Source organism: Streptomyces sp. NPDC047022, from assembly GCF_040644155.1.
In the GTDB taxonomy this organism is placed as follows: Bacteria; Actinomycetota; Actinomycetes; order Streptomycetales; family Streptomycetaceae; genus Streptomyces.
In genome coordinates this window covers 199,506-244,873 of record NZ_JBEYVV010000007.1, presented here as the reverse complement: position 1 = coordinate 244,873, position 45,368 = coordinate 199,506, and the positions used below count along the sequence as shown (strand labels likewise).

Below are 45,368 nucleotides of genomic sequence, written 5' to 3'. Positions count from 1 at the left end.
ACCGGCCACGACACGCAGAGAGTTCATCCGCCCGCATACCCGCAGGGAAGCACCAGGCCACCGACCCTACAAGGCACCTGACAAAGCCCTACTAGGTGATGGCTTCTCAGGTATGCCGAGACCAGAAGGCGACGAACACGATGTAGGAGATGGCGGCGGTGGCCACGAACCAGAAGTAAGGATCACCGCTCCGTCCGGATGCCAGGTCACCGATAAAGGCGCTGAGATTCCCCACGGTAAGCACCACGCCTGTGCCGGCCCATGCTCGCCCTCCGATCCGAGCGAAGCGCTCGTCGGGAACCTTCTCGGTGAGGCCCTGATAGGTCTCGCTCCGGCGTCCCAGCAGCACTAAGGCAAGACTGCAGGCCGCCAGGATCCCGAAGGCCGCCAGGCCGAGAGCGAGGTGGCCGCCGAAAGTCGCGGCCGTGAGGCAGGCGACTCCGACGGCGAGGAAGAAGCCGGGGACGGACCACCTGGCTGTGTTACTGGTCATCTGCTGGGCTCTCATCGACATGAAACATCTCCTCAACGCTGACCTCGAAGAACTTGGCCATGGCCATGGCGAGCGGCAGGGAAGGTGTGTACCGCTCGGTCTCGATGGCGTTGATCGTTTGCCGTGAGACCCCGAGGGCCGTGCCTAGCTGGCCCTGGGAGAGTCCTCGTGATGACCGCAGTTCCCTGACACTGTTTCGCACGTGTAAAGCTTACTTGTCACCCCTCGATTGGTGTCAAGTGTGCTTTACATTGCTGGCGGATCTGCGGGTAAGGCGACGGTGGTGCGCAGGGCTGGTCAGGCGGCATGTGGCATCACGTAGCCGTGGGCGACGTCGTGGCGTTCTGCGGGACGGGCCTTGCGGCGGGTGAGCCGTCGCGTCATCAACGTGATGGCGGCCCAGGTGATCGGCGACTCCGACATCTGCGGGAGGCGTTCGTGGTCGCGGCAGTGTCGACGGGCCCGCATGATCCACGACCACAAGCGCTCGACCGCCCAGCGCCACGTCAGGCGGTGCGTGGGGCGAAGTCTGGGGTGGCTGATGAATTCGCGCCGCCTGGTGTGCGACTTCGAGACTCTGCCCGCCGGCAGCGTGTGGAATTATCCGCCGTCACGTGCGAGGGCCTTGCGGGCTGAGGTCCAGACGCGTTCGAACTCGGCCGCTGTGATTTCGGTGGCGGACTGGGTGTCCTGCCAGCCGTCCAGGGTGCCTTCGGCAAGGATGCCGTATTTGCGTTCGTAGTCGGCCATCGCTGTCCGGTCACCCTGGTCGCGGATGTCCAGGACCTCCCTCAGGGTGGCTGCGGTGACGGGTTGCAGGGTGGGGCCTTGCAGGTCGACGTGACGCAGTGCCCAGCTTTCTGCGTCGAGTTCGAAGTAGGACCAGGTGTCGAGTTCGTCGTAGTAGGAGCGGATCCATCGGGTGGCGTTGATTTGGGGGTTCCTTGGGAGCGGTGGGTCGGGGGACGGCAGGCAAGAAGCCGGCCCGCTATCCTGCCCGCCAACTCAAGCGCACAGCCCCGCCAAGTCAACGGCTCACTCGCCAGCTGAAGCGCTCAGTCACATCGGTGTGACCGAGAACTTTAGTTGGCGAATCATGGACTGAGACGCGCAAGTCGGGAGCGCGTGGAGAATCCTTGTTGGCAGATCATGAGAGGCATAGTTGGGGAATCATGAGCTTGGATGCTCACTGTGAGTGAGTGACGAGGTGAGCCGGTTCCTCGTCGGCGATGCCGAGCGCCCGGTGAACTCGATCCCGTAGGCGTCGGACGTTCGGGGTTGGGAAGAGGCGTCCGTTGTCAGTCCTGGGCGCTACCGTGACGCACGGAGGCGCTTGTTGCTGGTCGCAGTGAATTCTTCGGCTGCATCAAGAATCGTCCGCCAGCCTTAGGAGACGCGCATGACCGCTGCCCGCTTGATCGGCCGCCCTTGGCACGATGTAGACGGCCCCGTGCTTGTCGCGTCGGCAGCCGCTCTGCAGTTGATTCCTCAGAACATTCCGCGCCTTGTGAGATCAACACGGCCGTAGCGGGCGATCGTCTTGTTCAGCTGCTTCTCGTCGGCCGCCTCGACCAACTCGTTCACCAGCTTCGTGGCCAGCGTGTAGCGGACTCGGTAGCCCTTCATCGCGGCCTCGGTGCCCAGAGCGATGAGCACGTGGGACTTGCCGGTGCCGGAGTCATCGATCAGGCAGAGCGGCTGGCTCTTCTTGATCCACTCGCAGGAGGCGAGGGTGTTCACGGTGGCCGGGTCGATGTTGGGGTTGGCCTCGAAGTCGAAGGTCCGCAGCGACTTCTCCCTTGGGAACCGGGCTGCCTTGATCCGCCGTTCCGAGCGGCGGCGGGCTCGGTCGTCACACGAGGAACTCGCGGTCACGCAGCTCTCGAGCACCGCACACGCCGAAGTGGGCGGCGACTTCGTTCTCAGGGTCTGCGTCCACCATGCGTCCAGGAATCCGGTCACTGCCCCAGCCTGCGCGCGGGGCCACCGCGACCAGCCTGCCGCGGCCAGTCCACGGGCCATGAGATCGGACTCGGCGGCGGGGCAGCCGTGTCTGACCCAGTACGAGCAGGGCGGTGCGAGGGTCGTGGTGGTCCATGGTGCGTTCGACCTCAACTCCGTTCCCCTGCTGGCTGAGGCTCTGCAGGGCGCGGCCGCCACCCATGCGACGGTCGTCGTGGACGCGGCCGCACTGACCTTCGCCGACTCCACCGTCCTGAATCTGCTGCTGAACTTCCACCGCGGTCACCGTCTGCGTCTGGCCAGGCCCGCGCACCAGCTTCAGCGGGTGCTGGAGCTGACCGGCGCGGACCGGGTCCTGGACATCCGGCCCACGGTGGACGACGCGACCACGCCCTGACTCCGGCCGGGAGCGAGCCGACCGGCAGGCGCGGTATCCCGTGTGGCGCGCCACAACCAGCCAGCAGGCCAGCGTGGCCGGCGCACGATTTGCTTGCGGAGGGTGCCCGGAACGTTACGTGTACCGGCGCTTGCCAGGCCGCTACACCCAGCGGTGGCCCGCCCTGTCTCCAGAGCGGAGCGCAGTCGCGTTCGGTTGCTGCCGGTCACTGGCGCATGCCGCGCTGGTTGAGTTTGGGACGGGGTGCGGGGTGACCTTGGCGGCGCGGCGGTGGGTGCCGTCGAGCCTGACCGGCTTTCTGTCGACGGGCTTCACGTGTGTGCGGAGCGCGGCCGGGTGCCTTCGCACGCGGGGGAGCGCTGAGCTCCAGTCGAGGGTGGCGGCCGACCGGGCGCCCTGGGAGCGCGACGCACCCGTCGCCGGCTCACCCTCCGGCGGGGAGCCGATTCCGACGGTTTCCAGGAGCCGTTGCTGCGCGGTTGCAAGCTTGTCCTATCCGGCCCGTTGCCCGGCCGCTTTCACGTCCAGGTCCTCGCTCTGCACGGTCAGTTCACCGGGGCTCGTCGGGAGCGGCCCGCTCGCGTTCGGGTGGGCGAGGGTGAACCGGTAGGCCTGCTCTCAGGCGGTCTCCCGGGCCGGTCGTGTCGGTGTGCGGATTGCGTGCCGCGATGACAGTGAGCAGGGTGGCGACGAGGGCAAAGGCGCCGTAGCCGAGCGCGATCTTCTGTAGTGGCAGGGTGTGGGACAGTTGGCCGGCGATGAGGCTGGGGATGGTCGCGCCGCTGTAGCTGAGGAGATACACCACGGCGAAGATCGGTGCCCGGTCCTGCTGGCTGGCGGCATACAGCAGGCCGCGGGTGGTGCCGCTGATGGCGATGCCCTGCCCGGCCCCGGCGACGATGGTGGCGGCGACGAACAGCGCAAGTGTGCCGGTGGCGACCGCTGCGGTGATGCCGATCCAGCCGGCGGAGAAGGCCGCCATGCCGATGCGCTGCGCTCCCGCCGGTGCGAAGCGGCCGCTGAGGGGAGCGCCCAGAGCGCTCGGCGCCATGTATGCGGCGAACACAAGTCCGAGGGTGAGCGAACTGTGTGTGCGGAGCTGGTCTTCGACCAGTGCGGGCACGAAGGCTTGGTAGAAGGCCCCGGTGGCCCAGGTGGACAGAAGCACTGCAGCTGTGACGGCGAGCAGATGCCTGACCCGGGCCGGTACGTGGACGGTGGGCTTCAGTGATCGCCCTGTACCGGGGGTGGGGGGCACGGTGTCCGGGCTGATGGCGATGAGCACCGTGGAGAACAGGAGCAGACCGACGGAGATGAGGTAGATGAGGTCGCGTGGCCAGGGGCCGAACTGGACCAGGGCACCGGAGGCGATGGCACCTATGGCGAGGCCGAGCATGACGGTCTGGCTGGACGCCACGGAGGCGAGCCAGACCGGCCTGATGGGTGCGGTGTCGACGATGTAGGCGGTGAGGCTGCTGCTGGCCAAACCGGCACCCAGACCCATCAGGACTCGCCCGGCGATCAGGACCCCTATGTGATGCACGTTCAACAGCATCAGGCAGCCCAGCACGAGCAGGCCGAGACTGGCGAGAGCCGCGGGCCTTCGGCCCACATGGTTGGACAGCCGTCCCAGTACCAGCAGCGTGCTGATGGTGGCCGCGGAGTAGGCGACGACTGCCACCGAGATGCCCGCGTTGGTGAACCCGTCCTGGGCGCGGTAGATGTTGAACAGCGGGATCGTTGCGCCTACCGCGGCAAAGGTTGTCGTCAGGGACATCACCGCGGCCAGGAATGCGAGGCGGAACGCTCTGTCCTGACGATCTCCAGGGGGCGCTGGGGCCACCTTGTGCATGGAGCAATCTCCTCTTCTCGTTCTGAATCAGGCCCGCGCCAGCGGAGCCTTCGAAGGCGGGTGACCGGTGTTGCTGCGGGCGCACTCAGACGCCGCCGGCCGCGGCCCCTTGCGCCGAGAGGCCGACTGGTTGCGGACCTGCGCGTGTGGCCGAGCGAGCCGTGGGCGCCGGGCACCCGCGTGCTTCGCCAGCGACGTCCTTGAGAGGCGATGCCATCGGTTCGCCTGCCCGTCAATCATGCAGGAACAGGACGATTTAGTCCAGATATAAGTGCGTGCCCGCTCTCTCGCCATGCTCGACGCCTCTGTGTCAAGGACGTCTGCCGCCACGCCGTGGCACTCCCGCCTCTTCCATTTGGGACTGTGAAGTCCACTTCTGAGGGTTTAGGGTGAGGGCAGTGGCTTCAGGGCCGAGCCGGGATCACGGCAGTGCGCGCAGGATCGGCCGGCCCTTGGCTGGAGTGCCTCGTGCCGCGCAAAGGACGGGGTCGGCGACAGGGGGGCGTCTCATGAAGGCAATTGTGGTGAGGGAACAGGCGGCGGGAGCAGCCGGGATGACGCTGACCGAGCGTCCGGAGCCGCAGGCCGCGGGCAACGACGTCCTCGTTGAGGTTCATGCGTTGGGATTCACCCCGGGCGAGCTGGAGTGGCCCTCGACCTGGGTCGATCGTCTCGGCCGTGACAGGACGCCCTCGATCCCCGGCCGCGAGGTGGCCGGAGTGGTCAGCGCTCTCGGCTATGGCACGAGAGGGCTGTCGGTCGGGCAGCGAGTGTTCGGGCTGGCGGACTGGACGCGTGACGGCACCCTCGCGCAGTACGTCGCCGTCGAGGCACGGAACCTCGCGCCGCTGCCAGGCGATGTCGACTTCACGGTGGGCGCCAGTCTGCCGATCTCTGGCCTGACGGCCTGGCAGGGACAGTTCGTACACGGCCGCTTCCAGAAGGGGCAGAGCATTCTCGTCCACGGCCCAGCCGGCGGCGTCGGCTCGATGGCGACGCAGCTCGCCCGCCAGGCCGGCGCCTACGTCATCGGAACGGGCCGGGCCGCCGACCGGCAGGCCGCGATGGAAATTCGGGGCGCAGGAGTTCGTGGATATCGGCAGCGACGTACTGGAGGACGTCGGCAGCGTCGATCTGGTCTTCGACGTGATCGGTGGCGACATCGGGAAGCGGTCGGCGGGGCTGGTCCGGGCAGGCGGGATGCTGGTGACCATCGCCGGGCCGCCCGAGACGCGGCGCGAGGACGGCCAGGCGGTCGACTTCGTCGTCGAAGCCGACCGCACGCAGCTCGCCGAGGTCGTCCAGCGAGTCCGGGACGGGCGCCTGCGCACGAGCGTCGGCCAGGTCGTGACCCTCGACGACGGCGTTTCCGCTTTCAACCCCGCCGAGCGGGTCAAGGGCAAGATCATCGTTGTCCCGTGAGGCCACTGCACATGTCCGGACCCAACCCGCAAAGGAACACCGCATGACCGGCCCAACCGAGCCGAACCGCTCCAGCATCGACGACTTTGATGGTGCGGGCCCAGGCCTTCCCACTCCGGATCAGGCCGCCCCCACCGACGCCAGCCATGCCCCCCGTACCGGCGTGTTCGACTTCGACGTCGTCAACGACGAGAAGGCCGGTGTCTACGAGGCCAAGGCCGGTGGCAGGGGGGTGGCTGGACTGACCTATCAGGCGGCAGGGGAGAGCCGGCTCGTGCTGCTGGCCACTTCGGTGTTCCCCGAGTTCCGCAACCGGGGCATCGCCACCGAGCTGATCCGACGGGTCCTGGACGATGTGCGCGTGCAAGGAAAGACGGTCACCATCACGTGCCCGATCGTGCGTACCTTCATCGAGCACAACCCGGCGTACGCCGACCTCATCGACCCCGAGCACCCGGGAGCCGGTAGTCGGGCCCACCGGTCCTAGGCCCGCTCTTCACGCTTCCTGGGGGAAGGTATGACAGTGACGACGAGCGTCGAGGCCGAGGCGGACACCGCAGAGAACACCGCGACGCTCATCGCCGCAGGACCAGCGAGGTGGGGGCGGGGCGGGAGCTTGATGTCGTCCCTGACGCGGAGTCCCGACTGTCGGAGCCGCAGCGAACGCGGAGCTCTGGTGATGGTTCGTTGTGGCCACGTCATGTTGTTGACGACCTGGTGCGACGCGGCCTGCCCGGCTGGGGGCGTCAGGAAAGGATCCGCGTGAGCGCGGAGAGCGCCTGAGGCCACACGGTGTCGGAGGGCGTCCCATAGCCGACGACGAGGGCATCGGCCATGACGTGCTGGGATCGTGCGTGGCGGTACCGGGACAGGCCGGCCACTCTGAGTCCCTGCCGGGCAGCCGACTGAACGACGTGCTGCTCGGTCCCGGGCGGCAGGCTGAGCAGGGTGTGCAAGCCGGCCGCTGTCCCTGTGACGCGCACCTTCGGGGCGTGCTGGGCCAGGGCTGTGACGAGAGAGTTCCGCCGATCGCGGTAGCGCCGACGGGCAGCGCGTACGTGGCGGTTGTAGGCGCCAGAGGTGATGAATTCCGCCATGGTCAGCTGGCTCGATACCTCGCACGAGTCGATCTGGCCCTTGGCTGCGGCAGCTTCTTCGGCGAGCGTGGCAGGCAGCACCATCCAGGCCAGCCGCAGGCCGGGAGCAAGTGTGTGGCTGGCGGTACCCAGGTAGACCACGCAGTCCGGAGCGAGTGCCTGGAGCGCCCCGACAGCCTGGTGGCCGAACCGGAACTCACCGTCGTAGTCATTTTCCAGGACCAGCCCGCCTGTCCGTCTGGCCCAGTCCACGACGGCCGTGCGGCGATCGCGTTGGAGCGTCGTTCCCACAGGGAACTGGTGAGCCGGTGTGAGCAGGACTGCATCGGTGCCGTCCGGCGGGACGGGGTCGGTTCCGTGAGTGTCCAGGGGAAGCGGGAGGGTCTGCAGTCCGGCAGCAGCCAGCAGGTCGCGGTGCCTGCCTGGGCCGTAGGACTCGACGGCGACGTTCCTTGCCGCCCGACTGGCCAGGACTTCGCCCAGGATCTGCAGTCCGTGTGAGACGCCGGCGCAGATCAGTATGTGCTCCGGACTCGTGTAGACGCCGCGGGTTCGTACGAGATTTTCTGCGAGCGCGGCTCGTAGCTCCGGCTGGCCGCGGGGGTCACCGTAGCCGAACGCGTCGGCGGGTGCTGTGGCCATCGCGCGGCGTGTGGCCTTCAGCCACGCGGTGCGGGGGAAGGTGGTCAGGTCGGGGTTTCCCGGGAGCAGGTCGTGCGGCGGTTCACCAGGAGGCTCGGCCGCCGAGGGGACCAAGACCGGTCGCGTGACCGTCCTGTCCGTGACGAGTGTGCCCGAGCCCCTGCGGGCGGTAAGCCATCCCTCGGCGACGAGGTCGCCGTAGGCGTCAGCCACGGTGTTGCGGGCAAGCCCGAGGTCGGTGGCGAGCCGGCGGGAGGAGGGCAGCCGCGTCCCGGGCGCCAGGCGGCCGCTGCGGACGGCTTCGCGTACGGCTGTCGCCAGCGCGCCGCGCCCGCCTCGCCCGGCGCAGATCACATCGCTGTCCAGGGCCTGCCGTAGTCGGGCTGGACTGGTCGTACCGCGGTCGCTGTGGGGGTCGGCGTGCATGACGATGATCAGGCCCGTCCATAGGTGTGCGGATCCACGGGCTGTCGGGCCTTGGGAAGTCCGCCGACCACAAGACGGTAGGAGTCGATCACGAGTTCCTTCACCAGTTTCTCGTCAACGGTGCCTCCGCCTTCCACCGTGATCCAGTGCCGCTTGTTCATGTGATAGCCGGGGGTGATGTCCGCGTGCCGCTCCCGTAGGGCTGCGGCATCCTCCGGATCAGCTTTTAGAATCACCACAGGGTGCCCCGGCATATCCGTCATGAGCATGAAAACCTTGCCGCCCACCTTGTAGAGGTCCCAATCGGGGCCGAAACGATGCTCGACTTCGCCTCCGGGCAGCTCCACGGTGCAGTCGCCTGCGATCTTCTGCAGTTCCTGTCCGTCCATGGTGATCAACTCCTCTGACATCAAGTGCCCGACCGACCGGTCAGGGCTCCGAGGTGGTGTCTTGCGCATCGCCGCGCGAACGGTGTTTGCCGGCACGGTGGCAGCGGTGCCGGCAGCCGACGGCGGACCGGGACCGCTGCGCAACCGGCGCGACGCGGCCGCCAAGTCCGCGCGGGTCATGTCTGGCGCGTATACGGCTGTCCGTGCGGACGAACCAGGTCTTCCGCCGCGGACTCGTTCGCTGGCCATGGCGATGGCCGTAGCGGCGTCCAGGCGTTTGGTCCCGCTCTCTCTGGCGGGCGACAGGGTCCGCCGGGGCGGCTTGGTGCTGAGGCGGACCGTGGTGTGAGGGCATCGGCGACGTGTCCGTCAGCCGGTCGGTGCTCTGCGGGAGAGCCGGTCCCAGGGGCAGCGCTGGCGGAGGTCCCGGGCTTTCTCGACGGTCTGATGCCGTGGCACTGATGGTCTTGAGGTTCTGGGCCGACACAGGCGCGACGGATGCGAGGCCGTCGGCGCTGGGGTCCTCCCGTGCTTCCGTTGCCTTTGTGCTGCTGTTCAGGTCCAGAGCGTCCCGTTGGCTCAGCCGCGGACAGGTTCCGTCGACCGGGCTGCGGGAGCTGTCACTGTGTCGGCTCCGCGCTGGCCGGCGCCGGTCGGCGTCCGCGCAGACGCAGCCTGCGGCCGTCCGCAGGGTGCCATCGCCCGACACGTGATGTGCCGGGTTCGGGGCGTTCACCGGTTCGCCTGACCTTGAGCAACGCACTGCTAGGACAACGCGCTGCCGTGGGTGGCCGGCTCCGGCCTCGACTGCCCGTCTGCGTAGCCGGACGGGACCGACCCCCGGGAACTGGACGTCCACGTGCATGGTGCATACCGCCCTGGAGATTCTAGCGACGTTTGGGCTGCTCAGATGTCCGCAGGAGACTGCTCTCCAAACGTACCGCACACCAACCACGTTTCAGGACTAAATAGTCCCTTGAAGTGGGAAGGGCCGCTGCTTCTGAAGGGAGACTCGGACTTTGGGGGGCGCAGAATGAGGCGGCGGGCGCCTTCCGCCACCGCGAAACTCGTCCGGGCCGCCTACGGCCATCGGGAGGCGGAAACGGTCCGTGCCGGAGGCTGCGGCGCCAGCCGCCTGTGGTGGCGGCATCTGTCCTGGTGCCGCCCTGTCGCGAAGGCTCAGTTGCCTGACGGGCTTCCTGTCGGCGGACTCGCGTCTTCGGCGGATGCGGCATAGGTCTTGATGTGCCCGATCGCCATGTCCAGGGCGATCCTCATGGGTTTGACGTCCTGGGCTGTCTGCGCCAGGAGGTAGCCGCCCTGAAGGGCGGCCATGAGGCCGGTGGCGAGCTCTCCGGGATCTGCGTCGGAACGGAGGACTCCCGAGTCCTTCATTCGCTCAAGCCCTGTCTTGAGCAGTCCCTCCCAGCTGTCGAAGTGCCGGGCGAGCGCCTTGCGTGCCTCTTCGTCCTGATCGGCCAACTCGCTCGCAAGGGATCCGAGCGGGCATCCGTACGCCCCGTTCCGGAGGGCGTTGTGTTCGACCAGGACGTCCCGCCAGCGCTCCAGCCCGCGGAGAGAGTTGAGCCGCTCAAGTAGCTGGTGCTGGCGTTTGAGCAGTTCAGCAGCCTGCAATGCGACAACGTCCCGCACCAGTGCATCCTTGTCGGGGTAGTGACGGTAGAGCTGGGATTTGCTCGTTCCGCTGGCCGCCCTGACCTCGTCGAGGGTCGTGGAAGACACGCCCCTGACGTACATCATGTCGGCGGCAGCCCTCAAAATGCGCTCTCGAGTCGCCCGCCCGCGCTCGGTCAGCCGGGAATCGTTTCTGTCGCGCGCCTGTTCCGCCACGTAGGCCAGATTACCGCCGCGTAGGCTAGCAGGATTGAAAAGGGACCTCAAGGTCCCTTTTCTGGAGCCCCCGGTGGCCGAAGGGGGCGGCCAGAGTTGCACCCGACAGCGTGCGCTTGGGCTCTGGGCCGGGTACGGCCAAGGACGATCAAGACCTTGAGGGTCGGCTATGGGTCCAGAAGAGTCCTGCCGCCGTTCGTCCCTCGTCCGGTTGATCTGGGCCGGCGCAGGGGCATCGGCAACGCGCCGGCCCGCAAGGACGCGGCTGTCGCCGTCTCACCGGCCGAGCGGATTGCCGGGAAGGCGATCATCGGCGGCGCCCGCCGGTGTGGCCCGAGCGGGGCCGATCGTTCCAGCCGGTCGTGGCGGAGGGAGACGAGTCTCTCGCGCTGCGAACGTGGCTCAACGGGGAGCGAAGCAGGCGATGTGGTCCAGGGCCATGTCCAGCGCGACGGCCATCGGCTCGGAGCTGTGGGCGTTCTGTGCCAGCACGTACCCTCCTTGCAGAGCGGCCAGCAGGCCAGTGCTCAGGCGTTGTGGGTCCGCGTCCTCGGCGAGTGCGCCGAGGGTACGTAGCCTGGTCAGTGTTCCAACGAGCATCCCTTGCCAGGCGTCGAGTGATGCATTGAGGGCCTGGCGGGACTGTTCATCGCTGTCGGACAGCTCGCTCGACATCGCGCCCAGCGCGCATCCGTACGAGCCGTCCTGCAACGAATTGGCCTGTACCAGCGCGTCACGCCAGCGGCGGAGTCCGGTGAGGGTCTTCACGCCGCGCAGGCGCTGTTCCTCACGGGCGAGGACGAACTTCGACTGCATGTCGATCACGGCGTGGACCAGCGCGTGTTTGTCCTTGAAGTGGTTGTACAGCTGCGACTTGCTCGTTCCGCTCGCAAGCCGGACGTCATCGAGCGTGGTGGCACTGACGCCCCGGACGTAGAACAGCCTGGCCGCCGAATCAACGATCCGTGAACGGGTCTCCAGGCCGCGGGGTGTGCGGCGGATATCGCTGGTTGCGGACACGGTGTCTCCCTCGGGCACGTTGCTCACTCGTGCAGCTCGGCCGTGGAGCGCTCCACAAGCGCGCCGGCCTCGATCTCCAGGCCGCATCAGTTGTGGCACCGATATGACCATAAGGGCTGATCGGCGGAAGGGGAGGATCTTGTGATTCTTCCCGCAGGTGTCGATGGTGACCCGGCCGGTAAGCCGCGACCGGGCCAGCACGGTAGTCCTGCGGCCGTCCGCTGCGGCGTGCCGGTGTTGGGGATCTGCTGGACTTCCCCGGCGAAATCCTCGTCCAGGGTTCCCGTCCAGACGGAGTCGCGGAGCGGTCTGCGCAGCGGCGTCCGGGGCCGCACCGCGGTAGGCGGCGAGGCGGCGCAGCACCCTGGCGCCGATGGCCTGTGCCGGGACAGGCGTGTCACCCGGTACCTCCCCGTGCAGGGATGTGAGAAGCAGATGCAGGCAGAGCCGGCAGCTCTTGGCGTCGCTGCTGCCGAGCCCTCTCGCAGCTTGGACTAAATAGTCCATTAAATCAATCGATCCGGATAGAGAACGGCCGGTATGGCGCGGCTTGGCGCCCCGTGATCCGATCGGAACGACCACCCATAACAAGTACCATGTAAGCCTCTGACCTGCGTATTTGTTGGCATGGCCCTGTCGCGACGCGCCACCGAGCGGCCTGGCGGATGCCATCCCTTCTGCAGGTTGCGCAAAATTTTCTGGTCTGTATAGTCCTTTCTATGTGGTGCCCGAGGTGGTGAAGCACTCCAGAACGCGGCACCGACGGAGTCGCCCCTCTTCCCACAGGCCGCCGCGCGCAACCGCACTCGACAGACAAGGTTGCAGCCGGCGCACGAGGAGCCTGCGGCGCAGCTCCGAAACAGTGAGCCCGTCTCGGGCTCGACGACCATTCATACGCAGATCGGAGGTCGATTCGCCGTGTCACGACTGAACGTTCCCGCTCCAGAGGATGTGCCTGCCGGCGCACAGCAGATACTCGACAACGTTGGTGCCCAGCTGGGCTTCGTCCCGAACATGTTCAAGACCCTCGCGTCGAACCCGGCCGTTCTCGAAGCCGTCACGACTATGCAGGGCACCCTGAGCCGGGTTCTCGACGGCAGGACACGGCACAGCATCGCGCTGGCCGTGTCACAGGCCAACGGCTGCGGTTACTGCTTGGCGATGCACACCCACGTCGCGACCGAATTCGGCGGCATGTCGAGCGACGACATCGAACTCGCCCGCGCCGGGAGCTCGGTCGATCCCAGACGTGCGGCGGCCGCTCGTTTCGCGCAGCAGCTGGTCGAGAGCCGCGGCCGGGTCAGCGATGCCGACCTCGCGGATGTGCGGCACGCCGGATACACCGACGCTCAGATCCTGGGGATCGTCACGGTGGCGGTGCAGTTCCTGCTCACCAACTTCATCAACAACGTCAACCAGACCGACCTGGACCTCCCCGCCGTCGACTCGGTCGACACCGCGGTGCCCCAGTGAACCCTCACCCCGATCCGCGGGCGCCCCACGCCGCATGCAACGGCGTGATCGAGCACGTGCTCCGCCCCTGGCGTCCAGTCGTGCAGGCGAAGGACTGGAACGAGATCGTCCACAGCTCGCATCAACTCATCCGCTGAGACCGGGCGGCTTCAAGGCCCCACGCGCCCGTCGACCACGCCCTACCCGCGGTCGTTCTCACCGTGATGATCATTCAGGAAGGCTCGACATGCCCGGCTCCGAACTCCATGAGAAATTCATGGCGCTGCACACCCGCGACGGTGGCCTCGTCATGCCCAACGCCTGGGACGGTCTCTCGGCGCTGATGCTGGCCGAAGCCGGCTTCGAGGCGATCGCGACATCGTCCGCGGCGATCGCCGCCACACTCGGGCGTCTCGACGGCCGTCACCAGGTCAGCCGCGAAGAGCACCTTGAGCATGCGCGGCTCCTCGGCCGTCTCACAGGGCTGCCCGTCAATGGAGACTTCGAGGACGGATACGGCGACATGCCTGAAGACGTCGCGGCGACCGTTGGGGCCGCCGTGGAGTCCGGCCTGGCCGGTATCGGCGTGGAGGACACCTCGGGCGATCCCGACCGGCCGATCCGCGACTTCGACGAAGCAGTCAATCGCGTACGGAGCGCCGTTGCCGCTTCAAAGGGACGCATCGTCGTCACCGGCCGCACCGACAACTTCATCCAGGGGCGGCCCGATCTCGACGACACCATTCGGCGTCTGACCGCCTTCGCCGAGGTGGGCGCCGATGTGGTCTACGCGCCGTTCCCACCCGACCTCGACGCACTCGTCGCGATCGTCACCGCCGTCGCCCCGACACCGGTCAACGTCCTGGTGTCCCCGGCAGACCAGGTCCTGACCGTCGCTGAACTGCAGCAGGCCGGCGTCAAGCGCATCAGCCTGGGTCCGCTGCTCTACACCCACGCGATGGGGGCCCTCGAAGAGGCCACGAAGTCGCTCCTCGCGGGCAACCTCGCCTCCGCGACAACGGGCATGAACTTCGACCGCGTCAACGAACTGCTAGCCCGCGGCAACAACTAACCCGATCAGCACAACCGACTCTTCAGTACATGATCACAAGAACAGGCAGGATGACATGGATCTCGGCAAGCTCATGAACAAGCACCTCACCAGGTACTTCGACCCCAGCAAGACGATCCCGGAAGAGACACTTCAGCAACTGCTGGGCTTCCTGCGCTCGACGCCATCGTCGACGAATGTGCAGCCCAACCACTTCTACGTCCTCGCCACGCCGGAAGGCAAAGAGAGACTGGCCGCCAACCTCGGCGAGCGATTCCAGGACAACAGCGAGAAGATCCTGAACGCCTCGCACACCGTCATCCTCACCACCAGGGCGGACCTGCCCGAGGGCCACCTCCAGGCGGTGTTCGACAAGGAGAGGGCCGACAGCCGGTTCCCCGACCCGGTGAAGCAGGCGCGATGGGAGTCGATGACCCGCGACTTCCTCAACCTGCGCAACTACGGCTACAAGGACGTGAACCACTGGATGGAGAAGCAGACCTACCTTGCAATGGGTCTGACCATGATGGCGGCCGCGGAGCTCGGCGTCGAAGCCATGCCGCTCGAAGGGTTCGACCCGACCAGCGTCGACAAGGCGTTCAAGATCCGCGAAACCGGACACACCACGACCGTGCTCCTGGCCCTCGGCTACCCCGACCCCTCGAAGGTGTACAGCAGCCCGATTTCGCGATTCGAAACCGACCAGCTGTTCACGTTCGTCTGACCAGACTACGGGTCCGGGAATGACCGTGCCCCAGGTCCGCAAGAGCGGACGCCCCTGGTCCTCGGGGCCGGCTTCACCCCGCAAAGTCAGACCGGCGGCCAGCGCCTCGGCTCAGCACGATGCTGCTGGTGACAGGCGTCCACGAGTACCAGAACACTCCCTGGGGAAAGCCACCACCCCATCGGTCGGCTGCAGCCTCCACAGCGCCTCGGCGAACCACGACGTACTGCTCGGCGATTGCGGCGGCACGACCCCGTCGGGTTCAGACAGATGGCGGCAAGTACGCCCGCGGCGCGGAACCTCTCGTCGGCAAAAGGCTGCCGACTAAAGCACTGGGGACATGGAACCGGCCGGTCGGACGGAGCGCGGGGACAAAGATCTACTGTTAGGGCGGGCGGAATGTCCCATTCGACACCGCCGCCGGATTTGGTTTTCCGGCCTGTACATCCAAGTCGGCCGGACAGAGTGAGAGGGCAAAGATCCACTATGAAGGCGTGCGGAGTATCCAGGGCACAGCCGGAAGTCACCCTGCTGGAACTGCCGGAGCCGACGCCTCCCGGGCCGGGCCAGATCCTGGTCGCGGTTGAGGCCGCCGGGGTTGGGCCGTGGGACGTTCTGGAAATCGATTCCAGTTGGGACGTGGGGCTACGCCCCCCGGCGGCACTGGGAGTGGAGGGCGCCGGCAGCGTGCTGGCCGTCGGTCCGGGTGTCACCCGGTTTTCCGTAGGCGACCGGGTGCTCGCGCACGAAGCCCCGCTCCCCGGAGGAAGCGGTTTCTGGTCCGAACGCATCCTGATCAACGCGGATCACGCGGCGGCCTGCCCACCAGACCTGGACGCCGCCCACGCCGCAGCACTGCCCGTCAACGGGCTCACCGCGCTCCAGGCTTTGGAGAAGCTCGACCTCAGCCGAGGGCAGCGGCTCCTGATCACCAACGGAGCCGGGGCTACAGGAGCCCTGGCCGTCCAACTCGCCGCCACCCAGGGCATCGAGGTGACCGCGACCGCGTCTGCCACCGCTGCAGAGCGTCTGCTTGGTCTGGGAGCGAGGGAAGTCGTCGACTACCACGACCCGCACTGGCCGACCAAGGTACGCGACGGGTTCGACGCTGCCCTCATCATCGCCGCCGGCACGGCAGTCGAGGCCCTGCCCTTGGTGCGGGACGGCGGCCGACTGTGCTCCCTGACCTCGGACGCGCCCGCAGAGGAACGAGGCATCACGAGCTGGGACCTCTACATCGAGCCCAACGGCGCTCAGCTTGCCCAACTGGCCGAGCAAGCCGCAGCTGGAACCTTGAAGCTCGCACCGGAACCCTTGCCGCTCAGCGAAGGACCGGCCGCATTCACTCGGGTCGTTGCCGGACGGGCCGGCGGCAAGAAGATCGTGCTCATTCCGGGGTGAGCGGCCCGGGCACCGTCCGATGCCGATGCTGGGTCACTGTGCGCGCAGGGCACGAGCGGTGCGACCGCGTATCGGCGGGCTCACGCAGTGACAAGACTTCGAAGCATCCCACCTGGCGGCCGCGTTGACCGCATGGAAGCCGTCCGTCTGCTCACCAGCGCCGGCCAGCAGCAGGCAGATCCGGCCGGACCAGCCACGCACTCGGTTGAGGTGACGGGGGTGTCGGCGCAGGCATCACGAGATCGGACCAGCGAAGCGCTAACGGCCGCCCGCACTTTCTGCAGTGAAGCCGGAGGTCTCATCGGCACCAGCCTGAACCTGAAGGGTCTGCTACGGCCGCGACGGTCGGACTCTGCCAGTCGGTCGAAGATGACGGCACATGGTGGCGCCCGGCATGCACACCGTCCACGTCGCGAAGAGGACGGACGGAGCTTGTACAGAAGGAGGAAACCCAAATGAAAGCGATCGTGGTCACGGACCCCGCCGCCGGAACCGCGGGGATGACGCTGGTGGAACGGCCCGATCCGGATCCGGCGCGACTCACCAGTCTTGACGGCGCAAACTACGGAGATGTTGTCGTCGAAGTTCACGCATCGGGATTCACAGGGGACGAACTGGAATGGCCCTCGACCTGGGTCGACCGTCTCGGCCGGGATCGGACTCCCTCGATTCCTGGACACGAGGTGGCAGGCGTGGTCACCTCTCTCAGCTACGGAACGGCAGGGTTGTCGGTCGGGCAGCGCGTGTTCGGCCTCACGGAGTGGACCCGCGACGGCACCCTCGCGCAGTACGTCGTCGTCGAGGCACGCAACCTCGCCCCGCTGCCCGGCGACATCGAATTCACCGTCGGCGCGAGCGCCGCGATGACGGGACTGACCGCCTGGCAGGGACTGTTCGAGTACGGCCACCTCTCAGCGGGGCACAGCGTGCTCGTGCACGGCGCCGCCGGCGCAGTCGGATCGATGGCCGCTCAGCTCGCGCGAGAAGCCGGTGCGTACGTCATCGGCACCGGCCGCGGCGCCCATCGCCAGAGTGCACTCCACTTCGGCGCACACGAGTTCATCGACCTCGACAACGACACGCTGGAAGACGTCGGTGGAGTCGACTTCGTCTTCGACGTATTCGGCGGAGACGTCGGTGCCCGATCGGCCCGGCTGGTGCGAGGTGGAGGAACCTTCGTGACCGTCACCGGCCCGCCGGAGGTGCGGCCGACCGACGGCCTGGCGGTCGACTTCGTAGTCGTCCCGGATCGCGCTCAGCTGGGCGAGATCGCCCGGCGGGTGCAGGAGGGACGACTGCGGACACACATCGGCCAGGTCGCGAGCCTCGACGACGCCGTCGCCGCCTTCAACCCGTCCCAGAAGGTCAACGGAAAGACGATTATCCGCATGCGGTGAAGGCGTGGACGACATCTCACGCAACCCGAGATGGTAGGAGTGTCGTCGGGCGTACAGGCCTGGCCGCACAGGAAGGTGGCGCGCCACCGGGTCTCCCGGGCCCACGAGATGCAATCCCGGAGCACCGTCAACGTGAACGGGCCGTCGATCTGAGTCATGTGCTGCTGGTATGCCCTCACGCGACGCATTGCAGCGGGCTTCTGTTGCGCGGCGCCTCACTGCACCCGCACGAGCACAGCTTCCCGCATGCAGATCAGGTGCCCGGGGCTATCGCGCACGCTGAGACGCAGACCCAGGTCCCCCCACGCTTCTGATACGTGTCCGTGTAGAGGGCCTCCTGCTCGGATCCATCAGCGAGCACGGTGTACTTGCTGCGGCCGTGTATTAGCGCAACGTCACTGAGGATTCGGATCTTGACGTCATCTACCGACAGGTCCTTGAAAGGACGCGGCTTAGCGATGTATTCCAAGAATTCGGCACGGTTCCGTGTGACGCCCGGAGTCTGCACGATAAAGTCCTCGGCAAGGAACTCGCTGAACCGCTTGACGTCGTTGTGCTGATCCGACTGGACGTAGTCGTTGTTCAGCTGCTCAAGGGTTGCCAGATCCTCGGAAGATGGCTTGAAGTCATTCATCTTCCCTGTTCCATCTGCGTAGGCTCGATTTCCCTTTTGGGATGGATTCTCGATCCGCGGTTGTATGCCTTGGGGCGGATGACCTGCACAGAAGGCGTAGGTCACGTGTCAGCAGGTGCACGATGGTTGGTCACCGCCGGCCACATCTCAAAATGAGTCTACCCGTACTTCCTGAACTCCCGAGGCTAAGGCCGTATGCGGTGCGGGCCTACGCTCATCGAGCAGCACTGCACAATGGGCAATGCAAAATAACAGAATGTGTACATTGGTAGAATGCAAAGCAGGGGCGAGGAGATGCAGTCTCCTCGTCGGGGAATTTCGAAGGCGAGCGCCGCCGGCCCGGGCGCCTTGACCGTCAATTCTTCTCCTGCGACCCAGCGTTCGCAGCAGTCATCTGGAGCCCTTCCATGCGCGTGTTCGTCACCGGAGCCAGCGGCAGCATCGGCTCAGTTGTAGTTCCCGAACTCATCGCTGCAGGTCACGAAGTCCTCGGCCTCGTCCGTTCCGACGCCGCAGCCGCGGACGTCGCCGCCGCTGGTGGGACACCGCTTCGCGGCGACCTCACCGACTTGGACAGCCTCCGCACCGGCGCCACGCAGGCCGATGGTGTCATCAACCTCGCCTTCAGCAACGACTGGAACAACTTGGAGCAGGGTATCGACGAGGAAGGGCGCGCCGTCCAGACCCTCGCGGCGGCACTCGCAGGCAGTGGCAAGCCGTTCGTGCATGCCGGCCTCACACCGATGATGCCAGGCCACATCTCGACCGAGGAGGACCGCAACACCACAGTCGGTCCTGTCGGTGGCCGCGGTCGCACCGCCGACGCGGTGCTGGCGCTGGCAGCCCAGGGTGTCCGATCCTCCGTCGTGCGGCTGCCACGCTCCGTGCACCAGCGTGGGGTGCAGTACGGCTTCTGTTCGGTGCTCATTGCCGCCGCGCAGAAAACAGGCGTGTCGGCGTACGTAGGAGACGGCGCCCAGCGATGGCCAGCGGTTAACCGGCGGGACGCCGCCGTGCTGTTCCGCATCGCACTCGAGGACGCTACGCCGGGCACGGTCCTTCACCCGGTAGCCGACGAAGGCGACACCATGAGGTCGCTCGCCGAGACCATTGCCGGTGTCCTCGCGGTGCCGGTCGAGTCGGTCCCGCCTGAGCGCTTCGGCGTTATCGGTCGCGTATTTGCCCTTGACATGCCATCGTCGAGTGCACTGACCCGGGAACGATTTGGCTGGCAACCCACCCGTCCAAGCCTGATCGACGACCTCGCTGCCGGCGACTATCCTGCATGATCCGCGACGACGTGGAGCCCCCCCCGCCGACCCACGAGACACGCGTGGACCCGCAGGGAGGAACGTCACCGCCGTCTCCGTTGAAGGCCACTGCAGGCGTACCGCGACAGAGAGAGTTGTACCTTCTCGTCGGTCCCAACACGATCCCCGTGCCACCGCGAGATCGCTGCCAGACTCCGGTAGGCGATGCCATCACCTCATTCTGTGGATACCCTTTTAAAGGACAACAAAATCATATACCTCGAAGATGGGTAGTGAGGGGCGAATGGACGCCTCGGACGAAATTCTTCAGATGGCCACACCGTCGGCTCTTTTGACCCTGGACGGAGCCATCCGCCGCCTCAACGCGCCAATGGCCAGGGTGCTGGGCAGGCCAGTGGAGCAGTGTGTGGGTCATAAGTTTGGTGATCTATTGCCCGCGAGTCAGTTGCCCGCAGCCGAGAGCCTCGTTTCTCACGCCGCCACGACAAAGACGGTTGCGATGCGATTGCTGGAATTCCCAGGGCCAGCTTCAGCATCCGTCGTCTGCCTTGTCGAGGCGCGACGAGTAAATGACCCGGTAGGCGGCGGGGCGCTGGTGTGGGTGCACTCCCTGAACTCAGGAAATGGCCGGGACGGGCTGTTGGTCCCGTTCCGTCTGGCAGCCAAGGCCGCCAACCCTCGGTCTCTGCATGTATTCACCGCAGGAGCGCACGCTGGAGTGGCTGGGAGGCGCACCTGCCTTGGCGGCGCTGTTCCCGAAGGCCTCAATGCCGTTGTCCGAGGTGGTTCGGCGAGTCCACCCTGACGACCGCCGTGTTCTTCGGCGGCTCGTGCATTTGACGGCTGCCCGGTCCCCCTGGCTCAGGTTGCGGTTCCTCAGGTTGCGTCCTGAGAAGTGGTGTACGGGTTCGACCTGATCCGGGGGTTTGCTCCGGCGTTGGGATGGTGCCCGCATAGATGAACGGCCACCGGCTGATCTTCGAGGTGTCGAAGCTCGAAGGAGATCAGCACGATGACCGCACCAGACAGTCTGCCCCTGCACGTCCTCGCCGAGGACAACCTCGCCGCGGCGAGTCCCGATCTGCTGCGCGCGATGGTCAAGACGTTCGCCGACGCGCTCATGTCCGCGGAGGCCGACGCCCTCTGCAACGCGGAATACGGGCAGGTCAGCGACGAACGCGTCAACCACCGCAACGGCTACCGCTCACGCGAGTGGGCGCCAGCCCGCGATCACCGAGTACCGCCAGCCGCATGCCGCCGCCACCTCCCTGGCCGCCGCGAACTTCAGTGCGTCCTCGTCTTTGACCAGCTCCATCGGGCGGACGTCCAGCAGCCACATTCCTCCATCGATCACGGCCAGGAAGTCCGGGATGTGCCAGGACGACCCGCCCGCATGCTCGAAGTCCAGCCGGAACGGCTGCGACAGCACCTCCGATGCGCCCAAGAAGTCCAGCGCGACCAGCAGCCGCATCTCTTCCAGCGACTCGAAGCCGTGCGTCCTGCCCGTTGACGTCATCACCTCAAGCCCGGGGCGATGCCGCTGCTTCGCTCGCCAGGTGAACCCTCGCATCGGCCGGGACGACAGCATCGGCACCTGAGCCATGTCCCGGACCGGCCAGCAGACCTCGTCGGCACCCACCCGCCATGTCGAGCTCCATCGACGCGACCAGTTGTCCCCAAGTAGCAGCCGATCCCGCAGACCGGCACCCCCGTCGTACGCCGTGACAAGCTGTTCCAGATGACTTGAATCCGACGGGATCTTCGCGTTCGGTGCCTCGCCCACGCACCCACGGCAGCACCCCCCGACCGGCAGCGGGGACCATTCTTCGGAACTGACCGCCACGCAGCGCTACGGGACCAAGATTCGCCAACTAGCGTGCTCGTTTGCCAACTAAAAATCTCGGTCGCAATCGGATCGCCTTCGTCGGCGTTCGCCTGATTGCATAAATCTGCATCGATACGTATAGTCATGCCATCGAGGAGGAGGGTTCGATGACGGTACGCGCGGCGGTGGCCGGAGCCAGCGGATACGCGGGAGGAGAGCTGCTGCGTCTGCTTCTCGCACACCCGGAGGTGGAGATCGGCGCCCTGACCGGGAACTCCAACGCCGGACAGCGGCTCGGCGCGCTGCAGCCGCATCTGCTGCCCCTCGACGACCGGGTGCTCGAGGAGACCCGCACCGACGTGCTCGCCGGGCATGACATCGTCTTCCTCGCCCTGCCCCACGGCCAGTCCGCCCCCGTCGCCGAGCAGCTCGGACCCGATGTCCTCGTGATCGACATGGGCGCCGACTTCCGGTTGAAGGACGCGGCCGACTGGGAGCGGTTCTACGCCTCACCGCACGCCGGGACCTGGCCCTACGGCCTCCCTGAACTACCGGGTGCCCGCGCAGCGCTGGAGGGGTCCAAGCGCATCGCGGTACCCGGTTGCTACCCCACGGCCGCCACGCTCGCGCTCTTCCCCGCGTACGCCGCCGGGCTCGCCGGGAACGAGGCCGTGATCGTCGCCGCCTCCGGCACCTCCGGCGCCGGCAAGGCACCCAAGCCCCACCTGCTCGGCAGCGAGGTCATGGGGTCCATGTCGCCGTACGGCGTCGGCGGCGTCCACCGGCACACCCCCGAGATCGTCCAGAACCTCAGCGCGGCCGCCGGGGACAGGGTCTGCGTCTCCTTCACGCCGACCCTCGCACCGATGCCCCGGGGCATCCTCGCCACATGCAGCGCCAAGGCACGCGACGGCGTCACCGCCGAGGCCGTCCGCACCGCCTACGAGAAGGCCCTCGCCGACGAGCCCTTCGTCCACCTGCTCCCCGAGGGACAGTGGCCCGCCACCGCGTCCGTCTACGGTTCCAACGCCGTTCAGCTGCAGGTCGCATACGACGCCGCCGCGCACCGCATCATCGCGATCAGCGCCATCGACAACCTGACCAAGGGCACCGCGGGCGGTGCCGTACAGAGCATGAACATCGCCCTCGGGCTCGACGAGACCACCGGGCTTTCCACGATCGGAGTCGCACCGTGAGCGTCACGGCAGCACAAGGGTTCCGGGCCGCGGGCATCGCGGCGGGGATCAAGGAGAACGGCAAACCCGATCTGGCTCTCGTGGTCAACGACGGGCCGCGCCGCGCCGCCGCGGGCGTCTTCACGTCCAACCGTGTGAAGGCCGCCCCCGTGCTGTGGTCGGAACAGGTGCTGAAGACCGGCCGGATCTCGGCGGTCGTCCTCAACTCCGGCGGTGCCAACGCCTGCACGGGCCCCAGGGGGTTCCAGGACACCCATGCCACCGCCGAGAAGGCCGCCGACACCCTCGCGCTCGGCGCCATCGAGGTCGCCGTCTGTTCCACCGGGCTCATCGGAGTGCAGCTCCCCATGGACAAGCTGCTCCCGGGCATCGAGACCGCCGCCGCCCAGCTCTCGGAGTACGGCGGTGAGAAGGCTGCCATCGCCATCAAGACCACCGACACCGTCCACAAGACGTCCGTCGTGGCCAAGGACGGCTGGACCGTCGGCGGCATGGCCAAGGGAGCCGGCATGCTCGCGCCCGGGCTCGCCACCATGCTGGTGGTCCTCACCACGGACGCCGACGTCGACAGCGGGACGCTGGACGCGGCCCTGCGCGCCGCCACCGAGGTCACCTTCGACCGCGTCGACTCCGACGGCTGCATGTCCACCAACGACACCGTGCTGCTGCTCGCCTCCGGAGCCTCGGGGGCCACCCCGGACGCCGATGAGTTCACCGAGGCCGTGCGCGCCGTCTGCGACGACCTCGGACAGCAGCTCATCCGCGACGCCGAGGGCGCCAGCAAGGACATCAGGATCGAGGTGGTGGGAGCCGCGACCGAGGAGGACGCCGTGGAGGTGGGCCGCTCCATCGCCCGCAACAACCTCCTCAAGTGCGCGATCCACGGAGAGGACCCCAACTGGGGCCGCGTCCTCTCGGCGATCGGGACCACCAAGGCCGCCTTCGAGCCCGACCAGCTCAATGTCGCCATCAACGGCATCTGGGTCTGCAAGAACGGCTCCGTCGGCGAGGACCGCGACCTCGTGGACATGCGCTACCGAGAGGTGCACATCGTCGCCGACCTCGCCGCCGGCCCCGAGACCGCCACCATCTGGACCAACGACCTCACCGCCGACTACGTCCACGAGAACAGCGCCTACTCCTCATGAGCGATCCGACCAGTGCCGGAGCGACCCGCAAGCACACCGCCCTGCCCAAGGCCCAGATCCTCATCGAGGCACTGCCCTGGCTGACCCGGCACCACGGCAGGACGGTCGTCATCAAGTTCGGCGGAAACGCCATGGTGAACGAGGAGCTCAAGGCCGCCTTCGCCCAGGACGTCGTCTTCCTGCGGCACGCCGGCCTCAAGCCCGTCGTCGTCCACGGCGGTGGCCCCCAGATCAGCGCCGCGCTCGACCGGCACGGCATCGTCAGCGAGTTCAAGGCGGGCCTGCGCGTCACCACCGAGGACGCCATGGACGTCGTACGCATGGTGCTCGCCGGACAGGTGCAGCGCGAGCTGGTCGGGCTGCTCAACCAGCACGGCCCGCTCGCCGTCGGACTGACCGGCGAGGACGCGCACACCATCACAGCCACCAGGCACCGGCCCGAGATCGACGGCGAACTGGTCGACATCGGGCGGGTGGGCGAGATCACCGCGATCGACACGGGCGCGATCGAGGCCCTCCTCGCCGACGGCCGCATCCCGGTCGTCTCCTCCATCGCCCGCAGTCAGGACGACGGACATGTCTACAACGTCAATGCTGATACGGCGGCTGCGGCACTGGCTGCGGCACTGGGCGCCGAAACCCTCATGGTCCTCACGGACGTCGAGGGCCTCTACGAGGACTGGCCCCGCAGTGACGAGGTGATCAGCCGCCTCACCGCCTCCGAGCTGGAGAAGCTGCTGCCGGAGCTGTCCTCCGGCATGGTGCCGAAGATGGAGGGCTGCCTGCACGCCGTGCGCAACGGCGTCAACACCGCCCGGGTCATCGACGGCCGGGTCCAGCACTCGATCCTGCTGGAGATCTTCACGGACGAGGGCATCGGCACGATGGTGCTGCCCGACGACAACGAGGGGGCCGTATGACCGGGACCGTTGCGACGAACGCCGAGCTCACCGAGCGGTGGCAGGGCGCGCTCATGAACAACTACGGCACCCCGCGGCTGTCCCTCGTCAAGGGCGAGGGCGCCCGGCTGTGGGACGCTGACGGCAGGGAGTACGCCGACTTCGTGGGCGGTATCGCGGTCAATGCGCTCGGCCACGCCCATCCCGCCGTCGTCGAGGCCGTCAGCAGGCAGATCGCGTCCCTCGGCCATGTCTCCAACCTGTTCATCGCCGAGCCGCCCGTAGCCCTCGCCGAACGGCTGCTCCAGCTCTTCGGCCGGGACGGCAAGGTGTTCTTCTGCAACTCCGGGGCCGAGGCCAACGAGGGCGCCTTCAAGATAGGCCGCCTGACCGGGCGCACCCACATGGTCGCCGCCCGGGGCGGATTCCACGGCCGCACCATGGGAGCCCTCGCCCTCACGGGCCAGCCCGGAAAGCAGGAGCCGTTCCTGCCGCTGCCCGGCGAGGTCACGCATGTCCCGTACGGCGACGCCCAGGCTCTGGCCGCCGCGGTCACCGAGGACACCGCCCTGGTGATCATCGAGCCAGTGCAGGGCGAGAACGGGGTGGTCGTCCCGTCCGCCGGCTACCTCAAGGCGGCCCGCGCGATCACCGCCGCCACCGGGGCGCTGCTCGTCCTGGACGAGGTGCAGACCGGGATCGGCCGCACCGGGCACTGGTTCGAGTACCAGGCGCACGAGGGCGTACTGCCGGACGTGGTCACGCTCGCCAAGGGTCTCGGCGGCGGACTTCCGCTCGGCGCCACCGTCGCCTTCGGCCGGGCCGCCGAGCTGTTCCAGCCCGGGCAGCACGGCACGACCTTCGGCGGCAACCCCGTCGCCTGCGCCGCGGGCCTCGCCGTCCTCGACACCATCGCGGCCGAGGGCCTGCTGGAGAACGTCAAGCGGCAGAGCGAGAAGCTGCGGGAGGGAATCGAGTCGCTCGGTCACCCGTTGATCGACCATGTCCGGGGCGCGGGCCTGCTCCTGGGTATCGTGCTCACCGAGCCACTCGCGCCCCAGGCGCAGCAAGCGGCTCAGGACGCCGGTCTCCTGGTGAACGCGCCCGCCCCGAACGTCGTACGGCTGATGCCGCCGCTGAACCTCGGCGATGACGAAGTGGAGGCGTTTCTCCGGGCGCTTCCCGGTGTTCTCGACGCAGTCAACGGGGACGGACGATCCGGAGAATGAGACGACGATGAGCCAGGAGCAGGACCAGGAACAGGAGCACACCGGGCCGGCCGTGCCGCAGACCCGTACCGCACGCCACCGGCGGATCGTGGACATCCTCAACCGTCAACCGGTGCGATCCCAGAGCCAGTTGGCGAAGCTCCTCGCCGACGACGGGCTGAACGTCACCCAGGCGACGCTCTCCCGGGACCTGGACGAGCTGAACGCGGTGAAGATCCGCAACACCGATGGCGACCTGATCTACGCGGTACCGAGCGAGGGCGGCTTCCGCACCCCGCGCGCGCCGCTGGGAGGGTCGGCCAAGGAGGAGCGGATGCGGCGTCTGTCCCAGGAACTGCTGATCTCCGCGGAGGCCTCGGCCAACCTTGTGGTCCTGCGTACTCCGCCCGGCGCGGCCCAGTTCCTCGCCTCAGCCATCGACCAGGCGGAACTGCACGACATCCTCGGCACGATCGCGGGCGACGACACCGTGATGCTGATCAGCCGGGACCCGGCCGGCGGGCAGGCACTGGCCGACCATCTGCTGCGGCTCGCGCAGAAGAACCACTGAGACGCGGGGGGCGTACCGGTGGCGGTACGCCCCCCGCCTCCTACGACCTCCCCCGCGACGGGGGAGGGGCGGTCGGGCGGGCTGCCACAGCTCGACCCGGTTGCCCTCGGGCCGGTGACCCGGCCGAAGCGGCCGGTTCCCTCTTCGCACGGGAACGCGTCAGCCCAGGCGTGCCGCGAGTCCTCCCGTGCACCGCACCTCGTCGCCCGCCGTGATCAGCAGGGCCTCCACGTCCGGCAACGACTCCAGCCAGTCCAGTGCCTGCCGTGACCCCATGGCGAACGCCGCGGTCGCCCAGCAGTCCACCCAGGTCAGCCGAGGCCCCACGACGGTAACCGCCACGAGGTCGGTGACCGCGGGCCGGCCGGTGCGCGGGTCGATGATGTGCGCACCGCGCTCCGCGGTCCCGGACGTGGCCACGGCCAGTTCCTCCGCACCGGCCGCGGAGATCACCGCCGCGAGCCCGCCGGGGCGCCAGGGGTCCGACACGCCGACCCGCCACGGCCGGTGCGGGCCGGGTACGCCGTACATCTGCACGTCCCCGCCGCCGTTGACGCTCACCCCGCTCGCCCCGGTCCCGACCAGACGCTCGGCCGCCCGCTGCACGGCCCAGCCCTTCACGATCCCGGTCGGGTCGGTCCGCCCCTCGTACCGTGTGCTGAACCAGCCGTTGCTGAGCCGCTCCGCCTCGGCGCCCAGGGCGAGCACCTCGGCCACCTCCGGATCGCACTCCTCGACGGTCAGCTCACCACGGGCCAGCCGGGAGACCTGGCTGTCCTCGCGGTAGGTGCTGAACACCTCGTTCACACGGTGCAGACCGGCCACGGCCTCCCGCAGCGCGGAGCGCACGGCCTCGGGCTCGCCGCCGCGCACGTCGAACGAGACGACGGTGCCCATCACCTCCTCCGCATGGCGCAGAGCGGGTGGTGCCTCGACCGGTTCGGTCATCTGATCCCCCATTCAGCCACCGGCCTTGTCCAGGGCCGACTGAAGGGACTGCTTGTACCCGGTACTCGTGTAGGTGGCACCGGAGACCGCGTCGATCTTCGCACTCTGCGCGCTCACCGCCTCCTGGTTGAGCTTGGGCACGGCCATGGCCGTCTTCTGGTCGCTGAGTCCGCCCTTGGGCGCCTGCACGGCCTCGGCCTTTGTGACCTTGCGGCCCTCGAGGGTGACGCGCACCTGGACCGGACCGTACTGCGTCTGCGCCACGGTACCCGTCACCGTGCGCGCCTGGGCCTGACCGGAGCCGCCTCCTGAAGCGGAGGAGCCACCGCCGGTGGAGGCCTTCGCCTTGTCGATCGCCGACTGAAGGGACTGCTTGTACCCGCCGCTCGTGTATGTGGCGCCGGAGACCGCGTCGATCTGCGCGCTCTGCTTGGTGACGGCCTCCTGGTTGAGCTTGGGCACGGCCATGGCGGTCTTCTGGTCGCTGAGCCCGCCCTTGGGCGCCTGCACGGCGTCGGCCTTGGTGATCTTTCCGCCGCTGACCGTGAGGCGCACCTGGACGGGGCCGTACTCGGTCCGGGCCACCTCACCGGTGACGGTCTGTGTGCCGGTCTGCTGCCCGCTGCCGCCCTGCGGCTCCTGCTGGGTCGCCGCGGTCTGCTGGGGCGCCGCTCCTGCCTGGGCCGAAGCCGGTCCCGACGCCGGCTTCAGCGTCAGCAGCAGGACGATCCCGGACACGGTGGCGGCGCCCGCGAGCACGGCACGCCGAAGGGGATGGCTCTTCCTCATCGTTCCTGAGCTCCTGAAGTCCCGTCGCTCACATCTCGAACGACTCGTGATGGATGCGGCGGGCGGGGACTCCCGCGCCGCGCAGTGCCTCGTACACCTGCTGCGCGAACCCGGGCGGCCCGCACATGAAGACGTCGTGGTGGTCGATGTCCGGCAACTTGCGGCGCAGGGTGTCCGGCGAGATGTCCGGTCGTTCACCGTCGGGGCTGTTGACCGCGTACATCAGCCGGGCGCCACGCTCCTCGGCGATCTGGGCGAGCTCGTCCCAGAGGGCGAGGTCCTGGGTGCTGTTGGCCCGGTACAGCAGCGTCAGGTCGCCCGCGGCGCCGGGCAGCGTCTCGAACAGCGCCCGCATCGGCGTGATGCCGACGCCGCCGGCCACCAGCAGCACCTTGCCGCGGCTGCGCCGGGAGGCGGTCAGCGCCCCATAGGGTCCCTCGGCCCAGACCCGGGTGCCGGGCTCGAGGTCGCGCAGGGCCGAGCTGTGGTCGCCGATCGCCTTGACCGTGATGCGGAGCATGTTGGGGCGGGGCGCCGCCGACAGCGAGTACGGGTGGGAGCTGAAGCGCATGCCGGGCGCGAGGAACCGCCAGCGGAAGAACTGTCCCGCCTCCGCGCCCATCCGGTGCAGCCTGCGCCCGCTCATCAGCACCGACACGATGCCGGGCGTCTCCTCGATGACCGCCTCGACCCGCAGCCGGTGACGGACGTTCAGCCGGATCGGGGTGAGGATCCGGTACCAGATCACCAGCGCGGTCACCGACCCGTACAGCACGTACCAGGCGGTCTTCGCCTCCGGCTGCCCCGCGAACTCGTTGCCGGTCGACAGCTGGTGCCAGAACGACAGATATGTGGCCGCGTAGGTGAGCAGATGGACGTGGTACCAGAGGTCGTACGACAGCCTGCGGCGGACCGGCCCCATCGAGATGAGCCCGATCAGCACCAGCAGACCGGTGCCGATCGCCGCCTTGCCCACGTCCGGCAACTGCTCGACCGAGGTGACGGTCTGCTGGACGATCCCGCCGAGCCCCTTCCCGGCCTGGAGGGCATAGGCCCACATGGTCAGGAAGATATGGGCGAGGACCAGGCTGATGGTGTACCGGCCGCTCATCGCGTGCCAGCGCGCCACCCGGTCGGAGCCGACCCGGCGCTCCAGCGCGGGGACCCGCGCCATCTGCAGCACGACGAGCGCCATGAGATAACCGGCGAGCAGGCCGGTGATCCGTCCCGCGTTGAGGATTCTGCTGTTGTTGTCGGCGATGGACGGCGTGTTCATCCACCACAGCCAGACGACACCCACCGCGCCCGCCCAGACTGCGACAAGCAGCGGGACGGCCGGGGAGCGGCGTGGGCGGATGGCGCGCATCGTCTGGCGCCGCGCGGCGCGGCCACCGGCGATCGTGGACACGGTATCCTCCGTGATCCTGCGTGGGACGGGCGAGGCCAGTGGCCCCCTTGGCCCAGAGGTACGTGACGGAACCGCCCCGCGTTCAACTCCTCGCCGAGTCCAGCGCGTGCAGGCGGCCCCGGAGACCACGCCGATGCCCGCGCTCCGCGCGACGAGCGCGATGCCCAGGCAGGTCACCACGCACGGGAGCGAGTCCTACAGGGGCGCGGGGAACTGCGCGAAACACCACGACGCACCGGTGGGTCACCATGCGCGGCAGCGATGACGACAGGGGCGCGGGGAACTGCGCGAATCACCGCGACGCACCGGCAGGTCACCATGCGCGGCAGCGATGACGACAGGGGCGCGGGGAACTGTGCGAATCACCACGACGCACCGCAGGTCACGACGTACCCAGCCCCACCGGCGGAGCCCTCAGTACCGAGTGATCGCAGTCGCCCCACCCACCGTCCCGACAGCGATACGCGGCCCCCGCGCAGGATCGACCCACACCAAGATCCGCCGCATCGCATCCTCCGGAACGGACACGCACCCAGCGGTCGGCCCCGTACCGCTCACATGCAGAAAGATGCCGGCGCCGCGCCCCCGCACAGGCTCGGCGTAGTTGAACCCGGTCACGAGCGCGTAGTCGTACTGCGAAACGTGCGAGGCCAGATGCTCCGACTCCGAGGCCCGGCAATCCCCCGCGAGGGGCTCGGTCCAGCGGTTGTAGGAGCGCGAGCCGTTGTCCTCGCACCACCACGAGTCCTGGTGGACCCGGCGGTACTCCGCCCTCGTGCCCGCGGGCGCGGCCTTGATGCCGAACGCGAAGGGCAGGTCGAAAAGCCCCGTCGGCGTCGTGTCCGTGCTCTGCTTGCGCGCGCCGCCCTCCACCAGCCCGTTCGCACCGAACCGCGCGGGCGCCGAGCCCGCTTTCACCCACCGCCCGTCCCGGCGGTCCCACCAGGTGACCGTCCCCGTGGTGGCGCCGGTCGAGGGCGCCTCGGCGGTGATCAGCTGGGTGCCGCCGCCGGTGTCCGCCATCTGGTCGGGCAGTGGGACCTTCGCCGAGGCGCCTGCCGGGGCGACAAGCAGAAAGAGGGAGGCGGCGGCGAGGGAAGCGGTGATACCGGGACGCATGCCTCAAAACGTAGAAGGCGGCAATGGAAGCGGCAATCCTGGCAGTCCGTCAAGACTGCTTTCGATGTGTTCTTTCCCCCGGAAGTACTCACCGAGGGAGGTGTCGTCCTCACGGGAGAAGCGCCGGGCGTGCAGATCGCGGTCTTCGTCGTACGACATGAAGGGGACCGCGTAGCCGCAGGTGTCGCGGATATGACGGGCCGTCACGACGATGATCGCGCGCAGGCCGTGGAGGGCCGGGTCGATGCCGGGGAAACGGGTGAGGAGCTCCTTGAAGCGGGGGTCGTCGCGGAACACGGGCTCGCCGTGGCCGTGTACGCGCACGATGTTCGGCGGGCCCTGGAAGGCGCACCACATCAGGGTGATCCGGCCGTTCTCCCGTAGATGCGCGATGGTCTCGGCGTTGCTTCCGGCGAAGTCGAGGTAGGCGACCGTGCGGTCGTCGAGGACGGCGAACGAGCCCCTGAGCCCCTTGGGGGAGAGGTTGATCGTGCCGTCGCCGGACAAGGGGGCGGTGGCGGTGAAGAACAGGGGCTGCGCCTCGATGAACGTCCGCAGTCTGCCGTCGATGCGTTCGTAGCTCTTTCCCATGGCCCGATGATGCGCCGATTTCGTTCGGCTGTCTAAGGAAATGCGGCACCCCGCCGCCCGCATGTTTGACGAATCATGCGGACTCCTGCATACTCATGCATACCAGCGAATGCACTGTGAGGGAGAAACCCGTGACCGAGCGCGTCGTACTCGCCTACTCCGGCGGTCTGGACACCTCCGTCGCCATCGGCTGGATCGCCGAGGAGACGGGCGCCGAGGTCATCGCCGTTGCGGTCGACGTCGGCCAGGGCGGCGAGGACCTGGACGTCATCCGCAAGCGCGCGCTCGCCTGCGGTGCGGTCGAGGCCGAGGTCGCCGACGCCAAGGACGAGTTCGCCGACGAGTACTGCCTCCCGGCGATCAAGGCCAACGCCCTCTACATGGACCGCTACCCGCTGGTCTCGGCCCTCTCCCGGCCGACCATCGTCAAGCACCTCGTCGCCGCCGCCAAGAAGCACGGCGCCTCCACGGTCGCCCACGGCTGCACCGGCAAGGGCAACGACCAGGTCCGCTTCGAGGCCGGCATCGTCGCCCTCGCCCCCGACCTGAAGTGCATCGCGCCCGTCCGTGACTACGCGATGACCCGCGACAAGGCCATCGCCTTCTGCGAGGACAAGCAGCTCCCGATCGCCACCACCAAGAAGTCCCCGTACTCCATCGACCAGAACGTCTTCGGGCGTGCCGTCGAGACGGGCTTCCTGGAGGACATCTGGAACGCCCCGATCGAGGACATCTACGAGTACACCTCCAACCCGGCCGAGGCCCGTGAGCCCGACGAGGTGATCATCACCTTCAAGGAGGGCGTCCCGGTCGCCATCGACGGCAAGCCCGTCAGCGTCCTCCAGGCCATCCAGCAGCTCAACGAGCGGGCCGGCGCCCAGGGCATCGGCCGGATCGACATGGTCGAGGACCGTCTCGTCGGCATCAAGTCCCGCGAGGTCTACGAGGCCCCCGGCGCGATCGCCCTGATCACCGCCCACCAGGAGCTGGAGAACGTCACGGTCGAGCGCGAACTCGCCCGCTACAAGCGCCAGGTCGAGCAGCGCTGGGGCGAGCTGGTCTACGACGGCCAGTGGTTCTCCCCGCTCAAGCGCGCCCTGGAGGGCTTCATCAGCGAGGCCAACCAGCACGTCTCCGGTGACATCCGTATGACGCTGCACGGAGGCCGCGCTGTCGTCACCGGCCGGCGCTCCCAGGAGTCGCTGTACGACTTCAACCTCGCGACCTACGACACCGGCGACACGTTCGACCAGTCCGCGGCCAAGGGCTTCATCGACATCTACAGCCTGTCGTCGAAGATCGCCGCGCGGCGTGACCTCGCAGGCGGAGCCTGACGCGGACCTCGCGTACCGGCAGAGGCCGACCTCACGTACGCACTAGCCTGACAGCCGCCTCCTCACTCGCCGAGAGTGGGGAGGCGGTCGCACACCGTCATCTTCGAGGAGCAACGCAAGTGAGCAGCAACAGCGGTGACGTACGGCTCTGGGGCGGCCGTTTCGCCGACGGTCCCGCCGAGGCCCTGGCGAAGCTGTCCGCGTCCGTCCACTTCGACTGGCGGCTCGCGCCCTACGACATCGCCGGTTCCCGCGCCCATGCGCGCGTCCTGCACAAGGCCGGGCTGCTCACGGACGACGAGCTGGCGCGGATGCTCGAGGGACTCGACCGGCTCGAAGCCGACGTGGCCTTCGGGGAGTTCACCGGCACCATCGCCGACGAGGACGTCCACACCGCCCTGGAGCGCGGCCTGCTGGAGCGCCTCGGGCCCGACCTCGGCGGCAAGCTCCGCGCAGGCCGGTCGCGCAACGACCAGGTGGCCACCCTCTTCCGGATGTACCTGCGCGATCACGCCCGCACCCTCGGCGGTCTGATCGCCGAGCTCCAGGACGCCCTGATCGGCCTCGCCGAGGCCCACCCGGACGTGGCCATGCCCGGCCGCACCCACCTCCAGCACGCCCAGCCCGTACTCTTCGCGCATCATGTCCTCGCCCATGTCCAGGCACTGTCCCGGGACGCGGAGCGGCTGCGCCAGTGGGACGAGCGCACGGCGGTGTCGCCGTACGGTTCGGGCGCCCTCGCGGGCAGCAGCCTCGGCCTCGACCCGGAGGCGGTCGCCGAGGAGCTCGGCTTCGAGCACGGCAGCTCGGCCAACTCCATCGACGGCACGGCCGCACGCGACTTCGCCGCCGAGTTCGCCTTCATCACCGCGATGATCGGCGTCAACCTCTCCCGTATCGCCGAAGAGGTCATCATCTGGAACACGAAGGAGTTCTCCTTCGTCACGCTCCACGACGCCTTCTCCACCGGCTCGTCGATCATGCCGCAGAAGAAGAACCCGGACATCGCCGAACTCGCGCGCGGCAAGAGCGGCCGCCTCATCGGCAACCTCACCGGGCTCATGGCCACGCTCAAGGCCCTGCCGCTCGCGTACAACCGTGACCTGCAGGAGGACAAGGAGCCGGTCTTCGACTCCATCGACCAGCTGGAGGTCCTGCTCCCGGCCTTCACCGGGATGATGGCCACGCTGACCGTGCACCGCGAGCGCATGGAGGAGCTGGCCCCGGCCGGGTTCTCGCTCGCCACCGACATCGCCGAGTGGCTCGTGAAGCAGGGCGTCCCGTTCCGTGTCGCCCATGAGGTCGCCGGCGAGTGCGTCAAGGTGGCGGAGGCGGAGGGCAAGGAGCTGGACGAGCTGACGGACGAGCAGTTCGCGAAGATCTCCGACCGTCTGACCCCCGAGGTGCGCTCCGTCCTCGACGTCCCGGGCGCCCTCGCCTCCCGGTGCGGCCGTGGCGGCACGGCACCCGCGGCGGTCGCGGTCCAGCTCGCCGAGGTGAAGGCGGACGTGGCGGCTCAGCACGCCTGGGCGACGGCGAAGCGGAGCTCATAGCCAGGTGCCGTACGGGCAGGGCGTCGCGGGTTAGGTTGGTCGTCAGCCGCAAGGAGCCGACCGAAACGGAGCCCGCGATGCCCTTCTCCCGCCTGGCCTCAGCGACGACTCCCACCTGCCACATCGGCCTCGGCCTCGCCGCCGTCGGCCGGCCGGGCTACATCAACCTCGGCCGTGAGCGGGACCTCCCGTCCGTCCGCAGCGTCGACGCGCTGCGCGAGCGCACCCACGATCTCCTGGACGCCGCCTACGCCCAGGGCGTCCGCTACTTCGATGCGGCACGGTCCTACGGCCGTTCCGAGGAGTTCCTCGCCGAATGGCTTCGGGCGCGCCCCGACGCGGCCGACGTCGTGATCGGCAGCAAATGGGGCTACACCTACACCGCGGACTGGAGCACCGACGCCGCACAGCACGAGGTGAAGGACCACAGTCTCGAGACGTACGAGCGGCAGCGCGCCGAGACGGCGGACCTGCTCGGCGACCGGCTCGACCTCTATCAGATCCACTCGCTGACCGCCGACAGTCCGGCCCTCACCGACCAGAAGCTCCACGCGAAGCTCGCCGAGGCCGCCGCGGAGGGCGTCACGATCGGCTTCTCCACCAGCGGCCCCGGGCAGGCCGAGGCGATCCGCGCCGCGATGGCGGTCACGGTGAACGGCGAACCCCTCTTCCGTACCGTCCAGTCCACCTACAACCTGCTGGAGACCTCCGCCGCTCCCGCGCTCGCGGCGGCCCATGACGCCGGGCTCACGGTGATCGTCAAGGAGGGCATGGCCAACGGGCGGCTGACCGGTGCGGACGCGCCCGAGACGCTGAAGTCCGTGGCCGAGGAGACCTCGTTCGGCTGCGACGCGGTCGCCCTCGCCCTGATCCTGCGGCAGCCGTGGGCGGGGGTGGTCCTGTCCGGCGTGGCCACGGTCAGCCAGCTCGGCTCGAACCTGCACGCCGCCGTGGTCGACCTCGGTGAGGATCAGCTCGCCCGCCTGGAGAGCCTGGCCGAGGAACCGCACGAGTACTGGGAGCGGCGCGGGCAGCTGCCCTGGCACTGAGCTCCGGGGCCAGGGCAGCGGCCCTGGAGCTCCAGGGCCGCAAAGGCCCACGTCAAATACCTCTCACACCTCTCGGTGAGACACCCATGCTTCTTGTGAGACATTCATGTCTCATATGGGCTACACTTGTCTCATGGCTGTAGATCGTGACCACGTGCTGCGCAGTGCGGCCGCCCTGCTCACCCGGAAGTCCACCGCCACGATGGACGAGGTCGCGAAGGCGGCCGGGATCAGCCGGGCCACACTGCACCGTCACTTCGCCGGGCGTGACGCGCTGGTGCGTGCTCTGGAGGCCCTCGGTATCGCGGAGTGCGAGGCGGCGCTCGACGCCGCCCGGCTCGACGAGGGCCCGGCCCGGGAGGCGCTGCGCCGCTTCGTCACCGAGGTCGAGTCCGCGGCGGCGCTGCTCGCCTTCCTCTACAGCGAGAACCAGCTCTTCGAGGGCGAGGAGCAGAACACGGGCTGGGCCCGTATCGACGCCCGTATCGCCGGGCTGTTCCGGCGCGGCCAGGCGAGCGGAGAGTTCCGTATCGACCTCACCCCGGTCTGGCTCACGGATGCCCTCTACGGCCTGCTGGCCTCGGGCGCCTGGGCCGTCGCGGAGGGCCGTGTCGCCCCCAAGGACTTCACCTATATGACCGTCGAACTGATGCTCGGCGGCGCACTTCGGAGAGAGGAATCATGAGCAGCATCCTGCGGCCGGCCGTCGCGACGCCGACGGAGAGGCGTCCGGGCCGGTGGCTCGCGCTCTCCGTGCTCGTGCTCGCCGTGCTGCTGGTGGCCGTGGACGCGACCGTCCTCGGCCTCGCGACCCCGTACATCAGCGAGGATCTGGCGCCGTCCGGCACCCAGTTGCTGTGGATCGGTGACGTCTACTCGTTCGTCATCGCCGGTCTGCTCGTGTCCATGGGCAGCCTGGGCGACCGCATCGGCCGGAAGAAGATCCTGCTCTGCGGCGCCACCGCGTTCGGGCTGATCTCCATCCTCAACGCCTACGCCCCGACCCCTCAGCTGATGATCCTGGCGAGAGCGCTGCTCGGTGTCGCGGGCGCCACCTTGATGCCCGCCACGCTCGCCCTGATCCGCAACATCTTCCAGGACCCGCGCGAGCGCACCCTCGCAGTGGGCATATGGGGTGCCGCCGCCTCGGCCGGTACGGCGGTCGGCCCGATCACCGGCGGCTTCCTGCTCGAACACTTCTGGTGGGGCTCGGTCTTCCTCATCAACCTGCCCGTGATGGTGGTCCTGGTCGCCGTCGGCATCCGGACGCTGCCCGAGTCCCGTAACCCGAACCCGGGCCCCTGGGACCTGGCCAGCGTGGTGATGTCGCTCGTCGGCATGGTCGGCATCGTGTACGCCGTCAAGGAGGCCGCCGCGGAGGGGTTCACGTGGTCCGCCGCGGCCACCGGGATCCTCGGCGCCGCCGCGCTGTACGGCTTCGTGCGCCGGCAGCTGACGCTCCCCGTCCCGCTGCTGGACATGCGGCTGTTCCGCAACCGAGGCTTCAGCGGTGCCGTGCTGGCCGACCTGCTGACCGTCCTCGGCATGTCCGGGCTGGTCTTCTTCCTCTCGCAGTTCCTGCAGCTGGTGCAGGGCAGGCGGCCGTTCGAGGCGGGACTCGCCGAACTGCCGGCCGCGATCGGCGCGGTCGCGGCGGGTCTGGTCGCGGGCGTGGCGGCCCGGCGTCTGTCCGTACGGGCCGTCGTCTCGGGCGGGCTGGCCGCGATAGGCCTGGGGCTCGCCGCCCTCACCGTGCTCGACCGGAGCACCGGGTACCCGCTCATGGGGGCCGCACTGCTGGTCGTGGGCGTGGGCGCCGGTCTGTCGTTCACCGTGACCGCGGACGTGATCCTCTCCAGCGTGCCCAAGGACCAGGCGGGCGCCGCCTCCGCGGTCTCGGAGACGGCGTACGAACTGGGCGCGGCCCTCGGGATCGCGCTGCTGGGCTCGATCGTGACCGGCGTATACCGCGGTTTCACGGCCCCGCCGGGCACCCCGGACGCGGCCCGCGAATCGCTGGGCGGCGCGGTCGAGACGGCCCACCACCTGCCCGCGAACACCGCGGAGGCCCTGCTGTCATCGGCCCGCGAGTCCTTCGTGCAGGGCCTGCACCTGGCAACGGGCGCGGGAGCGGCGGTCCTGCTGGCCACGGCACTGGCAGCGTGGTTCCTGCTGAAGGGCCGGCACTTGGAATCACCGGCTCACCCCCCGATCGACAGGACCGCGAACACCACCAACACACCCACACCCGACAACGCACCGCACGGCGTCCAATAGGGTCCGCTGGACACATGCGGCTCCGCCGCGTGGGCGCAATAGCCCTCAACGCACCCGGAGGTCATCCGCCCCCCAGCGGAGCGACTACGCAGCCTTGGCCTTCGTGGCGTACACGTCCACGTACTCCTGCCCGGACAACCGCATGACCTCCGTCATCACGGAGTCGGTCACGGCCCGCAGCACATACCGGTCCCGGTCCATCCCCTCGTACCGCGAGAACTCCATCGGCTCTCCGAACCGGACCGTGACCTTGCTCGGCCGGGGCAGCCCCGCCCCGCCGGGCTGGATCCGGTCGGTGCCGATCATGGCGAAGGGCACGACGGGCGCGCCGGTCATCAGCGTGAGGCGGGCGATGCCGGTGCGGCCCCGGTACAGACGGCCGTCGGGGGAGCGGGTGCCCTCGGGGTAGATCCCGAACAGGTTTCCCTCCTCCAGGATCCGGCGGCCGGTCATCAGCGCCGCGACACCGCCCTTGCCGCCGTCGCGGTCGACCGGGATCATGCCCACGCCGGTGAAGAACCAGGCCATCAGCCTGCCCTTGAAACCCTTGCCGGTGACGTACTCGTCCTTGCCGATGAAGAAGACCTGGCGGTCGCAGACCAGCGGAAGGATCATCGAGTCGATGAACGTCAGGTGGTTGCCGGCCAGGATGACCGGACCTTCGCCCGGGATGTTCTCCGCGCCTTCCACCCGTGGGCGGAACATCAGGCGCATGATCGGTCCGAGCACTGCCTTGATGAGCGCGAAGCGGGACAACGGGTCCTCCGGTGTCATGGGAAGCGGTATGAGTCTGTGCAGGTGAGGACGATACTCGTGGAAGGCGGCGGGACGCACATCAGGTCATGTACTGCATACGCCCCGTCGACCATTGTTTACCTGCGGCGGCGTCGTGTCGCACGTTCGTCATCCCCCGGACGGATGTGACGGACATCGCGCCGGAGCAGTGACGCCCCGTCAATTCGGGTTCCCGGTAAGCCCTCACCCATGCACTCGGCAAGACGCTCCGCGTCCACCGCGCGTTCCCGCGCGGGCCTCCCGGCCGCCATGCCCGCACCCCTACGATCGATCCGTTTCGACGGATGCGGCGGGAGGTACCCATGGGGACGCAGGAGTCGTACGAGCGGGCACGAGGGACGGGGCGGCGGGCGCTGCTCGGGGCGGCGGTGCTCGGAGCGGGCGGAGCGGTCCTCGGACTGCCCGGCACCGCGAGCGCCGGCGCGCGGCACGGCGGCGGACCGGGAGGCCTGCCGGTTCCCGCGATCATCGGTCACCGCGGTGCCAGCGGATACCGGCCGGAACACACCTTCGGCTCCTACCAGCTGGCCCTCGATCTGGGCGCCGACATCGTGGAGGCCGGTGATCTGGTGCCCACCAAGGACGGCCACCTCGTGTGCCGCCACGAGCCGGAGATCGGAGGGACCACGGACGTCGCCGACCACCCCGAGTTCGCCACCCGAAAGACCACGAAGGTCCTGGACGGCGTCCCCACGACGGGCTGGTTCACCGAGGACTTCACTCTCGCGGAGCTGAAGACCCTCCGCGCGGTGGAGCGCATCCCCGCCACCCGGCAGCGCAACACGATCTACAACGGCCGCTGGGAGATACCCACCTTCGAAGAGGTGCTCCACTGGCAGGACGAGCAGACCCGGAGGCGCGGCAAGCAGGTATGGATCTACCCCGAGACCAAGCACCCCACCTACTTCCGCAAGCTGGGTCTCGGCCTCGAGGAGCGGCTCGCGGGGATCCTGCGCAGGCACGGCAAGGACGGCAGGCACGCGCCGGTCATCATCCAGTCCTTCGAACCGAGCAGCATCCAGCGCCTGGACAAGCTCGTCGGCAATCCCCTCGTCGTCCTTCTGTCCGCCGCGAACACCCGTCCCTGGGACTTCGTCGAGTCGGGCGACCCGCGCACGGTCGCCGATCTCGTCACCCCGAAGGGCCTGAAGGAGATCGCGTCGTACGCGCGGGGCATCGGCCCGACCCTCGACCTCGTCATCCCGAAGGACGCGAAGGGCAATCTCACCACGCCGTCCACGCTCGTCGCCGACGCGCACTCCGCGGGCCTGATCCTGCATCCGTACACGATGCGCGACGAGAACGTCTTCCTGCCCACGAACTTCCAGAAGGGCACCGACCCCAACGCGTACGGGGACGTCTTCGGCGCCTTCAGGACGTACTTCGAGACGGGCATCGACGGCGTGTTCACCGACAACGCCGACACCGGACTGCTCGCCCGCGAGGACTTCCTGCGCCGCTGAGCGGACCGTACCCGCCGACCGTTCGGCGGTCCCGCACCCGCCGCCGCGCGTCAATGCGCGAGACGGTCACCCCGGTTGGGGTGATGCAGGGCCGCCCCGGCAACCCGACGCCGGGGCGGTCGCGTCACGTGGCATATGACCCACGACATGCTCACGGACCTGCGCCCGCTGCTCGCCGCGGAGGCCGCGGCGGAGGCGCGGGCGTGCGGTATGGAGCCTGGCGACCTGGAGCAGGCGGTGTGGCTGCGGCTGCTGGAACGGCTCCAGGCGGACCGGCCGCCCGCCGACCCGCCGGGATGGCTGCGCCGGGCCGTCCGCGCCGAGGCGCGCCGAGGGCGCCGTACCGCCCGGCTCGAACTCCCGTACTCCGGCGAACCCGTGGACGACGCGGGGCCCGGCCCCGAGCAGCAGGCACTCATGGCCGCCCGCAGCCGGGCGCTGCACGCGGCCGTGCGCCGGCTTCCGGGGCGCTGCCCTCGGCTCGTGGCAGCGCTGCTGTCCCCGCAGGACCCGACCTATCGGGAAATCGCGGGGGAGTTGGGTATCTCACAGGGAAGCCTCGGCCCGGAACGCTCCAAATGCCTGGGATGTCTGCGGCGTTTGCTGGCGACGGAGGTTGCGGCCCACTGACCGCGGGGATAGGAGTGAGGAAACATTGGCGATCAGGTGAGCGGGAGGCGTGCGCACATGGGCATGAGCGTGACCATCTCGGTGGCGACCGCGCAGGACGCGGAACAGATCTTCAGGCTGCAGTACCTGTGCTTCCAGAGCGAGGCCGCGCTGTACGGCAACTACCGCATCGACCCGCTCGTCCAGAGCCTCGACTCGGTCCGCGAGGAGGTCGCCACGGACTGCGTCTTCGTGGCGCGGCTCGGCGAGGAGGTCGTCGGCTCGGTGCGCGGCAGCGTGACCGACGACGGCGCGGCATCCATCGGCAAGCTCTGCGTGCACCCGCGGCTCCAGGGCCACGGCATCGGCGCCCGGCTGCTGCGCGCCGCGGAGGCGGCGCTGGTCGAGGAGCGCGGCGCGAAGAAGTTCCGCCTCAGCGCGGGCCACCGCAGCGAGGGCAACCTCCGGCTTTACCGCCGTGTCGGCTACGAGACGGTCGGCACCGCGCAGGGCTCCGACGGCGTTCCGATGATCATCCTGGAGAAGCAGGTCCCCGCGGGGTCCTACGCGACGACGGCGTGACGAAGTGCCGCGCCCCGCAGGGGGCGCGGCGCGCTCAGACGGCCGTCTTCCCCTGCTGAGCGGGCGCCTTCCGCAGCCAGTACATCGCCGACAGGGGCAGCAGCACCGGAATGCAGAGGTAGCCCCCGCCGTAGTAGGACCACACGGTGGAGTCGTGGAACGCGGAGGGCTCGACCACGGTCCATGTGCCCACGATCAGCACGCCTGCCAGCTCCGCGGCGCAGCACACCAGCGCCACCCTGCGGGCCGTCTCACCGCCCCGGACCAGCGTGTACGTGATGAAGCCGTACACGACCCCGGCGATCGCGGACAGGGAGTACGCCAGCGGAGCCCTGTCGAAGTGCATGGCGATCTGCACCACCGAGCGCGACACCGCGCCGACCACCATCACGCCGTACAGCCAGACGAGCAGCGTGCCCGGCCCGGTCATGAGCCGTGTCCTGAACGCCCCGCTCCCGGTGCTGTCTCGCGTGCCGTCCTGTGCGTCGCCCCGCGTGACCGTCATCTCAGCCTCCCCAGATGTCGAAGAGCCGCACTTCGAGCACGGCGAGGACCACACCGCCGGCCGCCACCGTCGCCGAGCCCCATCGTGTGCGCTCGGCCAGCGACATGAAGCCTGCCGCCGGGACGCACGCGAACGCGCCGATCAGATACGCCACGAAGATCGTCGTGCCCTGTGCCGGCTTCTCGCCGCGCCCCAGCTGGACGATGCCCACGACCAGCTGGATCACGGCCAGCAGGGTGACCAAGGCCATGCCGATGAAGTGCCAGTCCTTCGTGGGCTGGTCACGGTGGGCGGCCCAGCCGCACCAGGCGGCGAGCAGCAGCGCGGCGACACCGGTCGCCAGCGTCAGGGCGTCAAGCATGCGCAGACCCTATTACGGGCCAAAGGCCCCGATGCGCCCGCCCCCGCCCCCGTGGCGTCGGCCACAGTCCGCCAGGTCCCCCGTCGCCTGCCCGGCCGGCCAACGGCGGCATGCCGGCCTTGTGCCCACAGGCCGGCGCGAGACGGCGGAGGTTCCCGTGCTCAGCGGACGGCTGTCCACGGCTGTCCGCCATGCGGACAGGCCGGTCGGGTCCCGGCTGCGAGTCTGCTTTACTGAATCCATGACCACGACGAGCAGCCGCACCCTTGCGACCGAGGCGACCATGACGCCCGGTGCTCGTTGTATGTGTCGAATGCGCGCCTTCTAGAGGGCCCCTGCACCACCCCAGAGCCTCGCGCCCCGAAGCGAGAGCCGTGGCATGTCCGTACGCCGTGAACGCCGTACGTGACCGATGCCTCCTCCACTGCCTGCACGGCGTGGGGGGACCCCCACCGCGCACTTGTTCTCCACCGGTTCCATCGCCATCGCGAGAACCGTGCCGCGTCCCTGAACGAATCCCCTGTGCCCGGGCACACCCACGCCCGCGCACTCGACAGTGACGGAATCACAGTGATCACCACCACGGGCCTGACCAAGGTCTACCGCTCGCGCGGCCGTGAGGTCACCGCCCTCGACGGCGTCGATCTCCACGTCCGCGAGGGCGAGGTGTACGGCGTCATCGGCCAGTCCGGTGCCGGCAAGTCCTCGCTCATCCGCTGCGTGAACCTCCTGGAGCGCCCCACCTCCGGCACGGTCACCGTGGCCGGCCAGGACCTCACCGCCCTTGCCGGCCGCGGACCGCGTGCCGGAAGAGAGCTCCGACGGGCGCGTAGCCGTATCGGCATGGTCTTCCAGCACTTCAACCTGCTTTCCTCGCGCACCGTCCAGGACAACATCGAGCTGCCGCTGGAGATCCTGGGCACCTCCGGGAAGGAGCGCTCCCGCAAGGCGATGGAACTGCTCGACCTGGTCGGACTCGCCGACAAGGCCAAGGCCTACCCGGTCCAGTTGTCGGGTGGCCAGAAGCAGCGCGTGGGCATCGCACGCGCCCTCGCGGGCGACCCCAAGGTGCTGCTGTCCGACGAGGCCACCAGCGCCCTCGACCCGGAGACCACCCGCTCCGTCCTCCAGCTGCTGCGCGACCTCAACCGGCAGCTCGGCCTGACCGTCCTGCTCATCACGCACGAGATGGACGTGGTGAAGTCGGTCTGCGACTCCGCCGCCCTGATGGAGAGGGGCCGGATCGTGGAGTCCGGGACGGTCAGTGAACTGCTCGCCACCCCGGGGTCCCAACTGGCCGCCGCGCTCTTCCCGGTGAGCGGCGACGCGTCCGGTGAGGACCGCACGGTCGTGGACGTCACCTTCCACGGGGACGCCGCCGCACAGCCCGTCATCTCGCAGCTGGCGCGCACCTACAACGTCGACATCTCGATCCTCGGCGCCGCGATGGACACCGTCGGCGGCAAGCAGGTCGGCCGTATGCGCATCGAACTGCCCGGACGCTACGAGGACAACGTCGTGCCGATCGGCTTCCTGCGCGAGAAGGGGCTGGGGATCGACGTCGTCGGCGCCCCGGCCGTCCAGGAGTCCGTGCTGGTGAACGGGGGCGCGAAGTGACCTGGTCCGAGATACGGCCGCTGCTGTCGGAGGCGGGCTACGAGACGCTGTGGATGGTCGCCTGGTCCACGCTGATCTCGGTCGCCGCCGGACTCCCGCTCGGCATCCTGCTCGTGCTGACCGACCGGGGCGGCCTGCTGCGCAATGTCCTCGCCAACAAGGTGATCGGGCAGGTCGTGAACGTCCTGCGGTCCATGCCGTTCATCATCCTGATGGTCGCCCTGATGAGCTTCACCCGCTGGGTCACCGGGACGACCATCGGCACCGACGCGGCGATCGTGCCTCTCGCCATCGGCGGCATCCCCTTCTTCGCCCGCCTGGTCGAGACGGCCGTCCGCGAAGTGGACCACGGGCTCGTCGAGGCCGTACAGGCCATGGGCGGCAGCACCTGGACCATCGTCCGCAAAGTGCTCGTTCCCGAGTCGGCGCCCTCGCTGATCGCGAGCACCACGACCACGCTGATCGCGCTCATCGGCTACTCCGCCATGGCCGGCACGGTCGGCGGCGGCGGCCTCGGCGACCTCGCCATCCGGTACGGCTACCAGCGTTTCGAGACCGAGCTGATGTGGATCATCGTCGCGATCCTCGCAGTCGTCATCTCCCTGATCCAGCTCGCGGGCGACTACGCGGCCCGCTCTCTGCACCGGCGCGGCGCCCGCTCCGGACCCGAGCCGAGGCTCCGCCTGCTGAAGGCGGCCCAGCCCGCGACGGCCGACGTGGACAAGGCCGCCTGAGCGTCCCCCCAAGACCCCCCGTCCGAGTACGGGGTCGCACCACCCTTAAGGAAAGGCACTTTTCGTGCGTAACACCGCCAAGATCACCGCTGTCGCCCTCACCGCCGGAGCCCTCGCCCTCGGGCTCACCGCCTGCGGCCCGGACGGGGGCTCCTCCTCTTCCTCGTCCGGCGCCGACGGCCCGCTGATCGTCGCCGCGAGCCCGACGCCGCACGCCGAGATCCTCGACTACGTCAAGGACCATCTGGCGAAGAAGGCCGGCCTTGACCTGCAGGTCAGGGAGTTCACCGACTACGTCACGCCGAACACGGCGACCGAGGACGGCTCCGTCGGTGCCAACTACTTCCAGAACCAGCCCTACCTGGACGACTTCAACAAGAAGAACGGCACCCACATCGTGCCCGTCGTCACGGTGCATCTGGAACCGCTCGGCCTCTACTCCCACAAGGTCAAGAAAGCCGACGAGCTGAAGAGCGGTGCGACCGTCGCCATCCCGAACGACACGGTCAACGAGGCGCGGGCACTGAAGCTGCTCGGCGACAAGGGCCTCATCACGCTCAAGAGCGGCGTGGGCAGCGAAGCGACCCCGCAGGACATCGCCCAGAACCCGAAGCACCTGAAGTTCAAGGAACTGGAAGCCGCCCAGACCCCGCGCTCCCTGGACGACGTGGACGCCGCCGTCATCAACGGCAACTACGCCATCTCCTCCGGGCTCAAGCCCGCCAAGGACGCCCTGGTCCTGGAGTCCGCGCAGAACAACCCGTACGGCAACTTCCTCGCCGTGAAGAGGGGCCACGAGAAGGATCCCCGGGTCCGGAAGCTCGCCAAGCTGCTCACCTCGCCCGAGGTGAAGAAGTTCATCGAGGACAAGTACCAGGGCTCGGTGATCCCGTCCTTCTGATCCGGCCGGGCGCCGTTCACGGGCCGGCCCGCGGGGGTCCGCACCCTTCACCAGGTGCGGACCCCGTCGTGCGGTCCGATGCGTTCATGCTGCATGCTGGGCAGTTCAGCAGGCACTGACAGTTTCCGAAGGTTACGGAGCGGCGCAATGACGAGCACCTTTCCCAACGTGTCCATCAGCACGGAGCGGTTGGTACTGCGCCCTCTCGAGGAGGACGATGCTCCCGCGCTGGCGGAGATGATGAACGACGAACTGGTCGCCGCCTGGACCGATGTGCCCCAGCCGTTCACCGAGGCCGGCGCCCGCACCTGGATCACCGAGTACGCGCCCGAGCAGCGGCAGACGGGCAGTGGCATCGACCTCGCCGTCACCGAGTTCCTCACCCAGCGACTTGTCGGGGTGGTC

The 45,368-nt window shown here is 68.6% G+C and carries 44 protein-coding genes and 4 pseudogenes (1 of these 48 only partly in view); 28 read left to right on the top strand and 20 right to left on the bottom strand.

The window, feature by feature from the left end:
• Positions 1-106: 106 nt before the first annotated feature.
• The 5 genes and pseudogenes from ABZ845_RS11480 to ABZ845_RS11460 all read right to left on the bottom strand — a co-directional run.
• The gene (locus tag ABZ845_RS11480) at positions 107-514 is read right to left on the bottom strand and encodes a hypothetical protein (RefSeq protein ID WP_360976410.1); all 408 of its coding nucleotides are present in this window, start codon (positions 512-514) and stop codon (positions 107-109) included.
• The gene (locus ABZ845_RS11475; RefSeq protein ID WP_360976407.1) at positions 483-695 is read right to left on the bottom strand and encodes a helix-turn-helix transcriptional regulator; all 213 of its coding nucleotides are present in this window, start codon (positions 693-695) and stop codon (positions 483-485) included. The genes ABZ845_RS11480 and ABZ845_RS11475 overlap by 32 nt, the downstream gene beginning before the upstream one ends.
• Positions 696-856: 161 nt before the next feature.
• Positions 857-994, bottom strand: a pseudogene (locus ABZ845_RS11470) (IS5/IS1182 family transposase); the annotation flags it as partial.
• A 99-nt stretch (positions 995-1,093) separates the two neighbouring features.
• Positions 1,094-1,243, bottom strand: a complete 150-nt coding sequence (locus ABZ845_RS11465; protein ID WP_360976404.1) for a hypothetical protein — start codon at positions 1,241-1,243, stop codon at positions 1,094-1,096.
• 762 nt (positions 1,244-2,005) lie between these two features.
• Positions 2,006-2,515 (bottom strand): annotated as a pseudogene (locus ABZ845_RS11460) (ATP-binding protein); the annotation flags it as partial.
• Here ABZ845_RS11460 and ABZ845_RS11455 point away from each other — a divergent pair.
• A complete protein-coding gene (locus tag ABZ845_RS11455) occupies positions 2,514-2,852 on the top strand; it encodes an STAS domain-containing protein (protein WP_360976401.1) in 339 nt (112 codons plus the stop codon). The pseudogene ABZ845_RS11460 and the gene ABZ845_RS11455 overlap by 2 nt on opposite strands.
• 550 nt (positions 2,853-3,402) lie before the next feature.
• Here the strand turns inward: ABZ845_RS11455 and ABZ845_RS11450 are convergent.
• Complete coding sequence (locus ABZ845_RS11450) at positions 3,403-4,629, bottom strand: MFS transporter (RefSeq protein ID WP_360976398.1); 1,227 nt, start codon at positions 4,627-4,629, stop codon at positions 3,403-3,405.
• A 584-nt stretch (positions 4,630-5,213) separates the two neighbouring features.
• Between ABZ845_RS11450 and ABZ845_RS11445 the strand changes: the two are divergent.
• Positions 5,214-6,126 (top strand): annotated as a pseudogene (locus ABZ845_RS11445) (NADP-dependent oxidoreductase).
• Positions 6,127-6,169: 43 nt separating this feature from the next.
• Complete coding sequence (locus ABZ845_RS11440; RefSeq protein ID WP_360976395.1) at positions 6,170-6,613, top strand: GNAT family N-acetyltransferase; 444 nt, start codon at positions 6,170-6,172, stop codon at positions 6,611-6,613.
• A 259-nt stretch (positions 6,614-6,872) separates the two neighbouring features.
• Here the strand turns inward: ABZ845_RS11440 and ABZ845_RS11435 are convergent, their stop codons facing one another.
• The 4 genes from ABZ845_RS11435 to ABZ845_RS11420 form a co-directional block, all read right to left on the bottom strand.
• On the bottom strand, positions 6,873-8,291 hold the full coding sequence (locus ABZ845_RS11435) for a PLP-dependent aminotransferase family protein (RefSeq protein ID WP_360976392.1): 1,419 nt from the start codon (positions 8,289-8,291) through the stop codon (positions 6,873-6,875).
• 8 nt (positions 8,292-8,299) lie between these two features.
• A complete protein-coding gene (locus ABZ845_RS11430; protein WP_360976440.1) occupies positions 8,300-8,680 on the bottom strand; it encodes an MmcQ/YjbR family DNA-binding protein in 381 nt (126 codons plus the stop codon).
• Positions 8,681-9,859: 1,179 nt separating this feature from the next.
• Positions 9,860-10,531 carry a TetR/AcrR family transcriptional regulator gene (locus ABZ845_RS11425; protein ID WP_360976389.1) on the bottom strand — a complete coding sequence of 224 codons (672 nt, stop codon included), beginning with the start codon at positions 10,529-10,531 and terminating at the stop codon, positions 9,860-9,862.
• 402 nt (positions 10,532-10,933) lie between these two features.
• The gene (locus ABZ845_RS11420; RefSeq protein ID WP_360976386.1) at positions 10,934-11,551 is read right to left on the bottom strand and encodes a TetR family transcriptional regulator; all 618 of its coding nucleotides are present in this window, start codon (positions 11,549-11,551) and stop codon (positions 10,934-10,936) included.
• A gap of 918 nt (positions 11,552-12,469) precedes the next feature.
• Between ABZ845_RS11420 and ABZ845_RS11415 the strand changes: the two genes are divergently transcribed.
• The 5 genes from ABZ845_RS11415 to ABZ845_RS11395 all read left to right on the top strand — a co-directional run bounded on the left by ABZ845_RS11415 (position 12,470) and on the right by ABZ845_RS11395 (position 17,576).
• Positions 12,470-13,024 (top strand): peroxidase-related enzyme, encoded by a 555-nt coding sequence (locus ABZ845_RS11415; RefSeq protein WP_360976383.1) that lies wholly within the window; start codon positions 12,470-12,472, stop codon positions 13,022-13,024.
• A 226-nt stretch (positions 13,025-13,250) separates the two neighbouring features.
• Complete coding sequence (locus ABZ845_RS11410) at positions 13,251-14,075, top strand: isocitrate lyase/phosphoenolpyruvate mutase family protein (RefSeq protein WP_360976380.1); 825 nt, start codon at positions 13,251-13,253, stop codon at positions 14,073-14,075.
• Between the two features lie 55 nt (positions 14,076-14,130).
• Positions 14,131-14,778, top strand: a complete 648-nt coding sequence (locus ABZ845_RS11405; protein ID WP_360976377.1) for a nitroreductase family protein — start codon at positions 14,131-14,133, stop codon at positions 14,776-14,778.
• A gap of 270 nt (positions 14,779-15,048) precedes the next feature.
• Entirely contained in the window at positions 15,049-16,179 is a 1,131-nt protein-coding gene (locus ABZ845_RS11400; RefSeq protein ID WP_360976374.1) for an NADP-dependent oxidoreductase, read from the top strand.
• A gap of 455 nt (positions 16,180-16,634) precedes the next feature.
• The gene (locus tag ABZ845_RS11395; protein WP_360976371.1) at positions 16,635-17,576 is read left to right on the top strand and encodes an NADP-dependent oxidoreductase; all 942 of its coding nucleotides are present in this window, start codon (positions 16,635-16,637) and stop codon (positions 17,574-17,576) included.
• 253 nt (positions 17,577-17,829) lie between these two features.
• On the opposite strand, the gene ABZ845_RS11390 is transcribed toward ABZ845_RS11395, so the two are convergent.
• Complete coding sequence (locus tag ABZ845_RS11390) at positions 17,830-18,210, bottom strand: nuclear transport factor 2 family protein (protein WP_360976368.1); 381 nt, start codon at positions 18,208-18,210, stop codon at positions 17,830-17,832.
• 407 nt (positions 18,211-18,617) lie between these two features.
• On the opposite strand from ABZ845_RS11390, the gene ABZ845_RS11385 reads away from it, so the two are divergent.
• The 3 genes and pseudogenes from ABZ845_RS11385 to ABZ845_RS11375 form a co-directional block, all read left to right on the top strand.
• Complete coding sequence (locus ABZ845_RS11385) at positions 18,618-19,499, top strand: SDR family oxidoreductase (protein ID WP_360976365.1); 882 nt, start codon at positions 18,618-18,620, stop codon at positions 19,497-19,499.
• 247 nt (positions 19,500-19,746) lie between these two features.
• The gene (locus ABZ845_RS11380) at positions 19,747-20,286 is read left to right on the top strand and encodes a PAS domain-containing protein (RefSeq protein WP_360976362.1); all 540 of its coding nucleotides are present in this window, start codon (positions 19,747-19,749) and stop codon (positions 20,284-20,286) included.
• 207 nt (positions 20,287-20,493) lie between these two features.
• Positions 20,494-20,697, top strand: a pseudogene (locus tag ABZ845_RS11375) (transposase); the annotation flags it as partial.
• On the opposite strand, the gene ABZ845_RS11370 reads toward ABZ845_RS11375, so the two are convergent.
• Positions 20,686-21,264 carry a hypothetical protein gene (locus tag ABZ845_RS11370; protein WP_360976443.1) on the bottom strand — a complete coding sequence of 193 codons (579 nt, stop codon included), beginning with the start codon at positions 21,262-21,264 and terminating at the stop codon, positions 20,686-20,688. The pseudogene ABZ845_RS11375 and the gene ABZ845_RS11370 sit on opposite strands and share 12 nt — an antisense overlap.
• A 209-nt stretch (positions 21,265-21,473) precedes the next feature.
• Between ABZ845_RS11370 and argC the strand changes: the two genes are divergently transcribed.
• From argC to ABZ845_RS11345, 5 genes are read left to right on the top strand one after another with little or no spacing between them, the layout of a single operon-like run.
• Entirely contained in the window at positions 21,474-22,502 is a 1,029-nt protein-coding gene (argC, locus tag ABZ845_RS11365; protein ID WP_360976359.1) for an N-acetyl-gamma-glutamyl-phosphate reductase, read from the top strand.
• Complete coding sequence (gene argJ / locus ABZ845_RS11360) at positions 22,499-23,650, top strand: bifunctional glutamate N-acetyltransferase/amino-acid acetyltransferase ArgJ (protein WP_360976356.1); 1,152 nt, start codon at positions 22,499-22,501, stop codon at positions 23,648-23,650. The genes argC and argJ overlap by 4 nt, the downstream gene beginning before the upstream one ends.
• The gene (argB, locus tag ABZ845_RS11355; protein ID WP_360976353.1) at positions 23,647-24,570 is read left to right on the top strand and encodes an acetylglutamate kinase; all 924 of its coding nucleotides are present in this window, start codon (positions 23,647-23,649) and stop codon (positions 24,568-24,570) included. The genes argJ and argB overlap by 4 nt, the downstream gene beginning before the upstream one ends.
• Positions 24,567-25,778, top strand: a complete 1,212-nt coding sequence (locus tag ABZ845_RS11350; RefSeq protein ID WP_360976350.1) for an acetylornithine transaminase — start codon at positions 24,567-24,569, stop codon at positions 25,776-25,778. Before argB ends, ABZ845_RS11350 begins: the two co-directional genes overlap by 4 nt.
• A gap of 7 nt (positions 25,779-25,785) precedes the next feature.
• Positions 25,786-26,328: an arginine repressor gene (locus ABZ845_RS11345; protein WP_360976347.1), complete on the top strand. Its 543-nt coding sequence runs from the start codon at positions 25,786-25,788 to the stop codon at positions 26,326-26,328.
• Between the two features lie 159 nt (positions 26,329-26,487).
• Here ABZ845_RS11345 and ABZ845_RS11340 read toward each other — a convergent pair whose 3' ends face one another.
• From ABZ845_RS11340 to ABZ845_RS11320, 5 genes are all read right to left on the bottom strand, one after another.
• The gene (locus ABZ845_RS11340) at positions 26,488-27,276 is read right to left on the bottom strand and encodes an FAD:protein FMN transferase (RefSeq protein WP_360976344.1); all 789 of its coding nucleotides are present in this window, start codon (positions 27,274-27,276) and stop codon (positions 26,488-26,490) included.
• 12 nt (positions 27,277-27,288) lie between these two features.
• Positions 27,289-28,065, bottom strand: a complete 777-nt coding sequence (locus ABZ845_RS11335) for an FMN-binding protein (RefSeq protein WP_360976341.1) — start codon at positions 28,063-28,065, stop codon at positions 27,289-27,291.
• 28 nt (positions 28,066-28,093) lie between these two features.
• Complete coding sequence (locus ABZ845_RS11330; protein WP_360976437.1) at positions 28,094-29,431, bottom strand: ferredoxin reductase family protein; 1,338 nt, start codon at positions 29,429-29,431, stop codon at positions 28,094-28,096.
• Positions 29,432-29,887: 456 nt separating this feature from the next.
• Positions 29,888-30,592, bottom strand: a complete 705-nt coding sequence (locus ABZ845_RS11325) for a L,D-transpeptidase family protein (RefSeq protein ID WP_360976338.1) — start codon at positions 30,590-30,592, stop codon at positions 29,888-29,890.
• 3 nt (positions 30,593-30,595) lie between these two features.
• Positions 30,596-31,183, bottom strand: coding sequence for a pyridoxamine 5'-phosphate oxidase family protein (locus tag ABZ845_RS11320; RefSeq protein WP_360976335.1), 588 nt, complete (start codon positions 31,181-31,183; stop codon positions 30,596-30,598).
• A 131-nt stretch (positions 31,184-31,314) separates the two neighbouring features.
• Between ABZ845_RS11320 and ABZ845_RS11315 the strand changes: the two genes are divergently transcribed.
• The 5 genes from ABZ845_RS11315 (at position 31,315) to ABZ845_RS11295 (ending at position 37,396) form a co-directional block, all read left to right on the top strand.
• Positions 31,315-32,517 carry an argininosuccinate synthase gene (locus ABZ845_RS11315; RefSeq protein WP_360976332.1) on the top strand — a complete coding sequence of 401 codons (1,203 nt, stop codon included), beginning with the start codon at positions 31,315-31,317 and terminating at the stop codon, positions 32,515-32,517.
• Positions 32,518-32,636: 119 nt separating this feature from the next.
• On the top strand, positions 32,637-34,070 hold the full coding sequence (gene argH / locus ABZ845_RS11310; RefSeq protein ID WP_360976330.1) for an argininosuccinate lyase: 1,434 nt from the start codon (positions 32,637-32,639) through the stop codon (positions 34,068-34,070).
• Between the two features lie 77 nt (positions 34,071-34,147).
• Complete coding sequence (locus tag ABZ845_RS11305) at positions 34,148-35,119, top strand: aldo/keto reductase (RefSeq protein WP_360976328.1); 972 nt, start codon at positions 34,148-34,150, stop codon at positions 35,117-35,119.
• Between the two features lie 133 nt (positions 35,120-35,252).
• The gene (locus ABZ845_RS11300; RefSeq protein WP_360976325.1) at positions 35,253-35,804 is read left to right on the top strand and encodes a helix-turn-helix domain-containing protein; all 552 of its coding nucleotides are present in this window, start codon (positions 35,253-35,255) and stop codon (positions 35,802-35,804) included.
• Entirely contained in the window at positions 35,801-37,396 is a 1,596-nt protein-coding gene (locus tag ABZ845_RS11295) for an MFS transporter (protein ID WP_360976322.1), read from the top strand. The genes ABZ845_RS11300 and ABZ845_RS11295 overlap by 4 nt, the downstream gene beginning before the upstream one ends.
• A gap of 84 nt (positions 37,397-37,480) precedes the next feature.
• Here the strand turns inward: ABZ845_RS11295 and ABZ845_RS11290 are convergent, their stop codons facing one another.
• A complete protein-coding gene (locus ABZ845_RS11290; protein ID WP_360976319.1) occupies positions 37,481-38,170 on the bottom strand; it encodes a lysophospholipid acyltransferase family protein in 690 nt (229 codons plus the stop codon).
• A gap of 323 nt (positions 38,171-38,493) precedes the next feature.
• On the opposite strand from ABZ845_RS11290, the gene ABZ845_RS11285 reads away from it, so the two are divergent.
• The 3 genes from ABZ845_RS11285 (at position 38,494) to ABZ845_RS11275 (ending at position 40,845) form a co-directional block, all read left to right on the top strand.
• Complete coding sequence (locus ABZ845_RS11285) at positions 38,494-39,654, top strand: glycerophosphodiester phosphodiesterase (protein ID WP_360976316.1); 1,161 nt, start codon at positions 38,494-38,496, stop codon at positions 39,652-39,654.
• A 135-nt stretch (positions 39,655-39,789) separates the two neighbouring features.
• The gene (locus ABZ845_RS11280) at positions 39,790-40,284 is read left to right on the top strand and encodes a sigma-70 family RNA polymerase sigma factor (protein ID WP_360976313.1); all 495 of its coding nucleotides are present in this window, start codon (positions 39,790-39,792) and stop codon (positions 40,282-40,284) included.
• Between the two features lie 57 nt (positions 40,285-40,341).
• Positions 40,342-40,845, top strand: a complete 504-nt coding sequence (locus ABZ845_RS11275) for a GNAT family N-acetyltransferase (RefSeq protein ID WP_360976310.1) — start codon at positions 40,342-40,344, stop codon at positions 40,843-40,845.
• A 34-nt stretch (positions 40,846-40,879) separates the two neighbouring features.
• Here the strand turns inward: ABZ845_RS11275 and ABZ845_RS11270 are convergent, their stop codons facing one another.
• Both ABZ845_RS11270 and ABZ845_RS11265 read right to left on the bottom strand, forming a co-directional pair.
• Complete coding sequence (locus tag ABZ845_RS11270; RefSeq protein WP_360976434.1) at positions 40,880-41,275, bottom strand: hypothetical protein; 396 nt, start codon at positions 41,273-41,275, stop codon at positions 40,880-40,882.
• A gap of 76 nt (positions 41,276-41,351) precedes the next feature.
• Positions 41,352-41,711 carry a hypothetical protein gene (locus tag ABZ845_RS11265; protein ID WP_360976307.1) on the bottom strand — a complete coding sequence of 120 codons (360 nt, stop codon included), beginning with the start codon at positions 41,709-41,711 and terminating at the stop codon, positions 41,352-41,354.
• A 570-nt stretch (positions 41,712-42,281) separates the two neighbouring features.
• On the opposite strand from ABZ845_RS11265, the gene ABZ845_RS11260 reads away from it, so the two are divergent.
• The 4 genes from ABZ845_RS11260 to ABZ845_RS11245 all read left to right on the top strand — a co-directional run.
• Positions 42,282-43,328 (top strand): ATP-binding cassette domain-containing protein, encoded by a 1,047-nt coding sequence (locus tag ABZ845_RS11260; protein ID WP_360976304.1) that lies wholly within the window; start codon positions 42,282-42,284, stop codon positions 43,326-43,328.
• Positions 43,325-44,062 carry a methionine ABC transporter permease gene (locus ABZ845_RS11255; RefSeq protein WP_360976301.1) on the top strand — a complete coding sequence of 246 codons (738 nt, stop codon included), beginning with the start codon at positions 43,325-43,327 and terminating at the stop codon, positions 44,060-44,062. The genes ABZ845_RS11260 and ABZ845_RS11255 overlap by 4 nt, the downstream gene beginning before the upstream one ends.
• Positions 44,063-44,126: 64 nt before the next feature.
• Positions 44,127-44,963: a MetQ/NlpA family ABC transporter substrate-binding protein gene (locus ABZ845_RS11250; RefSeq protein WP_360976299.1), complete on the top strand. Its 837-nt coding sequence runs from the start codon at positions 44,127-44,129 to the stop codon at positions 44,961-44,963.
• Positions 44,964-45,110: 147 nt separating this feature from the next.
• Positions 45,111-45,368, top strand: partial view of a GNAT family N-acetyltransferase gene (locus tag ABZ845_RS11245; protein ID WP_360976297.1) — the beginning only. The gene runs 381 nt beyond the window's last position; only the first 258 of its 639 coding nucleotides appear in the window; the start codon lies at positions 45,111-45,113; its stop codon lies off the right edge, out of view.

Excerpts from the sequence above, each read along its gene's own strand:
- ABZ845_RS11480 (WP_360976410.1), bottom strand. The coding sequence starts at position 514 with ATGTCGATGAGAGCCCAGCAGATGACCAGTAACACAGCCAGGTGGTCC.
- ABZ845_RS11465 (WP_360976404.1), bottom strand. The coding sequence starts at position 1,243 with ATGGCCGACTACGAACGCAAATACGGCATCCTTGCCGAAGGCACCCTG.
- ABZ845_RS11455 (WP_360976401.1), top strand. The coding sequence starts at position 2,514 with ATGAGATCGGACTCGGCGGCGGGGCAGCCGTGTCTGACCCAGTACGAG.
- ABZ845_RS11450 (WP_360976398.1), bottom strand. The coding sequence starts at position 4,629 with ATGTCCCTGACGACAACCTTTGCCGCGGTAGGCGCAACGATCCCGCTG.
- ABZ845_RS11440 (WP_360976395.1), top strand. The coding sequence starts at position 6,170 with ATGACCGGCCCAACCGAGCCGAACCGCTCCAGCATCGACGACTTTGAT.
- ABZ845_RS11435 (WP_360976392.1), bottom strand. The coding sequence starts at position 8,291 with ATGCACGCCGACCCCCACAGCGACCGCGGTACGACCAGTCCAGCCCGA.
- ABZ845_RS11430 (WP_360976440.1), bottom strand. The coding sequence starts at position 8,680 with ATGGACGGACAGGAACTGCAGAAGATCGCAGGCGACTGCACCGTGGAG.
- ABZ845_RS11410 (WP_360976380.1), top strand. The coding sequence starts at position 13,251 with ATGCCCGGCTCCGAACTCCATGAGAAATTCATGGCGCTGCACACCCGC.
- ABZ845_RS11405 (WP_360976377.1), top strand. The coding sequence starts at position 14,131 with ATGGATCTCGGCAAGCTCATGAACAAGCACCTCACCAGGTACTTCGAC.
- ABZ845_RS11400 (WP_360976374.1), top strand. The coding sequence starts at position 15,049 with ATGGCGGCAAGTACGCCCGCGGCGCGGAACCTCTCGTCGGCAAAAGGC.
- ABZ845_RS11395 (WP_360976371.1), top strand. The coding sequence starts at position 16,635 with ATGAAAGCGATCGTGGTCACGGACCCCGCCGCCGGAACCGCGGGGATG.
- ABZ845_RS11390 (WP_360976368.1), bottom strand. The coding sequence starts at position 18,210 with ATGAATGACTTCAAGCCATCTTCCGAGGATCTGGCAACCCTTGAGCAG.
- ABZ845_RS11385 (WP_360976365.1), top strand. The coding sequence starts at position 18,618 with ATGCGCGTGTTCGTCACCGGAGCCAGCGGCAGCATCGGCTCAGTTGTA.
- ABZ845_RS11380 (WP_360976362.1), top strand. The coding sequence starts at position 19,747 with ATGGGTAGTGAGGGGCGAATGGACGCCTCGGACGAAATTCTTCAGATG.
- argC (WP_360976359.1), top strand. The coding sequence starts at position 21,474 with ATGACGGTACGCGCGGCGGTGGCCGGAGCCAGCGGATACGCGGGAGGA.
- argB (WP_360976353.1), top strand. The coding sequence starts at position 23,647 with ATGAGCGATCCGACCAGTGCCGGAGCGACCCGCAAGCACACCGCCCTG.
- ABZ845_RS11350 (WP_360976350.1), top strand. The coding sequence starts at position 24,567 with ATGACCGGGACCGTTGCGACGAACGCCGAGCTCACCGAGCGGTGGCAG.
- ABZ845_RS11345 (WP_360976347.1), top strand. The coding sequence starts at position 25,786 with ATGAGCCAGGAGCAGGACCAGGAACAGGAGCACACCGGGCCGGCCGTG.
- ABZ845_RS11340 (WP_360976344.1), bottom strand. The coding sequence starts at position 27,276 with ATGACCGAACCGGTCGAGGCACCACCCGCTCTGCGCCATGCGGAGGAG.
- ABZ845_RS11335 (WP_360976341.1), bottom strand. The coding sequence starts at position 28,065 with ATGAGGAAGAGCCATCCCCTTCGGCGTGCCGTGCTCGCGGGCGCCGCC.
- ABZ845_RS11330 (WP_360976437.1), bottom strand. The coding sequence starts at position 29,431 with ATGCGCGCCATCCGCCCACGCCGCTCCCCGGCCGTCCCGCTGCTTGTC.
- ABZ845_RS11325 (WP_360976338.1), bottom strand. The coding sequence starts at position 30,592 with ATGCGTCCCGGTATCACCGCTTCCCTCGCCGCCGCCTCCCTCTTTCTG.
- ABZ845_RS11320 (WP_360976335.1), bottom strand. The coding sequence starts at position 31,183 with ATGGGAAAGAGCTACGAACGCATCGACGGCAGACTGCGGACGTTCATC.
- ABZ845_RS11305 (WP_360976328.1), top strand. The coding sequence starts at position 34,148 with ATGCCCTTCTCCCGCCTGGCCTCAGCGACGACTCCCACCTGCCACATC.
- ABZ845_RS11300 (WP_360976325.1), top strand. The coding sequence starts at position 35,253 with ATGGCTGTAGATCGTGACCACGTGCTGCGCAGTGCGGCCGCCCTGCTC.
- ABZ845_RS11295 (WP_360976322.1), top strand. The coding sequence starts at position 35,801 with ATGAGCAGCATCCTGCGGCCGGCCGTCGCGACGCCGACGGAGAGGCGT.
- ABZ845_RS11290 (WP_360976319.1), bottom strand. The coding sequence starts at position 38,170 with ATGACACCGGAGGACCCGTTGTCCCGCTTCGCGCTCATCAAGGCAGTG.
- ABZ845_RS11285 (WP_360976316.1), top strand. The coding sequence starts at position 38,494 with ATGGGGACGCAGGAGTCGTACGAGCGGGCACGAGGGACGGGGCGGCGG.
- ABZ845_RS11280 (WP_360976313.1), top strand. The coding sequence starts at position 39,790 with ATGACCCACGACATGCTCACGGACCTGCGCCCGCTGCTCGCCGCGGAG.
- ABZ845_RS11275 (WP_360976310.1), top strand. The coding sequence starts at position 40,342 with ATGGGCATGAGCGTGACCATCTCGGTGGCGACCGCGCAGGACGCGGAA.
- ABZ845_RS11270 (WP_360976434.1), bottom strand. The coding sequence starts at position 41,275 with ATGACCGGGCCGGGCACGCTGCTCGTCTGGCTGTACGGCGTGATGGTG.
- ABZ845_RS11265 (WP_360976307.1), bottom strand. The coding sequence starts at position 41,711 with ATGCTTGACGCCCTGACGCTGGCGACCGGTGTCGCCGCGCTGCTGCTC.